The organism is Citromicrobium sp. JLT1363, from assembly GCF_000186705.1.
Classification (GTDB): domain Bacteria; phylum Pseudomonadota; class Alphaproteobacteria; order Sphingomonadales; family Sphingomonadaceae; genus Alteriqipengyuania.
In genome coordinates, this window is sequence record NZ_AEUE01000010.1 from 57,672 (window position 1) to 115,342 (window position 57,671).

The following is a 57,671-nucleotide window of genomic DNA, read 5'->3' on the forward strand; positions in this document are numbered from 1 at the left end:
TACGTCGAGGTCGACCGCGGCAACTTCAACACGCACGAATACAACATGCAGTGCGTCTCCTTCGACGGAAGCCAGCAGTTGGATAGAGCGTGGGTCCCACCGACCAACAATTACACCGGCAAGGACGTGATGCTGCACACGGGCAACAGCCTGGGCTACGAGCCGACGGCGACCGGGAGCAATTCCACGCGGTCCGGAGAGTACGATAAATGGCTGAAATCTCGCGGTCGGGAGATGATCACCTTCAACATGCCTTATCTGCACACGGACAAGGGCGGCACGGATTTCTACTGCCAGTACTATAACGACAAGACCGGCAAGAGCGCGGTCGCCTTTACCTATCGTCGCAGCCCGGTGGGCCGCCCCTGAAGCAGACAACCTCCTGCGCGGCGGCCCCCTACCCAACCCTTTTATCCGTCGCGCACACACATTTCACGGAGAGAAACCATGCGTATTTTCATCGTCGCGAGCGCCGCGCTCCTCGCATTCGGAACAGCCCCCGCCGCCTATGCCCAATCGAGCGGCACCGAAGTGGCCAAGGACGGCGCCTGCCCCACCGGCTTCAGGGCGTCGGGTTCCAAATGCGTGTCGAGCAGCGGCAAGGTCGCCATCGTCAAGCTCGGCAGCTGCCCGAAGGGCTTCAAGGCGAGCGCGAACTACTGCGTCGGCGACAAGGGCGCCTATGCCGAAGTGCGCAGCGGCAGCTGCAAGAACGGGCTGAAGACCGCCGGCAAGTACTGCATCAAGGACTAGAAAGTCCTCACACAAGAAGGAACGGAGGGTCGGCAGCGATGCCGGCCCTTTTTTGCTTGCTGAAAGGGCGAAAGACGCCCGCGATATCCCATGTGGGATATTCCGCTTCGCCGCCGGACTTTCCAAGCCCCCTGCCGGATCGCATCACGCAGGGGTCGAATCATGTCTCAGTTTTCGAAGAATTTTCGTCGCGCGCTCGTACTGGGCGGGGTTTCCAGTCTCGCTCTGGGGACGCCGGCACAGGCAGCAACAGGCACTGCGCCAACCAATTTTACCTTTCGGAATAGCGGCAGCAACTGCGTCATTGATGCAACGTGGACCGTCACCGGCACCACCGACGATAATGGAAATAATATCGACTTCACTTCGATCGAACTAACCGATGGCTCGGGCAATATGTTAGGTTCAACAGGCACCGGTACCTCCGTTGGATCGACGAGAACCCTCCAGGGTGGCTTCGGCGTTAACAGCCAGACTACGGCTTCGGGGCCGATCTACATGGCGCAATACGACGTTGATGGGTCGAGCAATCGGCTAAGTCTATTGGGTCGCACCACCGTTGATCTTAATCAGATGGCTGCTGCCGGCGGTGCGTGCGCTACCCTCGCTGCAAATCTTTCTGCACCGGCCAACAATCCGCCGGTAGCCGATGCGGGCAACGACCAGAATGTCGCGCGAAACAGCATGGCGCAACTCGACGGCTCGGGTTCGAGAGATCCCGACGGCGACCCGCTGACCTATAGCTGGACGCAGACCAGCGGCCAGACGGTCACGCTGACCGGAGCGAACACGGCCACCCCCAGCTTTGCGGTGCCCAATGTCGACCGCCGGGGCGCGACCTACGTCTTTGAGCTCACCACCTCCGACCCCAGCGGCGCGACCGCGACCGATACCGTCCGGATCGTCGCCCCCGCCAACCAGCAGCCCAATCCGGATGCCGGCCCCGACCAGACCGTGCAGGGCGGCAGCACCGTGACGCTGGACGGAAGCGGCACCACCGATCCCGAAGGCGATCCGATCACCTTTGACTGGGCGCAAAGCGGCGGGCCCACGGTCACGCTCAACAACCCGAACAGCGTCAGCCCCACCTTTGTCGCGCCCGCAGCGACGAACAGCCCGCAGGTGCTCGAATTCACGCTGGTCCCTGGAGACGGCGTGCCGAATCCGCCCAACGGCGTAATCAGTGTCGATACGGTCTCCATCACAATCCCCGCCGCACCCGTCAACGGCACCCCGACAGCCAATGCCGGTCCCGACCGCACTGTGCTTGGCGGGCAGACTGTCAACTTCGACTTCTCGCAGTCGAGCGATCCGGAGGGTGATCCCCTCACCTACAGCTTCGTGCAGATCAGCGGGCCGCAGGCGACCATCGTCAGCGCCGTCGGAGCCGGGGCGAGCATCGAGGCGCCGCCGACCGCAGCCAGCGCCCAGACGCTGGTCTTCGAACTGACCGTCAACGATGGCACTTCGAGCGACACCGACACGGTGACGGTGACGGTCGAGGCCAATCGTGCCCCGGTCGCCGATGCAGGGCCCGACCAGACGGCGCAGGGCGGCTCGGTCGTCATCCTCGATGGCACCGGATCGTCCGACGAAGGGCAGTTCACCTACACCTGGGTCCAGACCGGCGGCCCGACGGTGACCCTCGATAATGCCAACCTTGCCCGCCCGCGCTTCACCGCACCGGCAGGCCAGGCAACGGCGACCCCGATCACCTTCGAACTCACCATCGACGACGGGATTGCGACTGCGACCGATAGCGTTGTGGTCACGGTTGAAGCCAATACCGCCCCCGTTGCGGATGCGGGGGCCGATCAGGGCCCGATCGACAGCGGGCAGACCGTGACGCTGAACGCGACCGGGTCGAGCGATCCCGAGGGCGATACGCTGACCTACAGCTGGACGCAGGTTTCCGGGCCGAGCGTCGCGCTCAGCAATCCTTCGGCTGCGAACCCGAGCTTCACCGCGCCCGACGTCAATGGCCAGGAGAACCTCGTGTTCGAACTGGTGGTCAACGACGGGCAGGTGGATTCGCCTGCGGACAGCGTAACCATCGCCGTGCGCGGCCTCGGCACGATTACCATCGTGCAGCAGGTCATCGGCGCGGACACCACCGTCGGCTATACCAGCACGGTGCCGGGCCTGCCTGCGAGCGCCACCACCAGCGGCGGGACGGCGACCATCGCGGCGACGGATATCGCCACAGGAAGCTACAGCTTCTCCGTGAACGACCTGCGGGCGCAGGGGTACGCCCTCACCGCGCTCGCCTGCAACGATGGCGACAGCACCGTGTCGCTCGCCAATGCCAGTATCGCACTGGCCCTCTCGCCGAGCGAGGATCTGGTGTGCACGGTCACGCTGACCAATTCGCGCAGCGCCGCGCAGCAGGCGATCGGCGAGTTCATCGGCGGGCGCAACGCGCTGCTGCTGGCCAACCAGCCGGACCTGCAACGCCGCCTCGGCAGGCTGCGTGGCAGCCAGTCGGCCAGCGGATCGGCGCGGGTCGGTCAGCTGCCGGTCCCCGGCAGCCAGTACCTGCCCGCCCAGATCGAGATCGACCGGGCGAGCAAGTCGGTCACCACGAGCCTCGCCATGGCGAAGCAGGCGATGGGCCTCGGCGGATCGGACCGCTCGAAGCTCGACATCTGGGCCGAGGCCAGCGTTTCCGACGTGACGATCGGACGCAACAAGGGCACGTTCGTGCTCGGCTATCTCGGGCTCGATTATCTCGCCACGGACGACATGCTGATCGGCGCGCTGGTCCAGATCGACGATTTCGACAACGAGGCATCGGGCCTGGGCGCCGCCCTCGCAGAAGGCCATGGCTGGATGGCCGGACCTTACGTGACGGCACGCCTTGCCGAGCGGTTGTACGTCGATCTGCGCGCAGCCTACGGGCGTGCGGACAACAGCGTGTCGCCGCTGGGGACCTTCGTGAGCGCGTTCGACACCGAACGCTTCCTGATCAGCGGCTCGGCCATCGGCGATGTGCCGCTCGGTGGCGGGTTCGGGATCTGGCCCGAAATCGGGGTCCGCTACATCAGCGAGGATGTGGAGGACTATGTCGATGCGCTGGGCGTTGCGATCCCGGGCACGCGGATCGACCAGGGCGAAGTCGCCTTCAGTCCGCGGCTGGCCTACCGCAAGACCTTCGCGAGCGGCTGGGCCATCGCACCCTTTGCCGAGATTGAGGGGCTGCTGACCTTTGGCAGCGATGCGTTCTCAGCGGTCGAGGACGGGCTGCGGGCGCGGCTCATGCTGGGGCTCGACGGCAGTGCGCCTGCCGGCCTGCGCTTCGGCGTGCGGGGCTTCTACGACGGGATCGGGGAGGACGAACTCGAAGCGCTGGGCGCCAGCGTCACGGTGGGCTTCAACTTCTGATCTTCCTCAAGGTCGCAAACAACGGAAAGGGCGGCTTCCCGGCGAGGCTGCCCTTTTCCGATTCCTGTCCGCCCGCCTCAGCGCCTGAGGGCGTCCACCGCCGCAGCGGGGTTCTGGAACACCAGAAAGCTGCCCGCATCCGCGATCGGGGCCGCAAGTTCGAACCCGAACCGCTCGGCGAAGGAACGCGCCAGCCCCTCGGTCGCCAGACGGTCCTGCGCGCCGCGAAGGACGGTGACCGGCGGGGCAACGTCGCAGGCGAGCGCGCTCCAGTCCGAGGCATAGAGCTGCAGTTCCTGCATCGCCGCGGCGAACCCGTGTTCGAAGATCGCGAGCGATGCGTCGCGCAGGAATTCCCGGTTGTCGGGCTGCGCAGCAAACGCGTGATCCGCCGCGGAATCCCTGAAGAAGGTATCCATGTAATTCCCCAGCAGTCCCTTGCGGATCTTGGCGACGACGGCCCTGACATAGAGGCGCATCGCGGCTGGCAAGCGCCGGGTGAGTTGCAAGGGCAGGCGGTGCCCGATGCCGAGCATGGCCAGTTCCTCGTCGGTGCTGATCGGCAGCGCAGGCCCGGCGATCACCACCCTCTCGCACAGATGCGGGAACTCCCTCGCGAAGGCGAGCGCGAACGCAGTCCCGCCCGAGGCGGCAAGCAGGCGCGCCCGGCCGATCCCCAGCTGATCGAGCAGGTGAACCATCCCCCCGGCGAAGGCGATGGCCATGTCCTCTCCGCTCCCTTCCTCCGCCGTCCGGCCGCAATAGGGGCGCCAGGGCGCGATAACGCGAAGATTGGCTTTCTCGAGTGCCTCCACGGTCGCCGGCGGGAGGAAGGGTCCGCCGAACAGCGGATGGAAATAGAGCACCGGCGCACCATCCGCCGCCCCGTAGAAGTTCACCCGGGTTTCGACCTCATCGAGCAGGAAGGTCTGGCTCGGGTGGCGCAGCGCATCCTGGCCGGAGACTTCGCGCCGGAGGCCGGTCAGCCCCCGAAAGCCCCCGTAGAGCGCGATCAGCTCGCCTTGCGAGCCAAGTTCCAGCTTGTGCAGCAAGCGTTTCAGCTGGTTGCGCACCGTCCCTAGCGAGGTCTCCCGCTCCTGCGCCAGAAGCCGCAGGTTTCCGCGTTCGAGCACTTCGCGCACGATCGCCTGTTCCGCCGGCGTCAGGGCAAAGGCCTGCGCGAAGTGCGCGGCGCTTTGCGCCTCCCAGCGCAGCGGCACCGGGCATAGTTCGACTGCCGCAGAATCGTTCGCGCTGCGGCGGGCGAGGTGCGGAGTCGGGCGATCGCAATCGGGCGACAGCAGCAGGCCGATCACCGCCTGCCGCTCCTCCCCCTCGCCGATCATCTTGAGGATGGCGCGGTCTTCGCGTGCCCGGTCGGTCAGCCAGACACGCTCGGGCAGCGAATCTCCCGGGCCTGCATCGTGAATGGCGGCCGTCGCCGTCAGCAATCTCAGCCTTTGGTCCAGCAGGATAGTGTGCGCCTCGCCATCCGCGGTGGCGTCACCTCCGGGCAGAGCCGCGCCGCTCAGGATCGCATCGGCATTCTCGAAGTGAAACGACAGCCGCGCACCGCCATCGGCGAGCGCACCTTTATCGGCAAGCTGCGTGAGAACCGGCCTCAGCGAGAGCAATTGCGACGGGTCCGCCGCGACCGCGTAGATCCGGGCAATGAGTTCGTCGTGGTCGCTCGCCTTGCTCATGAAGCATCTGGAATCCCACTTGAACCCGAAGACGCCATCTATGGCTTCAGCATGCTCGCAGAGCAAGGCATGGGGGCCACCCCGCTGCCGGGATGGCCCCCGGCGGGACTGACGACGGCAAGCCATCGTCGGATCGCAAACGTCCCGCCAAGCTCGGCGATCTCAGTGTTTCGCGCACCCGGACGGTGCGCGTGCCGCACGCCCTAGCGGCGGGAAATATCGCGCGGCATGTCCCATCTGGGACATTCCCATCCGCCCGGCGCGGTGCTGTTTGCGGGCGTCAAAGCCCAGCGGATCGCAACGCAACCATGACCAGGCACGCCAGCTCGACCGAAATCGAGAAGATCGTCGCGCAAGCCTATTCGGCGATCGCCAGCCCCGAGAGCGTTATCGAGCTTCTGGGACCGGTATCGCGTGTCGCATCGGCCGGAGCCGACGGGGCCTCCGCGCTCGAAGTGCATCTCGAAAATGCCGCCGACATCATCGATCGGGTCTATCCCCTGACGCCCGACGATCTCGCCGATCTCACCTTCCGGCAGCCCGGCGAATACGACAGCGATCTGACCATCGATGCGCAGCGGCGCATCCTGCACATCGCCGGGGGCCTGTTTTCGGACCCGGCTTTTGCGCAAGGGCGCTTCCTGCCCGCCTGGGCATTGTCCCATGGCGCGGAATCGGAGCGCGTTCGTGACGCCCTGCCCGCCGGCGACAATCCCGGCCTCGTGCGCATGGCGGACGGGGAAGACGATCCCCAGGGCATGTGGTTCATGGTCCGCCGCAGAGATCATGACGCCAGCGTCCACTTCGATTTCTTCGCGCTGCGCATGCAGTGGAACGACGAACACGGACTGAGTTTTCAGGATGCCCTGCGGCTGAGCGATGTGGAAACCATGCTGCTGCGCCACCTGGTTCGCGGCGGGTCGCTGCGCAGCTTTGCGGATGCACGCGGGCGCTCCATCGGCACCGTGCGCAACCAGATGAAGGTGCTGCAGCGCAAGCTCGCCGTGCGATCGAAGGAAGAAGTGCTGCTGCTCTACGCAGGATTCGTCAGCACGCTGGAGGAAAGCTCGAAAAGGGCGAATGCCGCAGCGCACGTCTGCGCCAATCTGCTGACCACCTCCACCGGAACGATCGCGTGGGAAGAGATGGGCGATCCCGAAGGGCAGCCGGCCGTCTTCTTCCATCCGCTGGAGGGTGCCCTCCTCCCCAAATCCGCCAATGCCGTTTTCGAGCAAGCGGGCCTGCGCATCATCGCGCCCTGGCGGCCCCATTACGGCGACACCAGCGGGCACGGCTTCGGCCTTGCCGGGCTTTCATGCTTCGCGGAGAACGTGCAGGCCCTGCTGGATCACCTGCAGCTGGCGCGGGCGACCGGCTTCGCCACACAGGCAGGGGCGCCCTACATGTTCGCCTGCGCCAAGGCTTCGCCCGCGCGGTTCGACCGGATTGTCGGTGCCGGTGCCTTCCTTCCGGTGTCCGGCGAAAAAGAGATGGCGATGATCCCGCTCAGCCATCGCCTCTCGATCGCAGCCGTCAGATCGACGCCCACGTTCGCCCGAATGTACCAGCGCGGCATGCGCGCCTCGATCGGCAAGGGATCGTTCCACCGCTTCATCGACAATTTCTACGCCGGGCACGAGCGGGAGCTGGCGGCGGTCAGGAACCCCGAACTGCAGAGCGTCTTCCGGCGTTCGGCAACCTATGCGCTGACCCGCTCGATCGACGGCGCGATCGACACGATGCAGACCTGGGCCAGCGACTGGTCGGGCCTGCTGGTCGATCCGAAGGTCGATCTCACGCTGATCTACGGCACCCGCGACGCCAACATGCCGCCAGGCCTCGTCGCCGCTGCATCCGAAAGACTGTCGCTTCCCAAGGCCATGGCCGTCGAGGGCGCTGGCAGCTTCCTGCTGATGGATGCACCGGACAAACTGGCCCAAGTGCTTCGTCGAAAGGCGGATGGTGCCGCATGGAGGACGAAGAAGACGCTCTGATCAGTCGCCATCCTCGAAAATATGCTGTATCGCGTCGTCATGACAGATCGACACGAAGCTGTTGTCGAAGAGGTTCTGCAATCGTCTTCCAGCGCCGCGCATTCCGTGGTCGCGGCCAGCTGGTGTCGTTCGGGCCTCAAGCACGGGCTGGACGCCGCAGCCGATCGCGTGCCGGAGCTTGTTTCGGGTCGCGATCTGACCCAGCGGCGCCAGCGCCACGAGGTGATGCTGGATGTCGCCCGGCCCTTGCTCGACCAGTTGTTTCAGACCGTGTCCGCCACCGGGTGCGCGGTGATGCTGTCCGATAATGAAGGTGTGATTCTGGAGGCGCGCAGCCTGTCCGGCGACCGCGAATTGTTCGACCAGGTCGGGCTGACGCCGGGTGGGGTCTGGAGCGAAGGCCGCGAAGGGACCAACGGAATCGGGACGTGCCTGATCGAAGGCCGACCGATCACGATTCATCGCGACGAACACTTCGCCAGTCGCAATATCGGCATTAGCTGCATGGACGCGCCGGTGCGCGACGCCACGGGACGGTTGATCGGGGCCCTCGATATTTCGAATTGCCGCGACGATCACAGCGCCGCGATGGGCATACTGGTTCAGAAGATCGTCCAGGATGCAGCGCGCCGGATCGAAAGCGGCGTCTTTCGCAAACACTTCGCCGCGCATCGGATTGTCGATGCCAATCTGCCGGGCGGCGATGCAGCCCTGCTGGCCGTGGATCGGGACGATCTGGTGATCGGCGCAACCTTTGCCGCAAGGCACCGCTTCGGGCTGACCGACGCTTGCCTGGAAGCGCGCCGTACAGCTTCCGACATTCTCGGTCGTGAAGAAGCCCTGTCCTTCCACGACTCGGAACGGGCGGTGTTGCGAAGGGCACTGGCGCAGGCCGATGGCAACGCCACTCGAGCGGCAAAGGCTCTCGGAATAGGGCGTGCGACGCTCTATCGGCGGATGGAAAAGGCAGGCTTGCAGCGCAGCTGACGCAGGGACAGGCCAGAGTGTCTCGATAGCGAGACAGTTTGCCGAACCAGTAACCGCCCGGCTCTGTTCATCACCGCCTTTTCGCGGAACCATCATCCTCACGACCGGGAGCACCCGGCAATTTGGAGAGGATGAACTGATGGACATGCAAACCAGCCCCGCCGCATCGATGACCGCCCCCTTTGCGGAGCGTTACGACAACTTCATCGGCGGCAAATGGGTCGCGCCCAAGGACGGGCGTTACTTCGACAATATCTCCTCGATCACCGGCAAGGCGGTCGGTCAGGTCGCGCGCAGTCAGGCGGCCGACATCGAAGCCGCGCTCGACGCAGCGCATGCCGCGAAGGATGCCTGGGGCCGCACCAGCGTGGGCGAGCGCGCGCTGATCCTCAATCGCATCGCCGACCGGATGGAGGAAAACCTCGAAAAGATCGCCATCGCGGAGACCTGGGACAACGGCAAACCGCTGCGCGAGACGATGGCCGCCGACATCCCGCTCGCGATCGACCATTTCCGCTATTTCGCGGGCTGCATCCGCGCGCAGGAAGGCGGCATTTCGGAAATCGACCACGACACGGTCGCCTACCATTTCCACGAGCCGCTCGGCGTGGTCGGCCAGATCATTCCGTGGAACTTCCCGATCCTGATGGCGGTGTGGAAGCTCGCCCCCGCGCTGGCGGCGGGCAATTGCGTGGTGCTCAAACCGGCCGAGCAGACCCCGGCATCGATCATGGTTCTTATGGAACTGATCGGCGACCTGCTGCCCGCAGGAGTGGTGAACGTGGTCAACGGCTTTGGCGTCGAAGCGGGCAAGCCGCTCGCCAGCAGCAGCCGGATCGCCAAGATCGCCTTTACCGGCGAGACGAGCACCGGCCGCCTGATCATGCAATATGCGACCGAGAACCTGATCCCGGTCACGCTGGAGCTGGGCGGCAAGAGCCCGAACATCTTCTTCGAAGACGTGTGCCGCGAGGATGACGACTATCTCGACAAGGCGATCGAAGGCTTCGTGATGTTCGCGCTCAATCAGGGCGAGGTCTGCACCTGCCCCAGCCGCGCACTGGTTCACGAGAGCATCTACGACCGCTTCATGGAGCGGGCGATCCAGCGCGTCGAAGCGATCAAGGCGGGCAACCCGCTCGATATGGAAACGATGATCGGGGCACAGGCCTCGTCCGAGCAGCAGCAGAAGATCCTCTCCTACATCGACATCGGCAAGCAGGAAGGTGCCGAGCTGCTGACCGGCGGCGAGGCTGCGCGGTTCGAGGGCGAGATCGCGGGCGGCTACTACGTCAAGCCGACCGTGTTTCGCGGCAACAACCGGATGCGCATCTTCCAGGAGGAGATCTTCGGACCCGTCCTCTCGGTCACCACCTTCAAGGATCATGACGAGGCGTTGGAGATCGCCAACGACACGCTCTATGGCCTCGGCGCAGGCGTATGGAGCCGCGATGCCAACACCTGCTACCGCTTCGGCCGCGCGATCCAGGCTGGGCGCGTGTGGACCAACTGCTACCACGCCTATCCCGCGCATGCGGCGTTCGGCGGCTACAAGCAGTCCGGCATCGGGCGCGAAAACCACCGCATGATGCTGGATCACTACCAGCAGACCAAGAACATGCTGGTCAGCTACAGCCCGAAGAAGCTGGGCTTCTTCTGAGGCGATAGGCCCGGCGGGCGGCGGCGATCCCGTCGCCCGCGCAAACCCCCGAAATTCAGGAGAATTGTCATGAGCAAGACCATGAAAGCCGCAGTCGTCCGCGCCTTTGGCCAGCCGCTTCAGATCGAGGAAGTGCCGGTTCCCGAAGTCCAGCCCGGCATGATCCAGGTGGCGATCCAGGCTTCGGGCGTGTGCCACACCGATCTGCACGCCGCCAAAGGGGACTGGCCGGTGAAGCCCGAGCCGCCCTTCATTCCGGGCCATGAAGGCGTGGGCTTCGTCTCTGCCGTGGGCAAGGGCGTGACCCATGTGAAGGAAGGCGACCGGGTCGGCGTGCCGTGGCTTTACACCGCCTGCGGCCATTGTGTGCATTGCCTCGGCGGGTGGGAGACGCTGTGCGAGAGCCAGCTCAACACCGGCTATTCGGTCAATGGCGGGTTCGCCGACTACGTGCTGGCCGACCCCAACTATGTCGGCCACCTGCCCGACAATGTCGGCTTCAACGAGATCGCGCCGGTGCTGTGCGCGGGCGTGACGGTCTACAAGGGCCTGAAGATGACCGACACCAAGCCGGGCGACGCGGTGGTGATCTCGGGCATCGGCGGTCTCGGCCACATGGCGGTGCAATATGCGGTGGCCATGGGGATGAACGTGGTCGCGGTCGACGTCGACGACGCCAAGCTCGACCTTGCCCGCAAGCTCGGCGCGGTGGAGACGGTGAACGCGCGGACGGACAATGACCCCGCCGCGACGGTAAAGCGGCTGACCGGCGGCGGCGCGCGCGGCGCGCTGGTGACGGCGGTGAGCGAGAAGGCGTTCGAACAGGCGGTCGGCATGGTCGGGCGCGGTGGTACGCTTGCGCTCAATGGTCTGCCGCCGGGCGATTTCCCGCTCAACATCTTCGGCATGGTCCTCAATGGCATCACGGTGCGCGGCTCGATCGTCGGCACGCGGCTGGACCTTCAGGAATCGCTCGACTTCGCCGCCGATGGCAAGGTCAAGGCGACGATTTCGACCGCCGGTCTGGACGACATCAATGCGGTTTTCGACCGGATGCGGCAGGGCCAGATCGAAGGGCGCGTCGTCCTCGACATGACCCAATGATGCAAAGCGACGCGCCGGAGGGCCGCGTGGTCCACCGCGTGATCGCCACCGACGCGGCCACGGCCCTGCTGGGCCAGATCATCGAACGTCACGGCCCCGTGCTGATCCACCAGTCGGGCGGGTGCTGTGACGGCTCAAGCCCGATGGTCTATCCGCGCGGCGAATTCCGCCTCGGCGGATCGGATGTGCTGCTGGGCACGATCGGCACCACGCCGGTCTATATCGGCGCGGCGCAATTCGCGGCGTGGAAACACACGCAGCTTATCCTTGATGTGGTGGAAGGGCGAGGCGGCATGTTCAGCCTCGACAATGGAACGGGCCGACGCTTCCTCGTGCGAAGCCGGGCCTATGGGGAGAGAGAAATCGCCATGTTGCACAAGGCAGACAGGCTTCGCGCCATGCAGGCATCGATTGACAGCGATACGGACGCCTTCTGGCTGGACGAAGCGCACCGGCTCGACTGGAGCGTGTTTCCGACCCGCGCGGACGAGAGCAGCTTCGACAAGGCCGATTTCGGCATTCGCTGGTTCGCCGACGGCGAGCTGAACGTCTCGGTCAATTGCCTCGACCGCCATCTCGAGACGCGTGGCGACCAGCCGGCGATCGTGTTCGAAGGCGACGAGCCGGGCGAGGGTCGCACGCTGACCTATCGCGAGTTGCACGGAGAGGTTTGCCGCTTCGCCAACGTCCTGAAAGCCAACGGGATCGGCAAGGGCGACCGGGTGATCCTTTACATGCCGATGGTGCCCGAAGCGGCGATTGCGATGCTCGCCTGCGCCCGGATCGGCGCGGTCCATTCGGTGGTCTTCGGCGGCTTCTCGCCCGACAGCCTGGCCGACCGGATCGCCGATTGCGGTGCCACGCTGGTCGTCACAGCCGACGAAGGCACGCGCGGCGGCAAGCGTATTCCGCTGAAAGCCAATGTCGACAGCGCGCTGGAGCGCGCGAGCGGGGTCGATACGGTCATCGTCATGCGGCGGACGGGTGGCGACGTGGCGATGCGCGAGGGGCGCGACATCTGGTGGGAGGATGCGTGCTCGAACGTTTCCGCCGAATGCCCGCCCGAAGCGATGAACGCCGAAGATCCGCTGTTCATCCTCTACACCTCCGGCTCGACCGGCAAACCCAAGGGCGTGCTGCACACCACTGGCGGCTACCTCGTATGGGCCACGCTGACATACGATCTGCTGTTCGGCCCGGAGGAGGGCAAGGACGTGGTGGACGATCTGTTCTGGTGCACCGCCGATGTCGGCTGGATCACCGGGCACACCTATGTCGTCTACGGCCCGCTCTCCAACGGTGCGCGCACGGTCATGTTCGACGGCGTGCCCAACTACCCCGATCCCGGCCGTTTGTGGGAGACGAGCCAGCGCCTCGGCGTAACGATCTTCTACACCGCGCCGACCGCGATCCGCGCGCTGATGCGTCATGGCGACCGGTGGGTCCTGCAGCACGACCTGTCGTCGATTCGTCTGCTGGGCACGGTGGGCGAACCGATCAACCACGAAGCATGGGAATGGTATCACGACATCGTCGGGCGCGGGGAGTGCCCCATCGTCGATACCTGGTGGCAGACCGAAACCGGCGGCGCGCTGATCGCTCCAGTCCCCGGCGCGACCGAGACCAAGCCCGGCAGCGCGACCCTGCCCCTCCCCGGCGTCCACCCCGAACTGGTTGATGGCGAAGGGCATCTGCTCACCGGCCCAACGGAGGGCAATCTGGTTCTCACCCGAAGCTGGCCGGGCCAGATGCGCACCATCTTCGGCGACCACGACCGCTTCTTCCAGACCTACTTCAGTACCTTCCCCGGCACCTATTTCACCGGCGACGGCGCGCGGCGCGACGAGGATGGCTATTACTGGATCACCGGGCGGGTCGACGATGTCATCAACGTGTCCGGGCACCGCATGGGCACCGCCGAAGTCGAAAACGCGCTGGACGAGCACGTGCTGGTGGCAGAGGCTGCGGTCGTGGGGATGCCGCACGATATCAAGGGCCAGGGCATCCACGCTTTCGTCACGCTGAAGGCCGGGGCCGAGGGTAGCGATGCCCTGCGCCAGGAACTGCGCGATCTGGTGCGCAGCGAGATCGGGCCGTTCGCCACGCCCGACGTCATTCAGTTCGCGCCCGACCTGCCCAAGACCCGGTCGGGCAAGATCATGCGCCGGGTCCTTCGAAAAATCGCCGAGGGGCAGCCCGACCAGATTGGCGATACCTCGACCCTTGCCGATCCGGCGATTGTCGAAAGTCTGATTGAAGGGGCGAGAGTCTAGGCCGAACAGTCCGGGCGGTGTCGGCTGAGTGTCGTCCGCGCTCCGTCACCCCCGGTGCGCTTTCGGGCGAACTATCGCCACCCTACATTGCGTCTGCTTTGCGCCCCGATTTCGGTCGTTGGCCCATGTGCTCGCCCCACCCGCTAGCTGTCATTGTCAGCGAACGCTCGAAATCCGAGCCTGCTGCGACGCACGCCACGCTCGGTGCAATATCCCAGCGCCTGTTACGGACCGCTATCCATCCTGCCGATTGCCGCGTGAAATGAGACGAACGAGGTCGCAAGCGCAGCTTGGCTGTCGATCAGCGATTGGCGGCTGCCAATCAGCTGGCGTTGCGCGTCGAGCACGTCGAACAGTGTCGCCAGGCCTTCGCGGTAGAGCGCATCGGACTGTTCGAGCGCGGCCTCGCTCTGTTCGATGGCATCACTCAGCGCATCGATCCGCTGACCATTGGCTTCAAGCGCGACCAGTGAGTTCTCCACCTCGCCCAGCGCTTCGAGGAAGGTCAGCCGGTATTCGCCGAATCGCGCATCCGCTTCGGCCTCGGCGGCCGCCATCTCGGCGCGCCTGCGACCGCCATCAAACAGCGGAACGTCGAGTGCGGCACCGACCGTGGCGATGAAGTCATCGAGTATGCCGCCGATGGAACCATCGCCCAGCAGCACACTGCCCGGAATCGTGAGCGAGGGGCGCAGGTCCGCCTGCTCGATCCCGACATTCGCGGCAGCGCGCAGCAGCGCGGCTTCGGCGGCTAGCACGTCGGCGCGACGACGCAACAGGTCGGCCGGGGTACCGGCGGGCGGGCCGCCGGCATATTCGGGAATGGTGCTCTCGCCGCTCGACGAAGGAGGCGCGAACAGGCCGGGCGGACGCCCCAGCAGGATCGCGAGGCGGTTCGCCGCCCCGGAACGCGCTATCTCGATCAGCCCGCGCCGCGCGCGCGTCTGCGCGAGGTCCGCAGCGGCCCGGCGCACGTCGAGATTGGCGGCGAGCCCCGCTTCGAAGCGCAGGGTCACGATCCGCAGCGTGCGCTCCTGCAACTCGGTCGACTGGGCGAGCAGATCGAGCTGCGCGCCGGTGCGGCGGTATTCGATATACTGCGCGGCGATGGCTGCGGCGACCAGTCGGCGCTGGTCGGCAACGACGTATTCGGCCTGCGCGTAATCGGCGGCAGCAACGCGGATTTCGGCCGCGAGCCGCCCGGAGATGTCGGGATCGAACGTGCCCAGCAGGCCAATGCTGGCGGTATCGACGACATCGCTGCCGAGCCCGATCGACGCATCCGCCGCCCCGTCGAGCCGGGGGAGCCGGTCCGCCCGCTCGGCGCGCAACAGTGCGGCGGCCCCGCGCAACCGGTCGCGCGCGATGGCGATCTCGATATTTCCGGCCAGGCCTTCCTCGACGAGGCCGTCAAGCACCGGATCTCCGAAGCCCTCCCACCAGTTCTCCGCTATCCCGCTGGGCGGAAGGTCTCTCGCATAGGCCTGCGGCGGCACGATCGCGGTCCCGGGCTCGTAGGGGTCGAGAGTCGCGCAGGCGGACAGCCCCAGCGCCGCGAGCGAAAGGATCGCGGCGCGCATCATGCGGGCGCCACCGTCATGTCTTCGTCGAGAGCGTCGATCTCCTCGCGCAGCTTGGTCAGGTCGACGCTGCGCGGTTGCCCCAGCCGCGCAATGACGAGGTAGAGCACCGGCGTGAGGAACAGCGTGAACAGGCTCGCGATGCCCAGCCCGCCGAAGATCACCCACCCGATAGACTGGCGCGCCTCGGCCCCGGCCCCGCTCGCGAGGATAAGCGGGGTCGCGCCGATGACGGTCGAAATCAGTGTCATCGTGATCGGCCGCAGGCGGATCGCCGCGGCCTCTTCCACGGCCTCGCGCACGCTGCGGCCCTGGTGGCGTAGCTGGTCGGCGAATTCCACGATCAGCACCCCGTTCTTGGCCATCAGACCGATCAGCATCACCAGCCCGATCTGCGAATAGATGTTGAGCGACACGCCCGAGAGGAACAGCGCGAACACCGCGGCCGCCAGCGCAAAGGGCACGGTCAGCAACACGACGAGCGCACTGGTCAGGCTTTCGAACTGCGCGACCAGCACCAGGAACACGATCACCAGCGCGAAGCCGTAGGTCAGCATCAGCGCGTTGGAACTTTCCTCCAGGCTTTCGGCATTGCCCTGCAACAGCATGTCTATGTCCTCTGCCACCGCCTGCTCCGCCAACCGCTCGATCTCATCCACCGCATCGCGCAGCGGCGCGCCCGCCTCGATATCGGCATCGACCTCGATCGCGCGGCGCTGCTCGGTCCGGTCGAGTTCGGCGGCGATGCCCTGTTCGACTATGGTGGTGACGGCGGATAGCGGAACCAGTGCCGACCCTCCTTCCGCGCCCTGCGAGCCCCTGACATAGAGGTTGCGCAGGTCGCTCGGGTTCGTGACGCTGACCGTCTGCGCGGTCAGGAAGATCGGCACCGCCTGATCGCCGACGTTGAGATCGACCAATTCCTCCCCGCCGACCATCGCGCGCAAGGTCTGCGACAGGTCTGCCAGGTCGACGCCGAGGTCCGACGCGCGCCGTCGGTCGATCTGTACCGACAGCTGCGGCTGGGTCGGCTGGTAGGAAATCTCCGCGTTCGAAAGGATGTCGGACTGCGTATCTATCGCCGCCGCGAGCGCATCGGCACTTTCGTAGATGCGGTCGTACTCGGGCCCGGTCAGCGCGACCTCCAGCCCCTCTCCCCCACCGCCGAAGCTCAGCGTGCCGCGCCCGCGCGCATTGGTGCGCGATCCCGGAATCTCCGCGAGCGGCCCGTTCAGCTCCTGCACGATCTCGGTCTGGCTGCGGTCGCGCTCGCCCCAGTCGGCGAGTTCGGCGGTGACCCGCACGCGGTTGGGATCGTAGCGGCCGACGATGGAGAAGGTGCTCTCTATCTCGCCGCTGTCGAGGTAGGGCTGGAGCACCTGCTCGATCTCGTCCAGCTCTCGGTCCATGAAGGCGAGCCCCACCCCGTCGGGCCCGGTCGCATCGACCGTGATGACGCCGCGATCCTCGTCGGGCACCAGTTCGTTGTCGAGCTGGGTGTAGAGAAACCCAGCCAGCCCAGCGACCAGCACCGAGCCGAGGATCATCGCGTGCGGCTTGTCGAGCATGCGGTGCAGGGTCCGGGCATAACGCTCGGTAATACTGCTGCCCAGCCGCGCCAGCCGGCTTTCCTTCGCCTTCTCGTCGCTCGTCAGATCGAATTTCGAGGCGAGCGCGGGGACCAGCGACAACGCGACGAAGCTCGACAGGATCACGGCCACCGCCAGCACGAAGCCGAATTCGCGGAACAGCCGCCCGGTTTCCGAGGGCAGGAAGCTGATCGGTACAAACACCGAGACGAGCACGGCGGTCGTCGCGACCACCGCGAAGAACACCTGCCGCGTGCCAACCACTGCCGCGGCGCGCTTGCCCAGCCCCTTGTTCTGCAATCGCTGCGCGTTCTCCAGCACCACAATGGCGTCGTCGACGATCAGCCCGGTGGCGAGCACCAGCGCCAGCAGGGTCAGCAGGTTGATCGAGAAACCCATGATCCAGATCCCTGCGATCACGCCCACCAGCGCGATGGGGATCGTGGTGCTGGGCACCAGCGTGGGACGCCAGGCGCGGAAGAACAGCAGCATCGTGGCCACCACCACGGCGATGGTGAAGGCGAGCGTGATCAGCACCTCTTGCACCGAGATACGGATGAACTCGGCATCGTCGGACACGATCTGCAGCTCGACGTCGTCGAACCGGCGGTTGACCCGCTCGACCGCCTGGCGGATCGAATCCGAAATCTCGATCGTGTTCGAACTCGCCTGCCGCACCACGCCGAGGCCAATGATCGGCTGCCCGTCGAGCCGCACGAAATTGCTGGCATTGGCGGGCGCGAAGTCGGCCTGCGCGACGTCGCCTACCCGCACGTTGCCGGTGATGACCACGTCCTCGATCCGTGCGGGATCGGTGGCGCTGGCATCGGCGCGGACGACCAGGCTCTGCGCGTCCGAGCGGAACGACCCGACCGGCACATCGAACGGCGCGCTCTCCAGCGCATCGGCGACATCGGTGAGCGTAAGGCCGAAACGGTTTAGCCTGAGCGGGTCGACCGCCACGCGCATCTGGCGCTGTCGCGCGCCGAACTGTTCGATGCTCGCCACGCCTTCGGCGGTCAGCAATTCGGGAATGATGTCGTTGTCGACCAGCCGGGTCAGCTCGGACTGGTCGTAGGCATCGCTGAGAACCGCGAGCGTCATGATCGGCTGCGCGTCCTGGTCGGCCTTGACGACGGTCACCTGCTCGACCCGTTCGGGCAGATCGCGCTGCGTGCGGCTGACCGCTTCGCGCACATCGGTCGCCGCGGTGTCGAGGTCGATCCCCGGATTGAACTCCACCCGGATGCGCGTGTTGTTCTCCTCGCTCGAAGAGCTGATCTCGCGCACGCCGGAAACACGCGCGACCGCATCTTCGAGAATGCTGGTCACCTCGGCATCCATCGTCTCCGGCGCGGCGCCGGGAAGGCTGGCGGTGACCGAGACGATCGGGCGGTCGACATTGGGCAACTCGCGCACTTCCACGCCCATCAGCGCTGCCACGCCTGCGATCACGATCAGGAGGTTGAGCACCCCGATCAGCAGCGGTCGCTTGACCGCGAGCATCGGCAGGTCGGTCTTATTCTCCACGCGGCGTATCGCCCCGCGTATCCTCTACCCGCACATCCTGCTCGGGCTCGCGGGCCTGTCGCACGAGCCGGATGTCCTGCCCGTCGCGCACCTTCTGCACGCCTTCCACGATCACGCGGTCGCGCCGCCGGATCGCTCCGTCGACGAACACGCGCCCCTCGCGGCGCGAGGTTATGGTGACGGGCACGCGCACCGCCTTGCCTTCGCGCACCAGGAACAGGTGCGATCCCTCGCCGCCCCACACGATCGCTTCCTCGGGCACCGCCGCGCGGGTGCTGCCGTTGCGGGTGAAGTTCACGCGGAAGCTCATGCCGGGGCGCAGCCTGTCGTCGCGGTTGGGGATCGCGGTGCGCACGATGAAATCGCGGCTTTCCCGCGATATGGGGTTGTCGGTCGCGATCACCTCGGCGGTGATCGTGCGGTCGGGCTCGGAGAACGGCGTGACCTCTACGGTGTCGCCCGGGTCGAGCCCCGCGAACACTTCCTCGGGCGCCGAGAAATCGACATAGAGCGTGCCGCGTTGGTCGATCTGCGTGATCGCGGTGGAATCGTTCACCCGGTCGCCAACGTCGATCTCGGTCAGGCCGACATGGCCGCTGAACGGCGCGCGCACGGTGCGGTCGGCCAGCGCGGTCTGCGCCTGGCGCAGCTGAACGCGCGCCGCTGCCAGCGATGTCTCGCCCGCTTCGATCTGGCTTTCCGAGATCGCGCCGGTATCCTCGATCCGCCGATAGCGACCGAGCAACTGGTCCGCCTCGCGCACCGAAACGCGCGCGGCCTCGACATCGAGCCGCTCGGCCCGGTCGTCCAGCTGGAGCAGCGGCGCGCCCTGCCGCACGTAGTCGCCCGCGCTGAACATCACCCGGGTGACCCGCCCGGCCGTCTCCGGGTAGAGTTCGGCGGAAGTCGCGGCGCGCGCCGTGCCGATCACCTCAACCTGCGAGATTTCCGGCAGAAAGCGCACTTCCTGCGCGACGACAGGCACTGCCTCGGCCGCTCGCTCTTCCTCGGCGCCCGCGCAGGCCGCGAGCAGCGGACCAATGCTAACGAGCGCCAATATTCTGAAACAAAGCCGGGACATCGTGTTCCTGTCTATGGGAGACGATTGACTGGCGAAAGGCTTTCCGGGTTCGCTGCCCAGTGCGCAACACGGGCTATAGGCCGGGCGCACGCGAGGCAAAGGCTTTCGCGCATGGTTCGGCTCGATACGCTCTCGGTTTGCGCTACCGTCATGCGGATTGCGAAATTCGCCTCGATGATGCTCGCAGACGGAGCGCTGGTCGAGCGGCTGTTTCAGCTCGAGATCAGGTAAATCCGGACAGATCGCTCCCGCCAAAAGGCGGACATTGGCGAGTTGCGCCTCTTTGCCAAGGCCCGAGTATCACGCCCACTCACTCGCTTCCCAAAGGCGCGCCCAGACGAACGGCCTTTCGCCCTACAACGGTGCGCGGATAAGCTGAGGAAGGTGGTGCCGCTTACGTGACTCGAACACGTGACCCCATCATTACGAAATCAGGGGTAGACTGCCATTGAGGCTTAAGGATTGCGAGGTTTCTGACGTCGCTGCCTGTGGTACTGGGTGACGGCCCCAAGCAGCTCCCAAAGTGCGCTAACTGCAAGTGGTGTTTGCAATTGAGCTAAAGCGCCTTGAAGTGGGAAGACCAATCACATCGACCCACTGCATACCTCTTCAGCCGACCGACAACCGTCCTGAACCACGAGCCACCTAGTCCTCTTCGCTTGGTGGCGCGGAGGCATGCTCGCCTAGGGACGTCGGCAAAAACCATTCCCGGCAAATGTCTTCGTACGTTCTGGGTAGAAGGGCGAGCACGCGCCACAATTCCATTATATGCTGAGGTCGTGGCACTGTTACCCAATCGCCTCCCCTGTCTTCTGCGGGGACGTGCGCACCGAATAGTTCAATTTCGCCAGTTTGGTTGAATTTTTTTACTCGGTCACCCCACCATTTTATGGGGATCCACATATCGACATCGTCCCAAAAATCATAATTAGCGATACGCCGCGCGAAATACCGGGAGAGTTCCTCAAGCTCATCTTCTGTTTGCGCCCAACCCAATTCCGCATATTGATACACGAAACGCTGGAATGCAGCGAAGAGTTTTGGCCGCTTAGCGTACCATCGAAGCGCAATAAGGCCAGTCTCAGTACCGATCTCGTTGCGCCAAGGGACGTGTATTGTCCTCCTGCCCGCAGAGCGATAATCCGCGTGCTTTGGTATAAGTATTTTATCGACATAGTCGTTCAAGCAAACGAAGGAACAGCGCTCATTCTCCAGGTCAGCAAGCACTAGGAGCACCGGAACACCCACCCCCATCCTTTCGACTGTGGCGAGTTCCGACACCTCTAAACTGAATGCGTAAGTATCCAGAATGCAGACCAATTCTTTCTTATCGAGACTCTCTGGCGCTTTCTCAACATTTCCGCGGGAATATACCTTAAGCTCTGACGTATTCGGCTTTTCCACAGTCTTAAGCTGTATAAAAAGGTGTTCGCCCAGCGTTTCGTATGTCTTGGATTTTCCCGTCTCCTCACCCTCGCTAAAAATCTCCAGCGCGAAATCCAGCCCGTAATCGGGCCGATATTCCCGCAAAACCCAATGTTTGGGCAACTTGCTTTTAAGCAATTCCTGTCCAGCTCGATCTATTAGATGTTGCTCAGATTGCTTTTTTGCACTCGACACTGCGTACCTTTTTTGATTGTGCGACATGAGAGTTGCAATCTAATCATTCTGAATAGGATTTGGGCAACCCAAAAAATTGAACTGAGGGGATTTAGGCGCAGATGCGCCGTGAAATCTGTGCGCTTGCCAAAGGCAGCGCCTTTCTAGTGACACGGCTTCACATAAACCGCATTATCCGTTCCACCCTACCCGGACTGACCAGCCGCTCCGCAAAAAAAAATTAAAGATGGCCCCTCGCACAGGTCAGGGCGCGAGGGGCTATTTGGGCACTCTGTGATCAGGCCAGTTGTTCCGCCGCCGCTTCGACCGCATTCATCAGCGTTGCATTGGCGAGGTGGCTATATCGCATTGTAGACTGGTAGTCCGCGTGCCCGAGCACCTTGCCGATCGTCAGGAGATCAACCTTGGCGTTCGCCATGAACGATGCTGCTGAGTGGCGTAAATCATGTATACGCAGCCCCGGAAGGCGAGCTTCCTTTCTTGCCGTGGCCCAGGCTCGCTTGATCGAGTTGTATGGCTTGAGCGTTTCCGGGTTTGGCACGAGCCACGGACAACCCGGTATCTTCATCAAACCCTCGATGATGACCACGGCTGGTCTCGAGAGAGGCACCCGTCGCGCCTTGCCGGTCTTGCTATCCGGGATCAGCCAGGAGCGCGCCACAAGATCTATATGCTCCCACCTGGCAGTGAGGAGCTCGGTCTTGCGAGCACCCGTGTACAGCAGGAGGCTGACGATCGCCCAAAGCTGCGGATTACTCGAACCCTTGCATGCCGTAAGCGGCCGTTGAGCTTCCTCCTTGCTCAGATACCGTTCGCGTGCATTGTCGAACTTGAACCGTTCGACGTTTCGAACCGGGTTCGGTTCGGCACCGGGAATTTCCCACTGCCTCGCCAACTCATACGAGCGGCCAAGCATCATGCGCAGCTTTTCTACGGTTGCGGGAGCCAGTTCCTGCCGTTTTTCCGCGAGCCACTTCGAGATGTCGGCTGATTTGATCTCGTCCAGCCGCATGTCGCCCCATCGCGGCAACAGGTGTGTATTGATCACCGCCTCGGTGTTCTCCGGGCGTTTGAGATAGGTCCGGGCGTGGTCAATGTGTTTCTGCGCCAGATCTGCATAAGTCGGCACCTTGCGCTTCTTCGCCTTAGTCTCGGCTGGGTTTCCCGCCATGACCACTTCAGCGCGTAACTTCTTTGCAGCCTTCTGGGCGGCTGCAAACGTGATGTCTTCCCAGCGACCGATCTTGACCTGCCGCTGCCGTCCATTGGGATCGATGTAACGCAGAGCGTATGTTTTCCCGCCACTGGCGCGGCATTCAAGCAGGAAGCCCGTTGTTACGGTATCATAGTAATCGACCTTCGTCTTGTGGTAGGGGCAATGAGCTTCGGCGCAGAACTCTGCGGATAGTTGAACCTTAGGCATGAGAATTTCCTTCGTGAAAGTGAGATAGCGGAGGCACGAGGAGCGCGGCAGGAGCGGTGGCAGGGGCAGGCCCCATCGACTGCCCGATCGCTCGCCAGCGCGGCTCTCTCGCCGCCTCTGCATGGTTTTTTGGGTCGAGGGGCGGCTCGTGGTTTTGGCTGCGGAGCCGCAACGTCGGTGATGGTGCGAAAAGTGCTGCCCCCTCCCCACCCCGTCATTGCCTTAGGGTTTTCCTCGAAAGGCACGTGGTGGGGGGAGGGGGAGGCAGATTTTGCGAGTTAGTCGAACTTGTCCTCGCGGGCCTCGACCCAGGTGCCCGCGTCGAACTTGGCTCGCCAAGGGACGTACCACTGGTACAAACCGCGATTTTTCGAGGGCTCGCCCAACAACCTGCGCAGGGTCACATTCGCTTCCAATCAGGTCGACATCGAGAGCGGCTTCTATCTTCGCCTCAATCGCGCCGACCACCCGATGCTGCTCGTTGATTTTGCTCAACGCGGCTTCCTCGGCATCGTCGAGCCACCACTGTTCTTTTTGCTCGAACGCGACCTTCAGCTCGGCGAAAACCTGCTGCATGTCGATATCGTGCTGATAGTCGATTTCCTTGACCGCAATGGTCCAGAACCGACTGTTCCGGTGGTATCCAACAGGAACTGCCGATCATTGACCGACGCACCGAAAATGGTCGAACGTGGGTACTCGGATTCTACGCGAGCGTAGGGTGGACGGATCTTGTCGGTCGTCTCGGTGATGAATGCCTTGAGGCTCGCAATTTCCTTCCGGAACGAGCCTTCGAGTCGCCTAGCTCGACGATACGATGCCTGAGCGCCATCAAGCGGGCATCCTTCTGACCTCCATCCCAGTTGAAGCCCAGTTTGACAGCATCCTCTCGTAGCTCTGAAGGCGTAACGAGACTTGCGAACCACGAGGTCTTTCCAATCCCCTGCCCCCCTTGGAGGGTAAGAACTCCGCGGGCGCGGAATCCCCGGTTCAGGTATGATGCCGCTACGATCGACAGGAGCCACTTACGCACCAGAATGTCGCGCATCTGGGCGGGGTAATCATCTTCTGGAAGGATCGTCGCGCAAATCTCGCAAACGCGAGACGTGCCGTCCCACGGCTTACCGTCGATCCAGTCCGCGAACGGGTCGTAGGTGACTTCATCCCCGAGGACGGTGATGTAGTTACGAACCTTGGTGGGTGGCATTTGATGCTGGATGGCAAGGCTCTCCAGCCGGGTAAGCAGAATGTCGTCCCGGTTCTTCGCTTCCGTGCGGATCCCCCGGTATCTCGATATCAACCCGCTTTTTCACGCGATTGAACTTGAACCTAACGTCGTGCTTCCGCGCGAGGTATTCGAAATTGGCAAGCGTACCCGGCACCATCGCCTTTGACGAAGGGGGCCTATCGGGCCATTCCGCTCGCTTGATCCGGTTTGCGTCCGATTGGGTTTCTTCGCTTATGTCGAGTGCCGAGGGGGATGGCTCCCCCTCGGCACCAAGCGGCTTCTCGAAAGCCTCAGCCACGTGCCATCTCCGTGAGCTGATAGCGACCAACCTCGTCGCGAACCCACAGCTGGGGCCGCGCGAGCGGTGATCGATGGATTTCGAGCAGGAGTGGCACCTCACGGTCGTAGTATGGTCCCCCAAATTGGCCGACCTTCGCGATGATCGCTTCCTCGGTGTTCCAGTCCCCTTTCATGCAAGCTGCCATCAAGCTGACCAGGCCTGGCCGTTTCGCCAGCTGGAGCCGGACTTCGAGGTCTTGGTGGTCGGCGAGAAGCCGCTCGCCGAACGCGAAGAGTGGCTCGGACGCGGAGGTGGTGTGGTCTGTGTGAGTCATATCGTTTCCATTTGATCGGGCCCTGACGAGGCACGACGACAGCGTGTCACCCGCGCCAAGCGCGAGCCCAGAGTTGCAGATTGGCTGAACCGGTGCCTGGGTGACTCACCACCGAGGATTGGTTCTTCTCTGGCGACCCGATCACAGAGGATCGGACCAACTGCCGTTCGAATGGAATACGCCGTGGAGGTACTGAACAACGGCGGCTTGATCCGGTCGTTGTCGGCGCACGATATGCGAACTTGCGAGGCGTCTCTTACCCCTGCCCCGTGTTGATTCGCAATCCCCTATGGCGACAGACTGTACTCAATAGCGCCACGCAACCGACCACCATGAACGCCAATAGCGGCTGGGTCCCGAAGATCAGAACGGTAGCGACCGTCGCTGAAAGACAGAGAAAGTCGCGCGGTCGCTTGATCGCCAGCAAGATTGCCACGCTGGCTAGAAGGATCAGCGCCAAGGCAATGGCCAGCCGGAGCAGCGCGAGCCCCAAGCTGGCCAGGATGATATAGCCCACCAACCTCACGTGGCATGCTCGCGGCATAGCTTAGCGAAGGGTGAGCCGTCTGCGTCCTCCACCATTAGAATGTAGGCGAATCCCTGATTTCCTACCGTTAGGATAAGCTCCCACCAACCGGCGTGGGCTTCAATCCAGTCCCAATCCGGCATGTTTGGCAGGTCATCTATTCGCGATCGCATCGGGCTGAACCCGATTGCGTCGATCACCGCTTCTTCCGTGTCGCCAGCTTCAATGACCAGCACGTGCGTCAAATCATGCAGACCACAGTGCAGCGAATCGTCGAGACGATCGCGGAGCAGGGTCTTCGGGGTAGGATCGATCGGGTGGTCGAGGATGGAGCGCAAGGCGTCCATGTCAGGCAGGTCATGCATTGTGATTTCCTTTCGGCATAAAAAAAGCCCGCTCGGATTGAGCAGGCTGCGTGGTGTGGGTTGGCTGAGAGCCTAGGTCTGGTCGCGGTAGGTCGAAGTGCTACTTCCCCTTGGGTTGCTCGGCATTTTTGCGACAGACGGTAAGCAAGGTGGCATCAATTTCGGCTTGGTCAGGGACTAGGACCACATGGCCCTCTCCGAGATCGCTGATGATAAACACGATCTCGAACCACCCCTCACTGCGCTCAATGAATTCCCAGCACTCGAACGGTCGCTGCCGAACAGTCGCTAGGTCTGAGGCGCTGTCGCCGGGTTGGATGATAAAAAGCCATGCGATCGGCTCCGTCTCAATCATTGCCGCGTAGCGATCGAGGATGTTCGAAGGGATGTTGGCGCACGCTTTCTGGGCATGGCCTATCGCTTCCCCGCTTGTGAGAATTAGCATTGTTGTTGCTCCAATGGAAAAGGCCCCCGGAATCGCTTCCGAGGGCCCGAGTTACGGTGGTGGTGATGGGGTTAGAGGCTGGACAGGTCGCCCATCGATTTGACCTCGCAGCTGTCAGGATCGACCCTTGCGCTGACGCGCCCCGTGCGGGTTGCGCCGAAGCCATTCTCGGCGCGGAACGTCATGAAGGTGTTGGTACCGGTGACGCCCAGGAAGCTCGTCTCCACATGCTCAAACGAGTCCGGATTGTGCAAACTCTCCTTCACCCGGTCCTTGAGCTCGGGCACGCCTCCGCCGAACATTGCCAGGCACCTTCTCAGCTTGGCTTCCGTATCCGCCATCTCGGCATCTACCTCGCGCTGCCGCTGAGCATCCGCTTCCCGTTCGTCAGCTTGTCGCTGACGATTCGCCACCTCTGCATCAAGTTCGACTTGGCGTGCAGCTTCGGCCTCAAGCTCAGCCTTGGCGACCTGACCGGCTGGTGTTTTGTAGTATGCCTCCTGCACCTGCCCGAGCATCGCACCCAGGAAGAAAAATGCGCCAATAGCGGCGAAATAGGCTAGCAGCTTTCCGGACTTTGGCAGTCGAAAGAAAATCGGCGGCGAGATGATCAGGCCAGCGAGGGCGAGACAGGCGGCTGCAATGTAAAAGGTGGTGACAGGCGCATCAGGAGACGCGAGGTGCTCTCCGTTTGTCAACGCCATCAGCATGGCAAACAGCACGAGCGGAACCGCGACGATCCATTGAAGGACGCCCCAACCACGTCGCAGGAGCGATGGTTTGTCGGATGTTGATTCAGTCAATTGTTCCTCCCTGATTGGGCAAAGCTTCGCCGCTCTCGCGGCAAACGCAAGCAAAAATGAGATTCATAGTCCGTAGTTTTATGGACCACATCTCGGTTCAGTCTGGTGGATGGATGTCCGCTGCCGCCTAGCCGAGAACATGAAGAAGCTCAGGAAAGAGCGCGGCTGGTCGCAAGAGGCCTTGGCCGGTGAGGCTGGGCTGGATCGAACCTATGTGAGCGGCATCGAGCGCAGGGTGAAGAACCCCACGGTCACGGTCATCGAGCGGATCGCGAAGGCGCTTGGGTGCAAGCTTGGCGACCTACTCGACTGACGGCATCCTATATAAGATGCCCGATTTCACGTAAGATCGATGATCCTCTGAAGCTGAAGAAACGACGCTTCAAATCGACCTCGGGCATTTCTCACTCTACACCCTTGTGTTGCGCAGATGACGCGCATATACGGTCGCCGAAAGTGAGGCCGAATGACACCCATAGACATGCTCGCCTTAGCGCTGAAGTCCGCACCCCATCAAAGGGAGGCGATTGCTGCTCGCATCGGCGTTTCGATATCTTCTCTAGATCGTTGGGTTGCACGGAGCGCCGTTCCCACCGAGACGCACCGCGCGAAACTACTTGAAGTACTTGGAGAGTTGAACGCCAGGACCCCAGCAAGCGAGGCAAAGCAACTGATTGATGCGCTACCGGCCGTGCGAGAGGTTATGCATAGTCGAGGCGTTACGTCTTCCCGAAATGACGCTATCGATCAAATCTCGGCTCTGATATTATTCCAAATTCTCCACGCCCGGAAATTCACATCCCACCCCCAAAAAATAATAGATCGCCACAACTTCCAATTTGCATTAACCTACTTGCCCTCGGTCATCAAAAAAACATTTTCCGAACATGTGAGCAATAGCCTCAATTCTACATTGTCGTTTTTCAGAGATGAAATAAGCTTTACGTTCTCGTTATTAGACATTTTGAAGCCTGTATTAAATGAGATCGCTAGCCGCACCACCGGGACGAGCGACCACCTTTGGCACGAACTCTTTGTTGGCTTTCTTTCCTCTTCTTTTCACGAAGAAAAAGAATTTGCACAATACATGACCCCCATAGAGGTTGTGGATTTTATGGTGCAAGCGGCGGCGCTCTTTCTCCCCAAGCACCAGAAAACGGTCAAGGTTCTCGATCCTAGCTGCGGGACGGGAACATTCCTTACTAAGTGCTCCGACCTTATAAGTGACCGAAAGCTAACTATTTGCGGCGTAGACACGAATGAGCGAATGGCGCGATTGGCCGCCATATCAGCCGTTGCGAGCGACCTTGATCCGAAGTGCATCCGGCTAGGCAATTCGCTCAATGCCGATCTTGATGCTGACTTCCTCAATCCTGGATTCGTCGATCTCATACTCACCAACCCACCTTTTGGAGCAGAGCATTCCAAGGGATCACATGGATCGAAAAAAGTCCCCTCCGAATTAGCTTACTTGCCCCGTTATCTTGAGTGGCTAAAGCCAGAAGGCGTTTGCGCTGTAATCCTTCCCGATAGCGTCCTCACTAACCGAGGAGCTTTCTCAAACGCCCGAAGGGATTTGGCAAACGGTGCGGACATTCTCGCTGTCATTTCCTTACCCGCAATGACTTTTGCAGCGTCCGGAACCACGACAAAAACCTCTATAGTTATATTGCAGAAGTCTTCGCCGACGCGGACGGCACAAAAGACATTCTTAGCCACTGTCAGCAATGTCGGTTTCAAGGTGGTGAATCGCGGCTCAGTCAGACGACGAGTACCTTCACTCCAGTCAGATTTTCCTTCACTAATCTCGGCACTTCGCGGGACTGATAATGCATTTGCGGGGATTATCGAAACACAACTCCCTCGCGACGGGGAGCGCTGGGATGCACCATATTGGATATCGTCACTTCCTCGTCACGATCAGGATGCGTACGCGCAGGAGCTCACCCCGCTTTGCGAGCTCGCGGATTTGGTGAACGAGAAGGTGAATCCGAAAGTACTCGATGCCCAGACTTTCTTTTATATTGAGATTTCTGGTGTCGCGGGTGATCTGCTCAGGGTGTCAGCCACAGAGACCCCGACAGCAGGCGCACCATCTCGCGCTCGAAGAAAGGTGAAGGCTGGTGACGTTCTGCTTTCGACAGTTAGGCCGGAAAGACGAACCGTGGGCGTCGTCCCGGCACACCTCGACGGCGCGATATGCTCGACGGGCTTTGCGGTAATTCGGCCGAAGTCGATTTCACCATACGTCTTAGCATCTATGCTAAGAAGCGAGATCGTAACCTCTCAATTAAATGGAATAGCTTCTGGTGTAGCCTACCCTGCATTCGACGCGGCGGCGGTCGACAAAATTTCCGTTCCTTTTGTCGATGAGAGAAGGGTGCAAAAACTTATTTCCTACGGTCGGACGCTTGAGGCCCTAGAAGTCGCAAGGCTTGCCCTGGAAATGAGCTAAGCAAGATCCCAAACCTCGTCGATGCTGGCGAACCAGACGCCATCGCCAGGTTCGCACAAGGGGTTCTGATTGACGTGTTCCGGATATTTTCGTGAGCGAGGCAAACCATGCTGCTCGACGTCTTCCGGCACAGACCTAGCAAAAGCTATGTCCCCTATCCTTCCTGTCCTGAGAAATAGGCCAACCGCAAAAAAGTCTTGGGTTTCGAACTTGCAGCTGCTCGTGGGATAATAATTCTTCTTTTGCGCGACACTCCAGTTCGCAGGATCCCCCTTAGGGGCGGTGGTTGTACTATGGATAAGGCGCGCCCGCCTCACATCGGTCCCCCAAAGTGATTTGGACTCGACGCGTTTCGAAACCCCATCTTTCTCGAAGACAAAATCGAAATTTGCATATGATCCTAAATGCCTAGCCATATCTTCCGGCATGCGCGTTACCGTATACCCCCTGTCGACACCATGTCTGTAGAGATAATACTCTGACAGCGCACTCAATACCTTAGCAGATGCTCCGTATTGATCGACTTCCCATAGGTCTGACAATGAAAGTTGTTGAAGAGCAGCCTCAAGATCGACCTTCTTCGTCCCAACATATATTTCGCCATGCGCGATCTCATTGTCGTGGTCTACATCGCAAATTCGACCTTTCGCGATTTCGCGCCAATTTGCTCCGGCGGCCGAACCCGGAACGAACTTACCTGTTCGCCCACGCACAACCACCGCACGATTTTCTGGGGTCACCTTAATTGTAAAGCTTGCCCGCCAATGATTTTCACCATCGTTACGAAAAACGGTCTTGTCTAAGCTCGCGATCGGCACAAGCAGTGGACAGAGAACAGCAGCCATCGATTCCAAAGTCGCGCCCTCGTATCGGCGCGTCAGTTCGGCCAAAATGTCCTGCTCTTGCTCTGTCGCCATAAGCCCCCCTCTGAAAGAGCGTATGGCAATCAGCGAAAGGAGCGGCTGTCAATGGCACAGTACCCGCTTTGCTTCGCTTCCCGATCCTCAGCCGCGATCTGTTAAGCGAACGCGTTCTCCCAGAGCCCACCCACTCGCTTCCCATAGGCGCACCCAGCCGAACGGCCTCTCGCCTTACAACGGCGCGCGGATAAGCTGAGGGAGGTGGTGCCGCTTACGTGACTCGAACACGTGACCCCATCATTACGAATGATGTGCTCTACCAACTGAGCTAAAGCGGCATTTCGCGTGGAAGGACGCCCCTTAATCGTCACGTCCGCGCCTCGCAATGCCAAAATGCGGCGGCGGGCCGGACCGGGCCTCTCACGCTAGGCGGCGATCCTTTCGCACACTGCGCTTATGACCTCGTGCGTGCTTGCCGATCCGCCAATATCCCCAGTGCCGATTCCGTCGGACAGGCAGGCCGCGATGGCGCCTTCTATCGTGACGGCAGCATCTTCCTGGCCCAGGGCGTGGCGCAGCAGCATCGCCGCGCTGAGCATTGCGCCCACCGGGTTGGCCTTGCCCTGCCCCGCGATATCCGGCGCGGATCCGTGGATCGGTTCGTACAGGCCGCCATGGGTCTGCGAGAGCGAGGCCGAGGGCGCGAGGCCGATGGAGCCCGCGATCACCGATGCCTCGTCGCTCAAAATGTCACCGAACATGTTTTCGGTCAGGACGACGTCGAAGGCGGCGGGCCGTTCGATCAGCTTCATGGCCATCGCATCAACCAGCACATGGTGGAGCTCGATGTCCGGATAGTCGGCGTCGCGCAGCGCGATCACCGTGTTGCGCCACAGGCGGCTGGTGGCGAGCACGTTGGCCTTGTCGACCGACGTGACCCGGCGCGAGCGGCCCCTTGCGGCATCGAAGGCGATGCGCGCGATCCGCTCCACTTCCTGGCGCGAATAGCTGCAGAGGTCGGAGGCGTTTTCGTCACCTTCCACCTTGTCGCCGAAATAGATACCGCCGGTGAGTTCGCGCACGATCAGCATGTCCGTACCCGACGCGCGTTCGGCCTTCAGCGGCGAGAGATGCTCAAGCCCGGGAAACAGCGTGATCGGGCGCAGGTTGGCGAACGCGCCAAGCGCCCTGCGCAGCGCAAGCAGGCCCGCTTCGGGGCGCGGCCCGCCCGCGTCCCACTTCGGCCCGCCTACCGCGCCGAGGAACACCGCGTCCGCCTCCACGCAGGCCTCGGCCGTGGCGTCGGGAAAGGGATCGCCATGCGCATCGATCGCGCAGCCGCCGATATCGTGGCTGGAGAACTCCAGCGGAAGGCCATGCGCGGCGCCAGCTTTTTCGAGCACGGCGCGCGCGGCCTGCGCGACTTCGGGGCCGATACCGTCGCCGGGGAGCAGTACGATTGTGTGGGTCATGCCGCGGCAGCCTCGTAAGCGGCGATGGCTTCCTCGTGCGCGACGATATGGCCGAGCGGGTCGACCCCGTCGAGCAGGCAGCGGCGCGCGAATGGCTCAACGGTGAACTGCGCGCGGATATCGTCCTCGGTCTCGAGCGTGCAGCTTTCGAGATCGATCACGATCCGGATGCCCGGACGCTCCAGCAAGGCCGCATGGGTCCGCTGATCCACCTCGACCGGCAGCAGGCCGTTCTTGAGCGCGTTGCTTTTGAAGATGTCCGCGATGTCCGAACTGATGACCGCACGAAAACCATAGTCGAGCAGCGCCCAGGGCGCATGTTCGCGCGAGGAGCCGCAGCCGAAATTGGCGCCAGCCACCAGCACCTGCCGGTCGCCCGCCCCCGCAACCGGGAAGGGAGAGGCGTTCTTCGGCTGGTCGTCTTCGGTGTAGCGCCAGTCGTAAAAGGCACTCTTGCCCAGCCCTTCGCGCGTGGTCGTGGTGAGGAAGCGTGCCGGAATGATCTGGTCGGTATCGATATTGCTCTGGCGCACGACCAGCGTGCGCGCTTCCAGTCGGTTGAAAGGCTCAGGCTGCATCGCGCGCCTCCGTGCCGAGATATTGGGAAGGGTCGGCGATATGCCCGGCGATTGCGCTGGCGGCAGCGGTGGCGGGGCCGGCCAGCACCGTGCGCACGCCCTTGCCCTGCCGGCCGACGAAATTGCGGTTCGAAGTCGAGACGACCAGTTCCCCGGGCGCGCCCTGATCGCCGTTCATCGCAATGCACATCGAACAGCCCGGCATGCGCCATTCGGCCCCGGCTTCGGCGAACACCGTGTGCAGCCCCTCGGCCTCGGCCTGCTGGCGAATCGCTTCCGAGCCGGGCACGATCAGCGCGATAACGCCGTCCGCCACCTTGCGCCCGCGCATCACCTCGGCCGCTTCGCGCAGGTCCGCCATGCGCGAATTGGTACAGCTGCCGATGAAGACGCGGTCGACCTTCGCCTCGGCAAAGGGCCGGTCGGCGGCAAAGCGCATGTACTCCGCAGCCTCGCGTTCGGAATCGTTCGCGGGCCGGGGCGCGTTGCCCGTTACCGGCGCCGCCGCATCGGGCGATACGCCGAAGGTTATCATCGGACGGATCGCGGCGGCATCCACCCTCACTTCGCTGTCGAACTGCGCGTCCCGATCGGAGGGAAGTTCGCGCCAGCGCGCGACGGCCGCATCCCAGGCTTCGCCCTGAGGCGCGCGCTCGCGCCCTTCGAGGTAGGCAAAAGTCGTGTCGTCCGGGGCGACCATGCCCACGCGCGCGCCCGCCTCAATCGCCATGTTGCACAGCGTCATGCGCGCTTCCATCGACAGCGCTTCGACTGCGGGTCCGGCAAATTCCACTGCGTAGCCCTGCCCGCCATCGGCGCCGATCTGCGCGATCATGGCGAGCGCCATGTCCTTCGCACCCACTCCCGGCGAAAGCTCGCCCTCGAAGGTGATGCGCATCGATTTCGGCTTGCGCTGCAGGATGCATTGCGTGGCCAGCACGTGCCCCACCTCGGTCGTGCCGATCCCGAAGGCCAGCGCGCCGAATGCGCCGTGGGTGGAGGTATGGCTGTCGCCGCACACGATCGTCTTGCCCGGCTGCGTCAGCGCCAGTTCGGGGCCGACAACATGGACGATGCCGCGGCGCGGATCATCCAGGCCGAGCAGGTCTATGCCATGCTTCGCGCAGTTCGCCTCCAGCTGGTGGACCTGTTTTTCCGCGTCCTCGGTCGCGTAGGGCAGGCGCCCGTCGGGGCCTGGCGGCAAGGTCGGCGTCGAGTGATCGAGCGTCGCCTGCGTCAGGTCCGGACGCCGCACGGGCAATCCGCGCTCCTCCAGCACCGCGAAGGCCTGTGGCGAGGTAACCTCGTGGATCAGGTGCAGGTCGATGAAGAGGATCGCAGGGCTATCCTCGCTTTCGGGGACGACGACGTGCGCGTCCCACAGCTTGTCGAACAGGGATCGTGCCATTGTTCCAGCTCTCAGGCTGCGTCGGCAAGGCGCGAACTGTCGGCCATGCGCGCGTGATTGTTGAACGCGGCGAGCAGCGCCTCGGCGGCGGCGATCACCACATCGGTGTGCTGGCTGCGCCCGGCAATGGCGACCCCATCGACCGTCAGGCCCACCCCGATTTCCATCTCGCGCGAAAGCTGATGGGCATCGACGCTTTCGAGCATGCCTTCCTTCACTTCGGCGGCGACGCAGAAGGCATCGGTCAGCGCCTCGAACGGGCCGGTGCCGTGACCGATGGTGGTGATCCGCCCGCGCGCCCGGTGATCGAGCGTGACCTTCGCCGTCGGGCGCTCCTGCGCCTTGGTGCCGGTGCGCATCTCCACGCGCACCAGTTCCCACGCATGCCCGCGACCGTCCTCCGCGACCAGATCGCACAGGTCGTTATCGGTCACTTCGCGCTTGGTGTCCGCCAGCCGCTTGAAGTCGGCATAGAGCTGTTCGAACCGGTTCGCGCCGAGTTCGTGACCCAGCGCTTCCAGCCGCGCGCGCAGCGCGTGCTTGCCCGAGTGCTTGCCCAGCACCAGCGCGTTGGACGGCAGCCCGATATCCTCGGGCTTCATGATCTCGTAGGTGCGCCGGTCGGCCAGCACGCCGTGCTGGTGAATGCCCGCCTCGTGCGCGAAGGCGTTGCGGCCCACGATGGCCTTGTTGCGCGGCGGCGCGTTGCCGGTCGTCTCGCCCAGCAGACGGCTGACGGCGAAGATCTCGCGCGTTTCCACGCCGGTGGTGGCGGCATAGTGATCGGGCCGGGTGTTCAGCGCCATGACCACTTCTTCCAGCGCGCAATTGCCCGCACGCTCCCCGATCCCATTGATGGTGCATTCGACCTGGCCTGCGCCGCCGCGAACCGCGGCGAGGCTGTTCGCCACCGCCATGCCCAGATCGTCATGATTGTGGGTGGAGAAGATCACATGGTCGGGCCGCGCGACATTGGCGGTCAGGTCCGCGAACAGCGCGTAGATTTCTTCGGGCGAAGTGTAGCCAACCGTGTCGGGCACGTTGAGAACGTCCGCACCTGCCGCCGCCGCACATTCGAGAACCTCCTTCAGGAAGGCGGGTTCGGTGCGCAAAGCATCCTCGGCCGAAAACTCGATCTCGGTGAAGCGGCCCCTCGCCATCTTCAGCGCCCGTTCGATGGTCTTGAGCGCTTCGGGCTTTTCCATCTTGTGCTTGGCCGCCAGATGCAGGTCGCTGGTGCCGAAGAACAGGTGCAGCCGGCTGCGGCGCGCAGGCCCCAGCGCCCGCTCGGCGGCGTCGATGTCACCCTCCGTCGCGCGCGAGAGCGAGCACAGCATGGGCGCGTCGTGCAGATACCCGATCTCGCTGGCGATCGTATGGATCGCCTCGGCATCCCCGGGGGAGGCGGCTGCGAAGCCGACCTCCATCACATCCACCTTCAGCTTCGTCAGCGCATGCGCGAGCTTGAGCTTCTGCGCCGTGTTCATGGAGAAGCCGGGCGCCTGCTCGCCATCGCGCAAGGACGTGTCGAAGATCGCAATATTGCGCACACCGGTCTCAGGCTGTTGCGACATTGGCTACCTCCATGACCGGGGGGGCATTGCTCAGGCGGATCGTGGTCTCGACATCGTACAGCCGCTCCACCTGGCGCAGCATGATGTCGACCCGGCGGCTCTCGTCCAGCGGCTCCAGCGCCAGCGTCATCACGGCGCGGTTGCCATCGCTGCCCATCTGCATGGAACGGACCGCGAAGGCGCGCGCCTCGATCACGCCGAGGATCCGGCGAAGCGCGCCTTCCGCGCAGCGGAATTCGATGCGGATATGTTCAAGTTTCATTGCGCTTCTCCATCATTTCGGCATTGGATTTGCCCGGTGGCACCAGCGGCCACACGTTTTCTTCCGGATCGATCCGGACATGCGCGAGGATCGGTCCGCGCGCGGCCATCAGCCGGTCGATCGCCCCGTCCACTTCCTCGCGCCGTTCGATGCCGAAAGCCTCGATTCCGAAGGCGTTGGCGACCTCGACGAAATCGGGATTGTCGGACAGATCGACCTCGGAATAATTGCCGGCAAAGAACAGCTCCTGCCACTGGCGCACCAGGCCCAGCATCGCGTTGTCGAGCAGCACGATCTTCACCGGGATCTGGTAGCGGCGCAGCGTCGCCAGTTCCTGGATGTTCATCTGGAACCCGCCGTCGCCGCAGATTGCGAAGACCTCCTTTTCCGGCTCGGCCAGCTTGGCGCCGATTGCGGCGGGCAGGCCATATCCCATCGCGCCGAGGCCGCCGCTGGTGAGGTGCGCCTGCGGGCGCGAGAAGCGGCAGTGCTGCGCAACCCACATCTGGTGCTGGCCGACATCGCACGCGGCGACGAAATCGTCACCCACGCGTTCCGACAGCGCCTTGAGCATCGCGGGCGCATAGATGCCATTGCCCGGCGCGTCGTAGCGCGGGGCGTAGGCGGTGCGGTCCGCCATGATCCGGTCGGTCCACGGCTGGATATCGCCCCGCGCGAAGTCGATCGCCGCCAGGCTTGCCTTCAGGTTGCCGCACACTGCCGCATGGGCAAAGCGCAGCTTGCCCAGTTCGGCGGCGTCGACGTCGATATGGACGACCGAGGCGTGCGGCGCGAATTCGGCCAGCTTGCCGGTCGCCCGGTCGTCGAACCGCGCACCGACCACGATCAGCAGATCGCTTTCCTGCACCGCCATGTTGGCCGCGCGGTGGCCGTGCATCCCCAGCATGCCCAGCATCGCGGGATGCTCGGGCGGCAGCACGCCCAGGCCCTGCAAAGTCGCAACCGCCGGGATGCCGCTTTCATCGACGATGCGGCGTACCATCTCGCTCGCGTTGGAACGCCCGATCCCGCCGCCAAGATAGAACAGCGGGCGCTGCGAGGCGGCGATCAGCTTTTCGGCCTCGGCAATCGACTCCTGCGACGGTGAAGGCAGCACGTCCGCTTTGGGAAGACGTTTGCCGGGATTATCGCATTGCGCCTGCTGCACGTCCTTGGGCAGATCGACCAGCACCGGGCCGGGCCGCCCGCCCTCGGCGATGGCGAAGGCCTCCGCCAGCATCGCGGGAATATCCTCGGGCCGGCGGATGATGATCGAATGCTTCACGATCGGCATCGTCATGCCGAAGATATCGGTTTCCTGAAAAGCGTCGGTCCCCATCATCGGCTGCGCGACCTGGCCGGTGATCGCAACCATCGGCACCGAATCGAGATAGGCATTGGCAATCCCGGTGATGAGGTTGGTCGCACCCGGACCGGAGGTGGCCAGGCACACCCCCGCCCGGCCGGTCGCCCGGCCATAGGCATCGGCGGCGAAGGCGGCGGCCTGTTCGTGCCGGACGAGGATGTGACGCGTACTGCCCTGCGGAAGCGCATCGTAAACCGGCATGATCGCTCCGCCGGGATAACCGAACACGCATTCTACCCCGAGCGCGCCCAGCGTATCGACGACGAGTTGCGCACCCGTGCGGGTGGCAGGCTCAATCTCGGGACTGGGGGCGGGCGTGGTCATGGCGGTCATGGTTCTCGCTTTCAGAAAGGTGTCCTGCGATCAGGCAGCCTTCTGCTCCTTCTTCTTCCGGGCGGCTTCCAGCCACGGCATCATCGCGCGCAGCTCCTTGCCGGTCGCTTCGATGGGGTGGCTCAGATCGGCGGCCTGCATCTTGTCGTATTCGGCCTTCCCGGCCTCGTTCTCGGCAATCCAGTTCTTGGCGAAGGTGCCATCCTGAATGTCGGTCAGGACCTCCTTCATCCGCGCACGGGTTTCGTCGTTGATGACGCGCGGACCGGAGACGAGATCGCCGTAGATCGCGGTTTCGGAGACGAACTCGTGCATCTTCTCGAACCCGCCTTCGTACAGCAGATCGACGATCAGCTTCAGTTCGTGCAGGCACTCGTAATAGGCGATTTCAGGCTGGTAGCCCGCGTCCACCAGCGTCTCGAACCCGGCGGCGACCAGTTCGGTCGCACCGCCGCACAGCACGGCCTGTTCGCCGAACAGATCGGTCTCGGTTTCCTCGCGGAAGCTGGTTTCGATCGCGCCGGCGGTCGTCCCGCCGATCAGGCTGGCATAGGCCAGCGCACGCTCGCGCGCTTCGCCGGTGGCGTCCTGACGCACGGCGAACAGGCACGGCACGCCCGCGCCGCGTTCGTATTCGCGGCGGACCAGATCGCCCGGCCCCTTGGGCGCAACCAGGATCACGTCGATCCCGTCGGCGGGCTGGATGCGCTCGTACAGCACGGTGAAGCCATGCGCGACGAGCAGCGCGTCGCCCTGTTCCAGGTTGGGCGCGATCTCGCTGGCGTAGATCGCCTCGTGGCTCATGTCCGGCGTCAGCAGCGCGACGAGCGATGCGGCCTTGGCGGCCTCGGCCACCGGCATCACGGTCAATCCGTCGGCGCGGGCCTTGGCCGCGGTGGGCGAGCCGTCGCGCAGGCCGACGATCACTTCGCAGCCGCTTTCCTTCAGGTTCATCGCATGGGCACGGCCCTGGCTGCCGTAGCCGATCACGGCAACGGGACGGTCCTTGACCAGCGCGGGCTTGGCATCGGCATCGGTGTAGACTTTGATGGTTTTCGGCATGATTTCAGTTCCCTCACTCGGTAACGGGTGGAATGGTGGTGGCGCCGTAAGCGGCGGACGAGACAAGGCGGGCGTACTTGTCGAACGCGCCGCCCATGCGGTTGAGTTCACGCGGGACATGCGCCGCGCGGCGCGCGTCCCAGTCGATATCGGCGTCGATCCGGCGTGCATCTGTGTCGATACGGACGATGTCGCCTTCCTCGATCAGTGCGATGGGGCCGCCAGCGGCTGCTTCCGGGGAGCAGTGGCCGATCACGAAACCATGGCTGGCTCCGGAAAAGCGCCCGTCCGTGATCAGGGCGACCTCTCCGGCGAGGCCCTGCCCGGCAAGCGCTGCGGTAACCGCCAGCATTTCGCGCATGCCCGGGCCGCCTGCGGGGCCTTCGTAGCGGATGATAACCACGTCTCCGGCCTTGATCCGGTTGGCGTTGACGGCGGCGAAGCAGGCTTCTTCACCTTCGAACACCCGGGCCGGGCCCTCGAAGGATTTCGAACCATATCCGGCGGTCTTGAGCACCGCGCCTTCGGGCGCGACATCGCCGTAGAGAATGCTCAGGCCTCCGGTCGCCTTGACCGGATCGGCGGGGGTTTTGACGACCTGCTGGCCTTCGGTTTCCTCTGCCTCGGCCAGTTCGGCGAACAGGCTGCGCCCGGTCACGGTCGGCGTATCGGCGATCATCTCCGCATCGGCCAGCCGCTTGCCGAACAGCGGCACGCCGCCTGCCGCGTAGAGATCGCGGGCCAGAAAGCGCCCGCCCGGCTTGAGGTCGGTAATGACGGGCACGGTGCGCGAGAGCTCGTCGAAGGTCTCGATCGGGAAGGCGAAGCCCGCCTCGGCCGCGATCGCAGGCAGGTGCAGCACCGCATTGGTCGAACCGCCGCTGGCGACCACGGCGGTGGCCGCATTGCGAACCGACGCCGGGGTGACGAAGCTGCGTGCCGAGGTGCCCTCGTGCGCCAGCTTCGCGGCCAGCCGCCCGCAGCGCGCAGCTTCGACACGCTTGGCGGCATCGGTCGCGGGCGGATCGCCCGATCCCATGGGGGAGATACCCATCATCGCCAATGCCATGGCCATGGTGTTGGCGGTGAACTGGCCGCCGCACGCGCCGGCGCCGGGACACGCGGCACGCTCGACCTTGTCGAGTTCCGCATCGCTCATGTCACCCTTGGCATGCGCGCCGACGGCTTCGAACACATCCTGGATCGACAGGTCGCGCCCATCCATGTGGCCGGGCATGATCGTGCCGCCGTAGAAGACCAGTCCGGGAATATCGAGCCGCGCCAGCGCCATTGCGGCGGCAGGGATGGTCTTGTCGCAGCCGACCAGTATGACCGCCGCGTCCAGAGAATGGCCGCGCACCGCCAGCTCTATCGAATCGGCGATCAGTTCACGGCTCATCAGCGAGGCGCGCATGCCCTCGCCGCCCATCGTGATCCCGTCGGAAACGACGATGGTGTTGAAATCGACCGGGGTCGCACCGTTTTCGCGCAGGCCCTGCCGGATCGGCTCGGCCAGATCGGCGAGGTGCATGTTGCACGGTGTCACGGTGGACCATGTGTTGACCACCGCGACCATGGGCTGTGCCATCTGCTCGTCCGTAAAGCCCGCGCCACGCAGCATGGCGCGCGCCGGCGCCTTGGCCGGGCCCTTGGTGATCGCGTCTGAGCGTTTGGAAGCTGTTTGCGTCATGTCGTTTCGTCCCCAGAGCATGCCTGGACGGTCCAAATAAAAAACCCCGCTATCCTTACCGGAGAGCGGGGTTCGAGAGGTCCGTCTGGCTTGGCTCAGCCGATGGGCACCCCTCCCCGCTCGATAAGAAGTACGAGTACAAGGACAAGGAGCAGCACAAAGGCCAGCGCGGAGGGCGCTGCTTCGTTTGCAATCCGGGGTGCGGCCTTGGCCTGCATTCCTGATTCCTCGCATGCGCAGCACCATTGCTGCGGTGGCGAGACGTTTATATCATCAGAACTTAAGGGCAAGCAAAAATATTACCGAATTTTCGATTTTTACGCTCCGATTGTGTCCCGACCAGCGCAAGCCTGCTGGATTCCGGCGGAATCTCAGGGGTCTGCGGGGGCGAACAAAGTGGCGCGGGCGCCCTCCGCCAGCCGGTGGATCGGGTGGTCCTCGCGCCCGCTGGCAATGATCGTGCGGCACCCCAGCGCTCCTGCATGGCGCGCCGCCGCGATCTTGGTGGCCATGCCACCCGTGCCCACGCCATCGGCCTGCGTGCCCCCCGCCATTGCGACGATCCCCTCGTCGATCGAAGATACGTACCCGACATGCCGCGCAGCCGCCTCGCGCGGGTCGCGATCATAGAGCCCGTCCACGTCGGACAGCAGCAGCAGCAGGTCTGCCCCGGCCAGTTCGGCGACGCGGGCGGACAGCCGGTCGTTGTCGCCCAGCTTCAGTTCCTCTGTGGCGACGCTGTCGTTCTCGTTGACCACGGGCACCGCGCCCGCTTCCAGCAATACGGCCAGCGTCGCCTGCGCATTGGCCGATCGTTCGGGCGATACGCTGTCCTGCAGGGTGAGCAGCAGCTGCGCGACCGCGACATCGTGTTCGGCAAAGGCAGCCGCCCATGCATTCATCAGCAGGCTCTGCCCGATCGCCGCCGCCGCCTGGCGTCGGTCCAGCTGCGTGGAGCGCGGGATGCCGAGCCGCTGCCAGCCAAGCGCGACGGCCCCCGAACTCACGACGATGACGGTGGCGCCCGCTTCGCGCAGATCGACCAGGTCGCGCGCCAGTCCGGCCAGCCAGCCCGCACGCGGGGTCCGGTTCGCCGGGTCGATCAGCAGCGAGGAGCCGATCTTGACGACGATCCTTCCGGCAGAGCCCAGCCATTGCGCGGCAGTCGGTTCGGGGTTTCTCAAGTGCTCTCTCGCTCCGTCTGCCCGTGATGAAGGATCAGCAGGCGCACCAGTTTCGCGATCGGCCGGGGAACGCCGATGCGGCCATCCAGCCAGAGACTCACGGTCGAACGGTCGACCCCGATGGCCCGGGCGAGCGCAGTCTGGGTGGAATATCCCAGTTCGTCCATCGCCAGCTTGAGTTCCGCGGGCTGCATCGAGGCGAGCATCGGGTCGACCGCGTCTGCATCTTTTGTGCAACTGCGGCTCGCAGGTGCAGTAGCTTTAATGTCACACTCGTTGCCCGTTGAATATTTCACGCCCGTTTTTTGGCTCATTGCGGCCTTTAAAGGTCCGTTTTTCAAAGCCTTCCCCCACCAAATGCTGCGCTGCAAAACAAGATTGACCGGCTCGTTGTAATTGTGCGATGCATCATAAATGACAAATCCATGACCCTTCAAGCAAGAATTGGAGGGAGTGGCTGCTGTCACGTGAAATTTTCTACCAGGGGGGAATATGAAACTAGTCGTAGCCATCATCAAACCTTTCAAGCTCGATGAGGTCGTTCAGGCACTCACGGGCGTGGGAGTGACGGGCCTGACCGTTACCGAAGCCAAGGGATTCGGACGCCAGAAAGGCCACACCGAAGTCTATCGCGGTGCCGAATACGACACGAGCTTCGTGCCCAAGGTGCGGCTCGAGGCGGTCGTCGCCGACGATGTCGCGGCCAAGGCCGTCGATGCCATCGCCGCCGCAGCCAAGACCGACTCGATCGGCGACGGCAAGATCTTCACGCTCGACGTTCCGTCCGCGCTGCGCATCCGCACCGGCGAAACCGACGACACCGCACTCTGAGGGGGGTCAGAAATGAAATTCAGTATCAGATCCATTGCCGCCGCAGGCCTTGCAGCATGCGCTGCAACGCCGGCTTTCGCGCTCCAGGCGCCCGCCGAAACGGTTGAAGCCGCCGCCACCATCGCCAAGGGCGATACCGCCTTCATGATCATTGCCACCGTGCTGGTCATGCTGATGATCGTGCCCGGCCTCGCGCTGTTCTACGGCGGCCTCGCCCGCACGAAGAACATGGCCTCCGTCCTCACCCAGGTGCTCGGCGTCGCGTGCCTCGCCATGATCATCTGGGTCACCTACGGCTACTCGATGGCGTTCGGCGACACCGGCAACGCCTTCATCGCCGATTTCGGCAAGGTCTTCCTGAAGGGGGTCACCTCGGATTCGGGCGCGGCGACCTTCACCGACGGGGTCGAGATCCCCGAATACATCTTCATCGCCTTCCAGATGACCTTCGCTGCGATCACCGCCGCGCTGATCGTCGGCGGGACGATGGAGCGGGCCAAGTTCTCGACCATGATGGTGTTCACCGCCATCTGGCTGACGATCGTCTACTTCCCGATCGCGCACATGGTGTGGGCGACCGGCGGGCTGATCTTCGAATGGGGCGCACTCGACTTCGCGGGCGGTACCGTGGTCCACATCAACGCGGGCGTTTCCGCGCTGGTCGGCTGCCTGATCCTCGGCAAGCGCGTGGGCTACCCGAAGGAACCGATGCCCCCGCACTCGCTGACCATGACGCTGATCGGCACCGGCCTGCTGTGGGTTGGCTGGTTCGGCTTCAACGGCGGGTCGGAGCTCGAAGCGGACGGCGTGGCCTCGCTCGCGGTGCTCAACACCTTCGTCGCCACGGCTGCGGGCGTGCTGTTCTGGATGCTGGGCGAGACCATCTCGGGCCGCAAGGGTTCGCTGCTGGGCGGCTGCTCGGGCGCCATTGCAGGCCTCGTCGCGGTCACTCCGGCGGCAGGTAACAGCGGGCCGTTCGGGGCGATCCTGATCGGTGCGGCTGCCGCGCTGGTGTGCTTCTGGTTCGTCACCATGCTCAAGCCCAAGCTGGGGCTGGACGATACCGCGGACGTCTTCGGCATCCACGGCATCGGCGGCATCGTCGGCTCGCTCGGCACCGCCTTCACCATGATGCCGGGCCTCGGCGGACCGGGCGATGCGGAATACGACGCCGGCGCGCAGTTCATCATCCAGGCAATGGGCGTGGGCGTCGCAATCGGCTGGGCCGCAGTGGGCGCCGCGATCGCATGGATCATTGCCAAGCTGGTGACCGGCGGGCGCGTCTCCGAAGAGAAGGAACGCGACGGCCTCGACCTCAGCGAACACGGCGAACGCGCCTACAACTACTGATCGACGTTCGCACCGGCCGGGCCGCATACCCGCCGCACACAAGCGGGATGCGGCCCCGGCAACCCAATAGCCGGGGGGGACCGGTTGATAATAAGGAGAACGAAAATGAACCTTTTCAAGCTTGCACCGGTGGCCGTCCTGTCCGCCACTTTGCTTGCCAGCCCCGCGCTGGCGCAGGACGAGTACGAGGAAGAAGCGGACGCGATCGAAATCAGCGGTAACGTCTCCCTGGTCAGCGATTACCGCTTCCGCGGCGTATCCTTCTCGGACGAGGATATTGCGGTTCAGGGCGGCATCGACATCGCCCACGAAAGCGGCTTCTACGTGGGCACCTGGGCATCCTCGCTCGAAGAGGGCGCCGGCCCGTTCGGGCACACCGAACTCGATCTCTACGCCGGTTTCGGCACCGACATCGCCGAGGGCGTCTCGTTCGACATCGGCCTGCTGTATTACGCCTATCCCAACAGCACCCCCGGCGTAGACACCGAATATTTCGAGCCTTACGCCTCGATCGGCACCACGCTCGGCCCGGTGGAAGCTGGGGTTGGCGTTGCCTATGCCTGGGACCAGGATTCGCTGGGTGACGACAACGTCTATTTCTACGGCGATCTGGGCACCGCCATCCCCGATACGCCGGTGAGCCTGTCGGCCCACCTCGGCTATTCGGAAGGCAGCCTCGACTACGGATCGGGCGGCTACCTCGACTGGTCGCTGGGCGCCACCGCCTCTTACGACATTCTCACCTTCGGCGTCGCCTATGTCGACACCGATCTGCCCAACGTCGCCGGGCAGGACGCTAGCGTCGTCTTCAGCATCGGCGCCAGCTTCTAGCGAATCGGCGGCGCACCAACTCAGCCGTCGGTCGGCCCGTCGTCCCCCTGGTCGGCGGGCCGTTCGCTTTGCGGTAGCGCCCATGGCGCCGATCTCGGCAATGCATGCCGGGCGGGACATAAATCCCCGCCCGGCCATTGAATTGAAGGCGGACTTGGCTTTACGCCCCGCCCCAGCAAACAAGCGTGTCGCCTTGCAACCAGAGCAAGGGGGCAGAGGAGGAACCGACCCCCGCAATGCCCACATCCTCTTCCACCCTGCTGCTGTTCGGCGCCACGGGCGATCTCGCCAAGCGCATGCTGCTGCCCTCGCTCTACGCCCTTCACGAGGATGGCCTGATCGCGGAAGACCTGCGCATCTTCGGGACCGCGCGCAGCGCTCTGTCCGACGACGAATATCGTGAAATCGCACGCGAGGCCCTGGACGAATACCTGCCCGAAGACCGCAAGGACGAAGCGAAGATCGCCACCTTCCTGGGGCACCTGCGCTACCAGTCGCTCGACGCATCGACCCTGGAGGGGTTCGACGATCTGGCTGCCAGACTCGGCGATATCTCGGGCGGGCTCGCCATCTTCCTGTCGACCGCGCCCTTCCTGTTCGAACCCACCATTCGCGGGCTGCAATCGGCGGGCCTTGCGGGCGAGAACGTGCGCATCGGGCTGGAAAAGCCGCTCGGCAACGATCTCGCCAGTTCGCGCGTCATCAACGATGCGGTTGCCAGCGCGTTCGACGAGGACCGGATTTTCCGGATCGACCACTATCTGGGCAAGGAAACCGTCCAGAACCTGATGGCGCTGCGCTTCGCCAACGCCATGTTCGAACCGCTGTGGAATGCCAACGGGATCGACCACGTGGAGATCACCATCGGCGAGACCGTGGGGCTCGAAGGGCGCAATGCCTTCTACGACGAGACCGGCGCGCTGCGGGACATGGTGCAGAACCACATGCTGCAATTGCTGGCGCTGATCGCGATGGAGCCGCCGGCCGATTTCGACGCCACCAGCGTGCGCGACGAGAAGGTGAAGGTGCTGCGCTGCCTGCGCCCCGTCGCCGCCGAGGAAATGGTGCGCGGCCAGTATGCGGGCGGCGCCGTGGGCGGCGAAGTCGTGGGTTCCTATACCGACGATCTGGGCGAGCCATCCGACACCGAAACCTTCGTGGCGCTGAAGGCCCATGTCGAAAACTGGCGCTGGCAGGGCGTGCCCTTCTACCTGCGCACCGGCAAGCGCATGGCGGAACGCCGCAGCGAAATCGTGATCCAGTTCAAATGCGTGCCGCACAACATCTTCGCCGAACGCGGCGGGAAGCTGGCCGCGAACCGGCTGGTGATCCGCCTGCAGCCGGAAGAACATGTCCGCCTGATGGTGATGGCGAAGGAGCCGGGGATGGACCGCGACGGGGTGACCCTGCGCGAAGTTCCGCTGGACCTCTCGCTCACCCAGGCATTCTCCAAGGCCCGGCGGCGGATCGCCTACGAACGCCTGCTGCTGGATCTGGTGGACGGAGACCCGACGCTGTTCGTCCGCCGCGACGAGGTGGAGGCGCAGTGGAAGTGGATCGACGCGATCCGCGCGGTGTGGAGCAAGGAAGCCATCGCCCCCAAGAGCTACAGCGCGGGCAGCTGGGGGCCGAGCGCATCGGTCGCGCTGACCGAACGCGACGGAGTGAGCTGGCATGAGTGACGAACCCCGCCTCTGGACACCGAAAGGCTGGCACACCTTAGAAGATGGCGCCGCAATGGCTGCGGCCTGCGCGGATCGGGTGGCGGCAATCGTGGAAAGCGCCATTGCCGAAAGGGGGCATGCCGTCGTCGCCTTCCCGGGCGGCTCCACGCCCGTCCCGGCCTTCGAACTGCTGGCCCGGCGCCCGCTCGACTGGTCGAAGGTCTCCATCCTTCCGGGCGACGACCGGATCGTGGATCACGACGATCCGCTTTCCAACTTCGCCATGCTCGATCGCTATTTCGGCGGCACCGGCGCCCGGTTGATCCCGCTGGTGGATGACGTCGCCTCGGGCGCTACGCATGCAGAGAGCGCCAATCGTCGCCTCGCCGATCTGCCCTGGCCGCCCGACCTTGTATGGCTGGGCGTGGGCGGGGACGGCCACACCGCCAGCATCTTTCGCGGCCCGGACTATCGGGAAGCAATCGAAACCGAAGCCCGCGCGCTGAAGGTCACGCCCGATCCGCTTCCGCCCGAAGCACCCGTCGCGCGCATCACGCTGAGCGTGCACGCCATCCGATCCGCCCGCCACCGCATGGTGTCGCTGCGCGGAGAGGATAAACGCATGGTGCTGCTCGAAGCCCTGTCCGACGGGTACAAGAGCCGTTTTCCGGTCGGTGTCGTGTTCGGGTCCGCGTCCGGCGAAGTGTCCGGCGAATTCTACTGGAGCCCCGCATGAGCCTGCATCCCACGCTCGCCAAAGTTACCGACCGGATCATCGAACGCTCGAAGGACAGCCGCCGACGCTATCTCGACCTGATCGACCGGCAGCGCGACGAAGGCGTGCATCGCCCCACCCTGTCCAGCGGCAACCTGGCACACGGTTTCGCGGCGAGCGGGGAGGACAAGCCGACCATCAAGGCGGGCACCGCGATGAATATCGGCATCGTCACCGCCTATAACGACATGCTGAGCGCGCATCAGCCATACGGGCGCTACCCCGAACTGATAAAGGTCTTCGCGCGCGAGCGTGGCTCCACCGCGCAGGTCGCGGGCGGCGTGCCCGCCATGTGCGACGGGGTGACGCAGGGGCAGGATTCGATGGAGCTGTCGCTGTTCAGCCGCGACGTGATCGCGATGGGCACCGCGGTCGGCCTGTCGCACGGAATGTTCGAAGGTGCGCTGTTGCTGGGCATCTGCGACAAGATCGTGCCCGGCCTGCTGATCGGCACGTTGCGCTTCGGCCACCTGCCCACGATCCTGGTGCCTGCAGGGCCCATGCCCTCTGGCCTCGCCAACAAGGAAAAGATCCGCGTCCGCCAGCTCTACGCCGAGGGCAAGGTGAGCGAGGACGAACTGCTGGAGGCCGAAAGCGCGAGCTATCACGGCGCGGGCACCTGCACCTTCTACGGCACGGCCAATTCCAACCAGATGATGATGGAGATGATGGGGCTGCACATGCCCGGCTCCAGCTTCGTCAATCCGGGCAACAAGCTGCGGCAGGAACTGACGCGCGCCGCCGTCCACCGGATGACCGAGATCGGCTGGGATGGTGAGGACTATCGCCCGCTCGGCCACTGCATCGACGAGAAGGCCATCGTGAACGCGGTGGTCGGCCTTCTCGCCACGGGCGGATCGACCAACCACGTGATCCACCTGCCCGCCATCGCGCGCGCGGCGGGCATCGTGCTCGACTGGGACGATATGGACGAACTGAGCGACATCGTCCCGCTGATCGCCAGCGTCTATCCCAACGGGGCGGGCGACATTAACTACTTCCACGCTGCGGGCGGCATGCCTTACGTGATCCGCGAATTGCTGGATGCGGGGCTGGCCCATGGCGATATCCTGACCGTGTACGGCCAGTCGCTGGCCGAGGGCGCGCGCGAGCCGGTGATGGATGGCGACAGCCTCGTGTGGAAACCCGCCGCGCAGGAGAGCCGGGACGAAACGCTGCTCAAGCCCGTCACCGATCCGTTCCGCAAGGATGGCGGCCTCGCCCTGCTGGAGGGCAATCTGGGCCGCGCCACGATGAAGGTCAGCGCGGTCGACCCCGAGCGGCACACGATCGAGGCACCCGCGCGCGTCTTCTCCGACCAGCATGCCGTGGCAGAGGCGTTCAAGGCGGGCGAGCTGGACCGCGATGTCGTCGTGGTGCTGCGCTTTCAGGGTCCGGCAGCCAACGGCATGCCCGAACTGCACAAGCTGACCTCTCCGCTCGGCGTGCTTCAGGACCGGGGCTACAAGGTCGCGCTGGTGACGGACGGGCGCATGTCCGGCGCGAGCGGCAAGGTGCCCAGCGCCATCCACGTTTCGCCCGAAGCCTTCCACGGCGGCCCGCTGGCCAAGGTCCGCGACGGCGACATGGTCCGCGTATGCGCCACCACGGGCACACTGGAGGCGCTGGTCGGCGCGAGCGAGTGGGACGCGCGCGAACTCGCCGCCGCGCCACCGCCCGAAATGGGCACGGGCCGCGAGCTTTTCGCCATGCTGCGTCATCACAGCGATCCGGCGGAAAAGGGCGGCAGCGCGATGCTGGCCGAAGCGGGGCTGTGAGCGAAGCGCGAGAGATCGTCGTCGCCGATATCGGCGGCACCAATGCCCGCTTTGCCCTCGCCACCTATGCGGCGGGCGAGATCGCGCTTGGCGAACCGGTGAAGCTGCCGACCGCGGATTTCCCCGGTCTGCCCGCCGCCTTCCGGGCTTTCGCGGACCGGATCGGGCGACAGCTTCCGTCTGCCGCCGCCTTTGCGATTGCCGGTCCGCTGCGCGGCGGGGGCGTGCAGATGACCAACAGCCCGTGGCGTCTCCGGTTCGACGAGATTCGCCGCGATCTGGCGCTGGAGCACGCGGTTTTCCTCAATGATTTCGCGGCCATCGGGCATGCCGTCGGTGCCGCGCACGAAGACGACCTGCGTCCTGTCGCCGGGCCGGACCAACCCCTCCCGCGCGACAGGCCCTGCACTATCGTCGGGCCGGGGACCGGGCTTGGCGTTGCGCTGCTGCTGCCCGAGAGCGGCCAGGTGGTGCCGACCGAAGGCGGCCATATCGACTTCGCCCCGCTGGACGAGGTGGAGGAACGCCTGCTCTCCCACCTGCGCACGCGCTTCGGTCGCGTTTCGGTAGAACGGGTGGTATCCGGCCCGGGCCTGCGCGCCTTCGCCGAAACGCTGGCCGCGATCGATGGCATCGCAGCCCCGGAGGGCGACGACACCGCCTTGTGGACCCGCGCGCTGGCGGGCGAGGACACGCTGCTGCGCCGCGCGCTGGACCGTTTCTGCCTCAGCCTTGGCTCGGTCACCGGCGATCTGGCGCTGGCGCACGGCCCGGGCAGTGTTGTGCTGGCCGGTGGGCTCGGCCAAAGGCTCTCGGAAATACTGCCGCAGTCGGGCTTTGCCGAAAGATTTGCCGCCAAAGGGCGCTACGAAGCGCTTATGGCAAGCGTGCCCGTCAAGATCATCACCCACCCCGAACCGGGACTGTTCGGGGCAGCCGCCGCCTTTGCCAGGGAGCATTCATCGTGAAGCCCATCGAACAGATCATGCGCACCGCGCCCGTCATCCCCGTTCTGGTGATCGACGATGTGCACGATGCACGCCCCATCGCCGAAGCGCTGGTGGAAAGCGGGCTCAAGGTTCTCGAGGTGACGCTGCGCACCGACTGCGCGCTGGAAGCGATCAAGCGCATGAACCTGGTGCCCGGCGCCATCGTCGGCGCGGGCACGGTCACCAACAAGCAGCAGCTGGACGACTGCGTGGCGGCGGGCGCGGAGTTCATCGTTTCGCCCGGGCTTACCGAGCCGCTAGCCCATGCCGCGGCGAGCGCCGGGGTGCCGCTGCTGCCCGGCGTCGCCAATGCGGGCGACATCATGCGCGGGCTCGACCTGGGGCTGAAGCACTTCAAGTTCTTCCCGGCAGAGGCGAATGGCGGGATTCCAGCGCTCAAGGCGCTCACCGGGCCGTTCGGCGACCTCAAGTTCTGCCCCACGGGGGGCATCAAGCAGGATACGGCGGCAGACTGGCTTGCCCTCGATCAGGTGCTGTGCGTGGGCGGGAGCTGGCTGATCGGGCCCAAGCCGCTCGACTTCGATGCGATTCGGGAGCGCGCGGCCAAAGCGGCGGCGCTGGCCGGATAGCTCTTCGCGAAAAGGTGGAGGCCCGAGCCGGAATCGAACCGGCGTGCAAGGATTTGCAGTCCTCTGCGTAACCACTCCGCCATCGGGCCCCGACTTTGCGGGCTAGGCGCGAAGCGGGGCGTCTAGCGGCTCGTGCCGCGCAGTTCAATCAGCTTTTGAACGATCCGGTTTTGGCGCGGTATCGCGCAAGCACGGCTTCCCTTCGCCGAAGCTTGGTATAAGACCCGGCCCCATGTCGATTACCGCAATGCTGGAACCCATCGCCGGAAATGGCGAACCCGTTACCCTCCCCGCGCAGGAATGGCTGCAGGGCCGCACGCTTTATGGCGGGGCGAGCGCGCTGATTGCCTACACCGCCGCCATCCGTGCCTTTCCCGATCTGCCCCCGCTGCGCTCCGCCCAGGTGGCTTTCGTCGCGCCGGTGGGTGCGGACGTGACCCCGCGCGCGGAGATCATCCGGCAGGGCCGCAATGTGACGCAGGTGCGTGTGGACCTGCTGGTCGATGGAAAGCCGGGCCTTACATCCTTCTGGCTGTTCGGCGCCGCACGAGAGCCCAATGGCGTACATCGCGCCCCGCCCGTCAGCCCGGCGCCGGTGCCTTTCGAGGACGCCGAGCCGATGATGGTCGGCAAGGGCCCGGCTTTCATCCAGCACCAGTTCGAAATTCGCCGCGCCGAGCCTTCGGGCGGTCACGAAGAGGCCGTGCCCGTCATGCGCCGGTGGGTCCGCCTGAAGAACGACGACGGGCTCGATCCCGTCAGCCGTTCGGTCCTGCTCGGCGATGTCAACGCGCCCAGCGCGATCCGCGTGATGGAGCGACCCGGCCCGCTGAGCTCGATGAACTGGGCGATCAATATCCTCGATCCCGAAGCCCGGACGCGCGAAGGGTGGTGGCTGGCCGAAACGGCAAGCGACCATGCGGATGCCGGCTATTCGAGCGAACGCCTGCGCCTGTGGAATGCCGACGGCCAGCTGGTCATGGTGGGCCAGCAGGCCGTGGCGGTGTTCGGCTGAGGTTTCTTCTTTGGACCTCCCGCCCCGCCAAAGCGGGGCAGCGGGTCAGTCCATAAAGCTAGGATGCATCGCCGAACTCGGGCGTCCGCTTGGCCATCCCGGCCATCACGGCTTCGATCTGGTTCGGCTGGCGGATCACGCCTGCCTGTTCCTCGCTTTCCGCCATCAGCATGTCTTCCCCGCGCTCGTCATGCATGCGGTTGGAAAGGCGCTTGGCCGCGCGGATCGCGTCCGGGTTGCGCTGCGCGATGGTGGCGGCGATCTCGTTCGCCTTCGCCAGCGGATCGTCGGCAACGAAGGTTGTCAGCCCCAGCCGCAGCGCCTCTTCGCCGGTGAATTCGCGATTGGTGTAGACCAGTTCGCGCAGCACGTCGTCGCGCACCAGCCCGCGCCACAGGTGATAGCCGCCCATGTCGGGCACCAGGCCCCATTTCATTTCCATGATCGCCATGCGCGTATCGGGCGCGGCCACGCGGATATCGGCTCCGCTGGCAATCTGCATCCCGCCGCCGAAGCACACGCCGTGGACCGCCGCGATCACCGGCATCGGCAGCTTGCGCCAGACCGTGGCGACCTGCTGGTACTTGTTCGAATCGCCATAGGTCCGGTCGGTCAGCGCAGGTTCGTTCGATCCCGGCTCACGCGCGAAGCTCGACGTATCGAGCCCGGCGCAAAAGCTGCGTCCCTCGCCCGAGAGCACCACGACGCGCACGTCCTTGCGCTCCATCAGCGCCTCGCCCGCCGCGATGATCGCGGTGAACATCTCCGGGTCGAGCGCATTCATCTTGTCCGGCCGGTTGAGCCGGACATGCATGATGCCATTATCGCCAAGCTGCGTCTCGACGCGCTTTTCGTCCGCCTGTGTTGCCATTCTCGGGCTCTCCCCTTGCGTGCCGCTTTTGGTTTTCGAGCAGGCTTCGTCGCGCAAGCGCGGTGCGCTGTCCAGCCTGCACGAAGGGGCAGGCGCAAGATCGAGCCGGTAGCCCGCCCCATCCGTGGCGATCAACCGGCCCAGCCCCACGCCATCCAGCTTGCGCCGCAGCCGTGCCACATGCACCGCGACCCGGTTGGTGCCCGGCTCCATGGAAAGCCGCCAGACGTCGGAGAGCAATGTGCGCTGGGACACCGTACGCCCCGGCGTCTCCGCCAGCCGCCACAGCAGCGCAAACTCGCGCGGATGGAGCGCCAGCCAGCGCCCCCTGCAGGAGGCATCGCGGTGAAACAGGTCGAGCCACAACGGCCCGGCCTGCATCTGCCGCGCAATCAGTGCCTGCGCTGTGTGCACGCGCCCCGCCGCCTCGCCGTCCCATTGCCCGATCGTCCTGCCCCGAGGCTAAAGCCTGGCGGCAGGGGAGCAATTCAGCGTGGCTGCTTAGGGAGTTGGACCTAGCCGGGGCAGGCCTGTTCGGCCCGTGTCAGCTTCCTTCGCGTTGGAGGAAGCGTTTCACGTTGCGCGCCGCCTGCCGGATGCGCTGCTCGTTCTCGACCATGGCGATCCGCACGTAGCCTTCGCCTTCCTCGCCGTAGCCGATACCCGCCGCCACCGCGACGCCCGCTTCCTCCAGCAACTGCTTCGAGAATTCCAGGCTGCCCATGTTGTGGAAGCCCGGCGGCAGGGGGGCCCAGGCGAACATGCTCGCTGGTGGGGTGGGGATTTCCCAGCCCGCCCGCCCGAAGGCCTCCACCATCACGTCGCGCCGGTTCTGGTAGCGCAGGCGGTTTTCCTCGACGATGTCCTGCGGGCCGTTGAGCGCGGCGCACGCCGCCGCCTGGATCGGCGTGAAGGCCCCGTAATCGAGGTAGGACTTCACCCGGGTCAGCGCCGCGATCAGCTGGGGGTTGCCGACCGCAAAGCCCATCCGCCACCCGGCCATGGAATAGGTCTTGGACATGGAAGTGAATTCGACCGCGCATTCCTTCGCGCCCGGCACTTCCAGGATCGAACGGGTCGGCTTCCCGTCGTAATAGAGTTCCGAATAGGCAAGGTCGGAGAGGACCCAGACCTTGTTCTCCCGCGCCCAGGCAACCAGCCGTTCATAGAAGGCGAGGTCGACGGTCTCCGCCGTCGGGTTGCTGGGGTAGTTGACCACCAGCACGCTCGGCCGCGGCGAGGTATAGGCCATCGCCTGATCGAGCGCTTCCCAATAAGCTTCGTCCGGCGTGGTCGGCACGGAGCGGATCGTCGCGCCCGCGATAATGAAGCCATAGGTGTGGATCGGGTAGGACGGGCTCGGCGCGAGCACCACGTCGCCCGGCGCCACGATGGCGGTGGCCATCGAGGATAGCCCCTCCTTCGATCCCATGGTGACGACCACCTCGCGCTCCGGGTCGAGATCGACGTTGAAGCGGCGGCCGTAGTAATTCGCCTGGGCCTTGCGCAGGCCGGGAATTCCGCGCGACTGGCTATAGCCGTGCGCGGATGGCTTCCCGGCAACCTCGCACAGCTTGTCGATCACATGCTGCGGCGGGGGATGATCGGGATTGCCCATGCCAAGATCGATGATGTCGCGCCCCGCCCGCCGGGCCGCGTGTCGCATCGCATTCACTTCGGCGATCACGTAGGGCGGCAATCGCCGCATCCGGTAGAACTGGTCGTCGCTCAAGCCTTGCTCCCGCTGGTTCGCGCATCACTATCCCCATTCTGGAACGCCGCGCGCTTCTGTGCAATTGTTGCTAGCGAGAGGACGCCCAGAATTTTCCGGCAGTCGATCCCGATGGGATGCGGCCTCTTAGCGACAAGAGAGGACCGATGCGATGGCGGACACGACACCTGATCCTTCCGGAACCGATCCGTTCGCAGCGATGCTGGAAGCGCAGGCGCGCTGGACCCAGATGATGTTCGCCCCGCTGACCCAGCCGTCCACGGCAGGCGCGGATGCTGCACCGCTTCCGATGGCCGACCTCCAGAAGTGGGCGGAGAACGCCACCCGCCTCCAGACGATGTGGCTGGAATTCTGCCAGACCAACGCGATCGAGGCCACCAGCGAGATGATGGCGGGCGATCCTGCCGAATGGCCGGCCAAGTGGTTCGCCATGTTCGAGACCTGGACCGAGCAGCTGCCCTTTGCCGATCCGGCGGAACAGCAGCGCTGGTGGGCGGAAAGCGCGCAATTGTGGCAGGCACTGCTGGTCCCGCCGGGCGACTCGCAGGACGCGGCTGGCGGCGATGCCGAGCTGCCCCGCGAGGACCGGCGCTTTGCCGACCCGCGCTGGCGCGAACAGCCGATCTTCGCGTTGATCCATCAGACCTATCTCCTGCTCACCGAACGCGTTCTGGCGATGGTGGAGAAGATGGATCATGTCGATCACGCCAAGAGAGAGCAGCTGAAATTCGCCACGCAGGCGATGGCCGAAGCGCTCAGCCCGGCCAATTTCGCGGCGACCAATCCGATCGTGCTCGATCGCATCATGGAAACGCGCGGCGAAAGCCTGGTCAAGGGCATGCAGAACCTTCTGCAGGACCTGCAGAAGGGCCAGCTGACCCATTCGGACCCGCAGGCCTTCACCGTGGGGGAGGATATCGCGGCCACGCCGGGCCAGGTCGTGTTCGAAACGCCGCTGTACCAGCTGATCCAGTACGAGCCGACCACCGAAAAGGTGCTGAGCGTGCCGCTGATCATCTTCCCGCCGTGGATCAACCGGTTCTACATCCTCGACCTCAACGAGAAGAAGAGCTTCGTGAAGTGGGCCCTCGATCAGGGGCTTACCGTGTTCATGGTCAGCTGGAAATCGGCCGACGCCTCGATGAAGGATATCGTCTGGGACGATTACATCGCTGCCCAGATCGAGGCGATCGACCATGTGCGAAAGCGGCTGCGACAGCCCCACGTCCATGCGATCGGCTACTGCGTGGCAGGCACGACGCTGGCCGCGACGCTCGCCCTGCTCGCCTCGCGCGAGGAAGCCGACAAGGTCAAGAGCGCGACCTTCTTCACCGCCCAGATCGATTTCACCGACGCTGGCGACCTGCTGCATTTCGTCGACGATCAGCAGATCGCCGCGATCCAGGGGCTGAAGCGCGACGGCTATCTGGACGGGCGGTTCATGGCCGCGACCTTCAACCTGCTGCGCGGCAACGATCTGATCTGGAACTACGTCGTGCGCAACTACCTGCTGGGGGAGGATCACACCGCCTTCGATCTGCTCCACTGGAACGGCGATGTGACCAACCTGCCCGCCAAGTGGCACCGGGACTATCTGCAGGACCTCTACCGCGACAATCTGCTGGTGAAACCGGGACGGCTGCAGGCGCTGGGCACGCCGATCGACCTGAGGAAGGTGGAAGTGCCCACCTATGTGCAGGCAGGCAAGGACGATCACATCGCCCCCGCAGCTAGCGTGTGGAAGATCACCGAGCATTTTCGCGGGCCGCTGCGCTTCGTGCTTGCCGGGTCCGGCCATATTGCAGGCGTCGTCAATCCGCCCGCCGCAGGCAAGTACCAGTACTGGATCAACGAGGACGGGGACGTCGACACGCTGGAGGAATTCCGCGCGGGTGCAACCGAGCATCCCGGAAGCTGGTGGCCCGACTGGATCGAGTGGATCCGGGCGCAGGACAGCAAGGAGCTACAGGCGCGCGGCAAGCGCAAGCCCGGCAGCGGCCAGAAGGACAAGGTGATCGAACCCGCCCCGGGCCGCTACGTGAAGGAACGCTGATAAAGGGCGATATTACAGCTGGCTAACGCCTTTTGTGCACTGCACAAAAAAGGCTTGAATATTCTTGCTGGAGGGCATATTTGTGCATTGCAGCAAGAAACGTGAGATTCTTCATGGCCGACGAAACCGATACCAAGGGCGATGCCGCCGCGCAGAAGGCGTATGAAAGCGCCGTCGAAGCGAAATCCGGCAGCAAGCCCGCTGAAGAGGCCCCGGCGGCTCCGGCGGAAACTCCGGCACCGGCTGCTGCCAAGGCTGAGGCGAAGCCTGCCGCAAAGGCAGCCGCGCCCGCCAAGGCCGAACCGGTGAAGGCTGAAGCCGCACCGAAGCCGAAAAAGGCCGCGCCGCGCAAGAAGGCCGCCGTCGCCAAGGCTGCCAAGGCTCCGGCGAAGAAGGCTCCTGCGAAAACGTCGGCCGCGAAGACCACCGCTCAGAAGAAAACCACTACCAAATCGGGTGCCAAGCGCACCGCAAAAACCTCCAGACCCAAGGACACCACCATGGCTACCAAGACCCAGACCAAAACCGCCGACATGGCCAGCAACATGGCCAACGAAATGCAGACCCGCCTTGCCGGCATGTACGAAAAGGGCACGGAAATGACCGGTGAAATGGTCACCTTCCAGCGCGCCAATGCCGAAGCAATGGCCGAAGCGGGCAAGATCCTCTTCACCGGCATGCAGGACATGACCCGTGAAGCGGTCGAGGAAAGCCGCAAGGCGGCCGACCAGATCAGCGAAGATGCCCGCCTGATGGCCGCCGCCAAGTCGCCGACCGAGCTGGTGAAGCTGCAGGGCGACATCATGCGCCGTTCGTTCGACAACGCGGTTGCCGCCGGTTCGAAGAACACCGAAGCCTGGATCAAGCTGACCAACGACGCGATGGCCCCGCTGACCAGCCGCGTGAGCGAAGCGGTCGAAAAGATGAACAAGGTCGCCGCCTGAGGGTGAGCGAATTGGCCGATGCCCGGCGCGTGAGCGCGGGCAGTCGGAACCAGGGCCGGGGGCCGGGCGACACGATCGTCCGGCCCCTTGCCTTTTGGCCCTGATCATCTGGCCCTCGCCTTCTGAAGCCCGGCGCCCGCACCAATGGCGCCTTCCCCCCGTCCTTCTTGCCCTGCCTTCCGCACCCTCTCTTGCGGATTGCGCGGGCGTTACGATACTGTGTCGCTATGCGTGAACCAGCCAGCCCCGCTTCTCAGAGGATTTCCTCGTACGGCCCGGAAACCGCTCGTATGCCGGCCATCCATTGCATGGCCGACGACGGAACCGATGGCGACGACAACGAGGGGCGGCCCGCCAATCCATCCGTCGGCGTCGCCACCAAGACGCGTGCGAAGCCCAAGAAGCCGAGCCAGTACAAGGTGCTGATGCTGAACGACGATTACACGCCGATGGAGTTCGTCGTGATGGTCCTCAAGCGGTTCTTCCGCATGGATCTGGACGAGGCGACACAGGTGATGCTCCACGTTCACCAGCGCGGCGTCGGCGTATGCGGGATTTTCCCCTACGAAGTGGCGGAAACAAAGGTGAACCAGGTGATGGATTTCGCCCGCCAGAACGAACACCCGCTGCAATGCACGCTGGAGAAGGCCTGAGCCACCAGTCTCTGAAAACACGCGGATGACGAAGGCCCGCTTTGCCGCTAGGGCCTGGGGCACAGACGCAATCACCCGCGGGACTTCCCTTGCCCTTCACTTCGCGACTCGACCGATACATCTTCCGGCTGGTGATCGTGCCGCTGCTGGGCGTGTTCGTGCTTGCCGCGTCGCTGCTGGTGCTGGACCAGATGCTGCGGCTGTTCCGCTTCGTGTCGACCGAGGGGGGGCCGGTGGGCGTCGTGTTCCGCATGCTGGGCGCGCTGCTGCCCGATTATGCCAGCCTCGCCATTCCGCTGGGCCTGCTGCTCGGCACGCTATTCGCCTTCCGCCAGCTCGCCCTGTCGAGCGAGCTGGACGTGATGCGCGCGGTCGGCCTCAGCTACACGCGGCTTCTGCGGGTTCCCTACGCCATCACGCTGACGCTAATGGCGATCAACGCCGCGCTGGTGTTCTACATCCAGCCGGTATCCAAGTATTACTATGAGGAACTGCAGTTCGATCTGCGCTCGGGCGCGCTGGGCGCGTCGATCAAGGTGGGCGAATTCACCACCCTGGCGGACCGGATGGCGCTGCGGATCGAGGAAAGCGAGGAATCGGGGCGCGAGCTGAAAGGCATCTTCGCGCGGATCAACACGCAGGACGGACAAACGCTCTCCATCAGCGCGCGCGAAGGACGCTTCCTGTCCACC

General features: G+C 64.1%; 48 protein-coding genes, 2 tRNA genes and 1 pseudogene (2 of these 51 cut by a window edge). 24 read left to right on the plus strand and 27 right to left on the minus strand.

The genetic code is table 11. The features are described from left to right. From ADAD_RS0114500 to ADAD_RS16470, 3 genes are all read left to right on the plus strand, one after another. Positions 1-369, plus strand: the 3' end of a protein-coding gene (locus ADAD_RS0114500) for a hypothetical protein (RefSeq protein WP_139020481.1). 474 nt of this gene lie to the left of the window's left edge; 369 of the gene's 843 nt are visible here — the last part of the coding sequence; the start codon falls outside the window, past its left edge; its stop codon occupies positions 367-369. Positions 370-447: 78 nt separating this feature from the next. Then, positions 448-753, plus strand: coding sequence for a hypothetical protein (locus ADAD_RS0114505; protein ID WP_010415255.1), 306 nt, complete (start codon positions 448-450; stop codon positions 751-753). A gap of 573 nt (positions 754-1,326) precedes the next feature. Further along, complete coding sequence (locus ADAD_RS16470) at positions 1,327-4,134, plus strand: PKD domain-containing protein (protein WP_010415256.1); 2,808 nt, start codon at positions 1,327-1,329, stop codon at positions 4,132-4,134. 77 nt (positions 4,135-4,211) lie between these two features. Here ADAD_RS16470 and ADAD_RS0114515 read toward each other — a convergent pair whose 3' ends face one another. Next, positions 4,212-5,837 (minus strand): alpha/beta fold hydrolase, encoded by a 1,626-nt coding sequence (locus ADAD_RS0114515; protein WP_010415258.1) that lies wholly within the window; start codon positions 5,835-5,837, stop codon positions 4,212-4,214. A gap of 308 nt (positions 5,838-6,145) precedes the next feature. Between ADAD_RS0114515 and ADAD_RS0114520 the strand changes: the two genes are divergently transcribed. From ADAD_RS0114520 to acs, 5 genes are all read left to right on the plus strand, one after another. Then, a complete protein-coding gene (locus ADAD_RS0114520) occupies positions 6,146-7,831 on the plus strand; it encodes an alpha/beta hydrolase (protein ID WP_010415260.1) in 1,686 nt (561 codons plus the stop codon). A gap of 39 nt (positions 7,832-7,870) precedes the next feature. Then, positions 7,871-8,818, plus strand: a complete 948-nt coding sequence (locus ADAD_RS0114525) for a helix-turn-helix domain-containing protein (RefSeq protein ID WP_029140170.1) — start codon at positions 7,871-7,873, stop codon at positions 8,816-8,818. Between the two features lie 139 nt (positions 8,819-8,957). Continuing rightward, positions 8,958-10,478, plus strand: a complete 1,521-nt coding sequence (gene adh, locus ADAD_RS0114530; protein WP_010415263.1) for an aldehyde dehydrogenase — start codon at positions 8,958-8,960, stop codon at positions 10,476-10,478. A 69-nt stretch (positions 10,479-10,547) separates the two neighbouring features. Next, positions 10,548-11,582 carry an alcohol dehydrogenase AdhP gene (gene adhP, locus ADAD_RS0114535; protein ID WP_010415265.1) on the plus strand — a complete coding sequence of 345 codons (1,035 nt, stop codon included), beginning with the start codon at positions 10,548-10,550 and terminating at the stop codon, positions 11,580-11,582. Further along, the gene (gene acs, locus ADAD_RS0114540) at positions 11,579-13,855 is read left to right on the plus strand and encodes an acetate--CoA ligase (protein WP_010415267.1); all 2,277 of its coding nucleotides are present in this window, start codon (positions 11,579-11,581) and stop codon (positions 13,853-13,855) included. The genes adhP and acs overlap by 4 nt, the downstream gene beginning before the upstream one ends. A gap of 224 nt (positions 13,856-14,079) precedes the next feature. Here the strand turns inward: acs and ADAD_RS0114545 are convergent, their stop codons facing one another. The 7 genes and pseudogenes from ADAD_RS0114545 to ADAD_RS17260 form a co-directional block, all read right to left on the minus strand. Beyond that, a complete protein-coding gene (locus ADAD_RS0114545) occupies positions 14,080-15,438 on the minus strand; it encodes an efflux transporter outer membrane subunit (RefSeq protein WP_010415270.1) in 1,359 nt (452 codons plus the stop codon). Then, positions 15,435-18,554 carry an efflux RND transporter permease subunit gene (locus tag ADAD_RS0114550; RefSeq protein WP_010415273.1) on the minus strand — a complete coding sequence of 1,040 codons (3,120 nt, stop codon included), beginning with the start codon at positions 18,552-18,554 and terminating at the stop codon, positions 15,435-15,437. The genes ADAD_RS0114545 and ADAD_RS0114550 overlap by 4 nt, the downstream gene beginning before the upstream one ends. Beyond that, positions 18,544-19,611 carry an efflux RND transporter periplasmic adaptor subunit gene (locus tag ADAD_RS0114555; protein WP_010415274.1) on the minus strand — a complete coding sequence of 356 codons (1,068 nt, stop codon included), beginning with the start codon at positions 19,609-19,611 and terminating at the stop codon, positions 18,544-18,546. Before ADAD_RS0114555 ends, ADAD_RS0114550 begins: the two co-directional genes overlap by 11 nt. 669 nt (positions 19,612-20,280) lie before the next feature. Continuing rightward, complete coding sequence (locus tag ADAD_RS0114565) at positions 20,281-21,255, minus strand: DUF4365 domain-containing protein (RefSeq protein WP_029140171.1); 975 nt, start codon at positions 21,253-21,255, stop codon at positions 20,281-20,283. A 277-nt stretch (positions 21,256-21,532) separates the two neighbouring features. Further along, positions 21,533-22,678 (minus strand): site-specific integrase, encoded by a 1,146-nt coding sequence (locus ADAD_RS0114570; protein WP_010415280.1) that lies wholly within the window; start codon positions 22,676-22,678, stop codon positions 21,533-21,535. A 222-nt stretch (positions 22,679-22,900) separates the two neighbouring features. Then, positions 22,901-23,451 (minus strand): annotated as a pseudogene (locus ADAD_RS17370) (VapE domain-containing protein). Continuing rightward, on the minus strand, positions 23,385-23,885 hold the full coding sequence (locus tag ADAD_RS17260) for a virulence-associated E family protein (protein ID WP_237700841.1): 501 nt from the start codon (positions 23,883-23,885) through the stop codon (positions 23,385-23,387). Before ADAD_RS17260 ends, ADAD_RS17370 begins: the two are co-directional and overlap by 67 nt. Before the next feature lie 392 nt (positions 23,886-24,277). Between ADAD_RS17260 and ADAD_RS16895 the strand changes: the two genes are divergently transcribed. Continuing rightward, positions 24,278-24,535, plus strand: a complete 258-nt coding sequence (locus tag ADAD_RS16895) for a hypothetical protein (protein ID WP_139020483.1) — start codon at positions 24,278-24,280, stop codon at positions 24,533-24,535. A gap of 241 nt (positions 24,536-24,776) precedes the next feature. Here the strand turns inward: ADAD_RS16895 and ADAD_RS0114590 are convergent, their stop codons facing one another. The 4 genes from ADAD_RS0114590 to ADAD_RS0114605 all read right to left on the minus strand — a co-directional run bounded on the left by ADAD_RS0114590 (position 24,777) and on the right by ADAD_RS0114605 (position 26,659). Then, a complete protein-coding gene (locus tag ADAD_RS0114590; protein WP_139020484.1) occupies positions 24,777-25,037 on the minus strand; it encodes a hypothetical protein in 261 nt (86 codons plus the stop codon). Positions 25,038-25,042: 5 nt separating this feature from the next. Then, positions 25,043-25,411, minus strand: a complete 369-nt coding sequence (locus ADAD_RS0114595) for a hypothetical protein (protein ID WP_010415292.1) — start codon at positions 25,409-25,411, stop codon at positions 25,043-25,045. A gap of 100 nt (positions 25,412-25,511) precedes the next feature. Further along, on the minus strand, positions 25,512-25,856 hold the full coding sequence (locus tag ADAD_RS0114600; protein WP_010415294.1) for a hypothetical protein: 345 nt from the start codon (positions 25,854-25,856) through the stop codon (positions 25,512-25,514). Positions 25,857-25,927: 71 nt separating this feature from the next. Continuing rightward, positions 25,928-26,659 carry a hypothetical protein gene (locus ADAD_RS0114605; RefSeq protein ID WP_139020485.1) on the minus strand — a complete coding sequence of 244 codons (732 nt, stop codon included), beginning with the start codon at positions 26,657-26,659 and terminating at the stop codon, positions 25,928-25,930. Between the two features lie 139 nt (positions 26,660-26,798). Here ADAD_RS0114605 and ADAD_RS0114610 point away from each other — a divergent pair, with 139 nt between their 5' ends. Together ADAD_RS0114610 and ADAD_RS16785 are read left to right on the plus strand one after the other, a co-directional pair. Then, positions 26,799-26,972: a helix-turn-helix domain-containing protein gene (locus ADAD_RS0114610; protein ID WP_237700842.1), complete on the plus strand. Its 174-nt coding sequence runs from the start codon at positions 26,799-26,801 to the stop codon at positions 26,970-26,972. A gap of 153 nt (positions 26,973-27,125) precedes the next feature. Next, positions 27,126-29,114 carry an N-6 DNA methylase gene (locus ADAD_RS16785; protein WP_083825638.1) on the plus strand — a complete coding sequence of 663 codons (1,989 nt, stop codon included), beginning with the start codon at positions 27,126-27,128 and terminating at the stop codon, positions 29,112-29,114. On the opposite strand, the gene ADAD_RS16900 is transcribed toward ADAD_RS16785, so the two are convergent. From ADAD_RS16900 to ADAD_RS17265, 12 genes are all read right to left on the minus strand, one after another. Then, complete coding sequence (locus tag ADAD_RS16900; RefSeq protein WP_139020486.1) at positions 29,111-30,031, minus strand: hypothetical protein; 921 nt, start codon at positions 30,029-30,031, stop codon at positions 29,111-29,113. The genes ADAD_RS16785 and ADAD_RS16900 overlap by 4 nt on opposite strands. Before the next feature lie 205 nt (positions 30,032-30,236). After that, a tRNA-Thr gene (locus ADAD_RS0114620) sits at positions 30,237-30,312 on the minus strand. Between the two features lie 87 nt (positions 30,313-30,399). Beyond that, complete coding sequence (gene leuB / locus ADAD_RS0114625; protein ID WP_010415300.1) at positions 30,400-31,446, minus strand: 3-isopropylmalate dehydrogenase; 1,047 nt, start codon at positions 31,444-31,446, stop codon at positions 30,400-30,402. Further along, complete coding sequence (gene leuD, locus ADAD_RS0114630; protein WP_010415301.1) at positions 31,443-32,024, minus strand: 3-isopropylmalate dehydratase small subunit; 582 nt, start codon at positions 32,022-32,024, stop codon at positions 31,443-31,445. The genes leuB and leuD overlap by 4 nt, the downstream gene beginning before the upstream one ends. After that, positions 32,014-33,432, minus strand: a complete 1,419-nt coding sequence (gene leuC / locus ADAD_RS0114635; RefSeq protein WP_010415302.1) for a 3-isopropylmalate dehydratase large subunit — start codon at positions 33,430-33,432, stop codon at positions 32,014-32,016. The genes leuD and leuC overlap by 11 nt, the downstream gene beginning before the upstream one ends. Positions 33,433-33,443: 11 nt before the next feature. Beyond that, a complete protein-coding gene (locus tag ADAD_RS0114640; protein ID WP_010415303.1) occupies positions 33,444-35,006 on the minus strand; it encodes a 2-isopropylmalate synthase in 1,563 nt (520 codons plus the stop codon). After that, a complete protein-coding gene (locus tag ADAD_RS0114645; protein ID WP_010415304.1) occupies positions 34,990-35,268 on the minus strand; it encodes an ACT domain-containing protein in 279 nt (92 codons plus the stop codon). Before ADAD_RS0114645 ends, ADAD_RS0114640 begins: the two co-directional genes overlap by 17 nt. After that, the gene (gene ilvG / locus ADAD_RS0114650; protein WP_010415305.1) at positions 35,258-36,967 is read right to left on the minus strand and encodes an acetolactate synthase 2 catalytic subunit; all 1,710 of its coding nucleotides are present in this window, start codon (positions 36,965-36,967) and stop codon (positions 35,258-35,260) included. The genes ADAD_RS0114645 and ilvG overlap by 11 nt, the downstream gene beginning before the upstream one ends. Before the next feature lie 30 nt (positions 36,968-36,997). Beyond that, the gene (gene ilvC, locus ADAD_RS0114655; protein WP_010415307.1) at positions 36,998-38,029 is read right to left on the minus strand and encodes a ketol-acid reductoisomerase; all 1,032 of its coding nucleotides are present in this window, start codon (positions 38,027-38,029) and stop codon (positions 36,998-37,000) included. A 13-nt stretch (positions 38,030-38,042) separates the two neighbouring features. Continuing rightward, positions 38,043-39,719, minus strand: coding sequence for a dihydroxy-acid dehydratase (ilvD, locus tag ADAD_RS0114660; RefSeq protein WP_010415309.1), 1,677 nt, complete (start codon positions 39,717-39,719; stop codon positions 38,043-38,045). Between the two features lie 371 nt (positions 39,720-40,090). Then, positions 40,091-40,903: a glutamate 5-kinase gene (proB, locus tag ADAD_RS0114670; RefSeq protein WP_010415313.1), complete on the minus strand. Its 813-nt coding sequence runs from the start codon at positions 40,901-40,903 to the stop codon at positions 40,091-40,093. Continuing rightward, positions 40,900-41,340, minus strand: a complete 441-nt coding sequence (locus tag ADAD_RS17265) for a helix-turn-helix domain-containing protein (RefSeq protein WP_237700843.1) — start codon at positions 41,338-41,340, stop codon at positions 40,900-40,902. Before ADAD_RS17265 ends, proB begins: the two co-directional genes overlap by 4 nt. A 55-nt stretch (positions 41,341-41,395) precedes the next feature. On the opposite strand from ADAD_RS17265, the gene ADAD_RS0114680 reads away from it, so the two are divergent. The 8 genes from ADAD_RS0114680 to eda all read left to right on the plus strand — a co-directional run bounded on the left by ADAD_RS0114680 (position 41,396) and on the right by eda (position 49,711). Further along, entirely contained in the window at positions 41,396-41,734 is a 339-nt protein-coding gene (locus ADAD_RS0114680) for a P-II family nitrogen regulator (protein ID WP_010415316.1), read from the plus strand. 12 nt (positions 41,735-41,746) lie between these two features. Next, positions 41,747-43,084, plus strand: coding sequence for an ammonium transporter (locus tag ADAD_RS0114685; protein WP_010415318.1), 1,338 nt, complete (start codon positions 41,747-41,749; stop codon positions 43,082-43,084). Between the two features lie 105 nt (positions 43,085-43,189). Then, entirely contained in the window at positions 43,190-43,915 is a 726-nt protein-coding gene (locus ADAD_RS0114690) for a TorF family putative porin (protein ID WP_010415320.1), read from the plus strand. Positions 43,916-44,151: 236 nt separating this feature from the next. Beyond that, entirely contained in the window at positions 44,152-45,597 is a 1,446-nt protein-coding gene (gene zwf / locus ADAD_RS0114695; protein ID WP_010415324.1) for a glucose-6-phosphate dehydrogenase, read from the plus strand. Then, positions 45,590-46,315 carry a 6-phosphogluconolactonase gene (gene pgl, locus ADAD_RS0114700; protein WP_029140172.1) on the plus strand — a complete coding sequence of 242 codons (726 nt, stop codon included), beginning with the start codon at positions 45,590-45,592 and terminating at the stop codon, positions 46,313-46,315. The genes zwf and pgl overlap by 8 nt, the downstream gene beginning before the upstream one ends. Continuing rightward, positions 46,312-48,132, plus strand: coding sequence for a phosphogluconate dehydratase (gene edd, locus ADAD_RS0114705; RefSeq protein ID WP_010415329.1), 1,821 nt, complete (start codon positions 46,312-46,314; stop codon positions 48,130-48,132). The genes pgl and edd overlap by 4 nt, the downstream gene beginning before the upstream one ends. Continuing rightward, entirely contained in the window at positions 48,129-49,100 is a 972-nt protein-coding gene (gene glk, locus ADAD_RS0114710; protein ID WP_010415330.1) for a glucokinase, read from the plus strand. The genes edd and glk overlap by 4 nt, the downstream gene beginning before the upstream one ends. After that, positions 49,097-49,711 carry a bifunctional 4-hydroxy-2-oxoglutarate aldolase/2-dehydro-3-deoxy-phosphogluconate aldolase gene (gene eda / locus ADAD_RS0114715; protein ID WP_010415332.1) on the plus strand — a complete coding sequence of 205 codons (615 nt, stop codon included), beginning with the start codon at positions 49,097-49,099 and terminating at the stop codon, positions 49,709-49,711. Before glk ends, eda begins: the two co-directional genes overlap by 4 nt. Before the next feature lie 15 nt (positions 49,712-49,726). Here the strand turns inward: eda and ADAD_RS0114720 are convergent. Then, positions 49,727-49,800, minus strand: a tRNA-Cys gene (locus tag ADAD_RS0114720). A gap of 143 nt (positions 49,801-49,943) precedes the next feature. Here ADAD_RS0114720 and ADAD_RS0114725 point away from each other — a divergent pair. After that, positions 49,944-50,726: an acyl-CoA thioesterase gene (locus ADAD_RS0114725; protein WP_029140173.1), complete on the plus strand. Its 783-nt coding sequence runs from the start codon at positions 49,944-49,946 to the stop codon at positions 50,724-50,726. Positions 50,727-50,784: 58 nt separating this feature from the next. Here the strand turns inward: ADAD_RS0114725 and ADAD_RS16145 are convergent, their stop codons facing one another. Both ADAD_RS16145 and ADAD_RS0114735 read right to left on the minus strand, forming a co-directional pair. Further along, the gene (locus ADAD_RS16145; protein ID WP_337442420.1) at positions 50,785-52,011 is read right to left on the minus strand and encodes a crotonase/enoyl-CoA hydratase family protein; all 1,227 of its coding nucleotides are present in this window, start codon (positions 52,009-52,011) and stop codon (positions 50,785-50,787) included. A gap of 130 nt (positions 52,012-52,141) precedes the next feature. Beyond that, a complete protein-coding gene (locus ADAD_RS0114735) occupies positions 52,142-53,329 on the minus strand; it encodes an LL-diaminopimelate aminotransferase (RefSeq protein ID WP_010415340.1) in 1,188 nt (395 codons plus the stop codon). A gap of 151 nt (positions 53,330-53,480) precedes the next feature. Here ADAD_RS0114735 and ADAD_RS0114740 point away from each other — a divergent pair, with 151 nt between their 5' ends. The 4 genes from ADAD_RS0114740 to ADAD_RS0114755 all read left to right on the plus strand — a co-directional run. After that, positions 53,481-55,382 (plus strand): PHA/PHB synthase family protein, encoded by a 1,902-nt coding sequence (locus ADAD_RS0114740; protein WP_010415342.1) that lies wholly within the window; start codon positions 53,481-53,483, stop codon positions 55,380-55,382. A gap of 113 nt (positions 55,383-55,495) precedes the next feature. Next, positions 55,496-56,326 carry a phasin family protein gene (locus ADAD_RS0114745; RefSeq protein ID WP_010415345.1) on the plus strand — a complete coding sequence of 277 codons (831 nt, stop codon included), beginning with the start codon at positions 55,496-55,498 and terminating at the stop codon, positions 56,324-56,326. A 308-nt stretch (positions 56,327-56,634) separates the two neighbouring features. Then, positions 56,635-56,979 carry an ATP-dependent Clp protease adapter ClpS gene (clpS, locus tag ADAD_RS0114750; protein WP_010415348.1) on the plus strand — a complete coding sequence of 115 codons (345 nt, stop codon included), beginning with the start codon at positions 56,635-56,637 and terminating at the stop codon, positions 56,977-56,979. A gap of 89 nt (positions 56,980-57,068) precedes the next feature. Continuing rightward, positions 57,069-57,671, plus strand: partial view of an LptF/LptG family permease gene (locus ADAD_RS0114755; RefSeq protein WP_010415351.1) — the 5' portion only. Its footprint extends 621 nt past the window's final position; 603 of the gene's 1,224 nt are visible here — the first part of the coding sequence; its start codon is at positions 57,069-57,071; its stop codon lies beyond the right edge, outside the window.

Excerpts from the sequence above, each read along its gene's own strand:
- ADAD_RS16785 (WP_083825638.1), top strand. The coding sequence starts at position 27,126 with ATGACACCCATAGACATGCTCGCCTTAGCGCTGAAGTCCGCACCCCAT.
- ADAD_RS0114740 (WP_010415342.1), top strand. The coding sequence starts at position 53,481 with ATGGCGGACACGACACCTGATCCTTCCGGAACCGATCCGTTCGCAGCG.
- leuC (WP_010415302.1), bottom strand. The coding sequence starts at position 33,432 with ATGGCACGATCCCTGTTCGACAAGCTGTGGGACGCGCACGTCGTCGTC.
- ilvD (WP_010415309.1), bottom strand. The coding sequence starts at position 39,719 with ATGACGCAAACAGCTTCCAAACGCTCAGACGCGATCACCAAGGGCCCG.
- ADAD_RS0114570 (WP_010415280.1), bottom strand. The coding sequence starts at position 22,678 with ATGCCTAAGGTTCAACTATCCGCAGAGTTCTGCGCCGAAGCTCATTGC.
- ADAD_RS0114645 (WP_010415304.1), bottom strand. The coding sequence starts at position 35,268 with ATGAAACTTGAACATATCCGCATCGAATTCCGCTGCGCGGAAGGCGCG.
- ADAD_RS0114505 (WP_010415255.1), top strand. The coding sequence starts at position 448 with ATGCGTATTTTCATCGTCGCGAGCGCCGCGCTCCTCGCATTCGGAACA.
- adh (WP_010415263.1), top strand. The coding sequence starts at position 8,958 with ATGGACATGCAAACCAGCCCCGCCGCATCGATGACCGCCCCCTTTGCG.
- ADAD_RS0114600 (WP_010415294.1), bottom strand. The coding sequence starts at position 25,856 with ATGCTAATTCTCACAAGCGGGGAAGCGATAGGCCATGCCCAGAAAGCG.
- ADAD_RS0114545 (WP_010415270.1), bottom strand. The coding sequence starts at position 15,438 with ATGATGCGCGCCGCGATCCTTTCGCTCGCGGCGCTGGGGCTGTCCGCC.
- ADAD_RS0114745 (WP_010415345.1), top strand. The coding sequence starts at position 55,496 with ATGGCCGACGAAACCGATACCAAGGGCGATGCCGCCGCGCAGAAGGCG.
- ADAD_RS0114725 (WP_029140173.1), top strand. The coding sequence starts at position 49,944 with ATGTCGATTACCGCAATGCTGGAACCCATCGCCGGAAATGGCGAACCC.
- ADAD_RS0114690 (WP_010415320.1), top strand. The coding sequence starts at position 43,190 with ATGAACCTTTTCAAGCTTGCACCGGTGGCCGTCCTGTCCGCCACTTTG.
- ADAD_RS16470 (WP_010415256.1), top strand. The coding sequence starts at position 1,327 with ATGGCTGCTGCCGGCGGTGCGTGCGCTACCCTCGCTGCAAATCTTTCT.
- ADAD_RS0114640 (WP_010415303.1), bottom strand. The coding sequence starts at position 35,006 with ATGTCGCAACAGCCTGAGACCGGTGTGCGCAATATTGCGATCTTCGAC.
- ADAD_RS0114525 (WP_029140170.1), top strand. The coding sequence starts at position 7,871 with ATGACAGATCGACACGAAGCTGTTGTCGAAGAGGTTCTGCAATCGTCT.
- edd (WP_010415329.1), top strand. The coding sequence starts at position 46,312 with ATGAGCCTGCATCCCACGCTCGCCAAAGTTACCGACCGGATCATCGAA.
- ADAD_RS0114520 (WP_010415260.1), top strand. The coding sequence starts at position 6,146 with ATGACCAGGCACGCCAGCTCGACCGAAATCGAGAAGATCGTCGCGCAA.
- pgl (WP_029140172.1), top strand. The coding sequence starts at position 45,590 with ATGAGTGACGAACCCCGCCTCTGGACACCGAAAGGCTGGCACACCTTA.
- ilvC (WP_010415307.1), bottom strand. The coding sequence starts at position 38,029 with ATGCCGAAAACCATCAAAGTCTACACCGATGCCGATGCCAAGCCCGCG.
- ADAD_RS0114595 (WP_010415292.1), bottom strand. The coding sequence starts at position 25,411 with ATGCATGACCTGCCTGACATGGACGCCTTGCGCTCCATCCTCGACCAC.
- ADAD_RS16895 (WP_139020483.1), top strand. The coding sequence starts at position 24,278 with ATGGATTTCGAGCAGGAGTGGCACCTCACGGTCGTAGTATGGTCCCCC.
- ADAD_RS16900 (WP_139020486.1), bottom strand. The coding sequence starts at position 30,031 with ATGGCGACAGAGCAAGAGCAGGACATTTTGGCCGAACTGACGCGCCGA.
- ADAD_RS0114515 (WP_010415258.1), bottom strand. The coding sequence starts at position 5,837 with ATGAGCAAGGCGAGCGACCACGACGAACTCATTGCCCGGATCTACGCG.
- leuB (WP_010415300.1), bottom strand. The coding sequence starts at position 31,446 with ATGACCCACACAATCGTACTGCTCCCCGGCGACGGTATCGGCCCCGAA.
- ilvG (WP_010415305.1), bottom strand. The coding sequence starts at position 36,967 with ATGACCGCCATGACCACGCCCGCCCCCAGTCCCGAGATTGAGCCTGCC.
- ADAD_RS17260 (WP_237700841.1), bottom strand. The coding sequence starts at position 23,885 with ATGCCACCCACCAAGGTTCGTAACTACATCACCGTCCTCGGGGATGAA.
- adhP (WP_010415265.1), top strand. The coding sequence starts at position 10,548 with ATGAGCAAGACCATGAAAGCCGCAGTCGTCCGCGCCTTTGGCCAGCCG.
- leuD (WP_010415301.1), bottom strand. The coding sequence starts at position 32,024 with ATGCAGCCTGAGCCTTTCAACCGACTGGAAGCGCGCACGCTGGTCGTG.
- clpS (WP_010415348.1), top strand. The coding sequence starts at position 56,635 with ATGGCCGACGACGGAACCGATGGCGACGACAACGAGGGGCGGCCCGCC.
- acs (WP_010415267.1), top strand. The coding sequence starts at position 11,579 with ATGATGCAAAGCGACGCGCCGGAGGGCCGCGTGGTCCACCGCGTGATC.
- ADAD_RS0114610 (WP_237700842.1), top strand. The coding sequence starts at position 26,799 with ATGAAGAAGCTCAGGAAAGAGCGCGGCTGGTCGCAAGAGGCCTTGGCC.
- ADAD_RS0114685 (WP_010415318.1), top strand. The coding sequence starts at position 41,747 with ATGAAATTCAGTATCAGATCCATTGCCGCCGCAGGCCTTGCAGCATGC.
- ADAD_RS0114680 (WP_010415316.1), top strand. The coding sequence starts at position 41,396 with ATGAAACTAGTCGTAGCCATCATCAAACCTTTCAAGCTCGATGAGGTC.
- zwf (WP_010415324.1), top strand. The coding sequence starts at position 44,152 with ATGCCCACATCCTCTTCCACCCTGCTGCTGTTCGGCGCCACGGGCGAT.